A 43,179-nucleotide genomic window follows, 5' to 3' on the forward strand; every position below is an offset into this window, starting at 1 on the left:
TCGTATAGAAAAAATAAAATTAAGCTGGAATTATTAACCTTTTAATCAATAAAAAATGGTCAACCTATTTCAGGACAATACAAACAGAATGAAAACGAAGAAAATTAGAGGACTTAATCAAATTTGGAAAAACATTGAAAAATGGAAAAATGCTCAATTGAAACTCAATATAGAGAACCTAAAACAATACGAAAGAGATTATGCTAAAATTTGGGTTCATCCATTTAGCGGAATATCAATAACAAATAGCAAAAAAACTGAACCAAAACGAGAAACGAAAAAAAGAATTCTAAACGGACTTATAGATATTTATGAAAGTTGGAAAAATCAACTTGATGAATTGAATGAACCCTATTATTTGAAAATATGGCTCTTCGAGGAAAGGTTATCGAAATCCCAAGTTGTTTGTGCTATCGGAAACTCAATTGATTATTATAACAGTACTTTCAATATTCCAGAAAATACAAAGAAGTTTAAAACAGATTTCATCGGATTAATTAAAACCAGAATGGAAAGCTTCAATTGGGAACATAGACTTGACGAGAACATTCTATTTAGTTCTGATATTGGAGACCGAGAGGACTACAAAAACGAAATAGAGTATCTAGAAAATAAAAAATGGCTTGATAATAGATTAAAGAAAAAGCACGTAATAAAAATATTAAAAGACGGGACTGAATCTTATGCTTTTGAAATTGGAAAAGTTTGGATTGGAGAGAAAAAATGAAATAAAAACATTGGGTAACAACGTACAAAATTAATTGCTTGGTTAGAGCCTACTTACGAAAGTCCTAACGGACTTTCTTTGCTCAGGAATTATTTACTAAATTTACAATATTTGACTATTTAATAAAACAAATTTTAACAATAAAATGGTCAACTATATCAGTAAAATACATAAAAATCATTATGCAAAAACATTTGTTATACATAGCTCTTCTTATTCTTTGTGAAGCCTGTAATACAGCACCAGAAAATACAATATCAATCAACGATGTTGGAGTTCCGTTAAATATGGCTACCTATCGCAGCACACAAGTAAAAGATGTAGTTTATCATTTGTCTTTTGACATCCCAGAAAATAAAGAAACTTCTATCAATTCAAGTTTAAGATTAGAATTGACTATAAATGATTTATTGCATCCTATTTATTTAGATTTTAAAGAAGATACGAATACTATAAATAACCTTAGTGTTAATGGAAATGAAGTTGTAATTCTTCATAAAAAAGAACACTTAATTATTCCTGTTAAAGATTTACACTTAGGAAAAAATAGCATTGAAATTGAATTTGTTGCTGGTGAACTTTCTCTAAATCGTAATGAAGATTATCTATATACCTTATTGGTTCCAAATCGTGCAAGAACTGTTTTTCCTTGTTTTGATCAACCAAACATTAAAGCTATTTATAATGTTGAGATTACTGCTCCTAAAGAATGGGAAGTACTTTCTGGAGGCCTTTTAAATACTAAAGAAAAAGAAGGTGAAAATACCACATATAAATTTAAGCCTTCGGATAAAATGAGTACTTATCTATTTTCTTTTGTTGCTGGAAAATTCGCAAAGAAGTCATCAAAAAACACAAAACGTACAATGAATATGTTGTACAGAGAATCTAATAAAGAAAAAATTACGGCTAGCACTACTCCAATTTTTCAACTACATCAATCGTCTGTAGATTTTTTAGAAAACTATACAAATTATGATTTTCCGTTTAAAAAATTAGATTTTGCCATCATTCCAGGGTTTCAATACGGTGGTATGGAACATACTGGGGCAATACAATATAGAGAATCTACGTTGTTTCTAGATAACAGTGCAACCCGTTCTCAAGAACTGTCAAGAGCCAAGCTAATTGCTCATGAAACTGCACATATGTGGTTTGGAAATCTTGTAACAATGGAATGGTTTAATGATGTATGGTTAAAGGAAGTTTTTGCAAATTTCATGGCAGATAAGATTGTAAATCCATTATTTACAGATATTAATCACGACCTATTATTTTTAACGTCTCACTACCCAAGAGCTTATGGTGTAGATCGTACACAGGGAACAAATCCTATTCGCCAAAACTTAGATAACCTTAAGAATGCGGGATCATTATATGGCAGTATTATTTATAACAAAGCACCGATTATGATGAGACAGTTAGAGTTAGCTTTGGGTGATATAAAATTTAAAGAAGGGATAAGAGAATATATAAAAACATATGCGAACAACAATACAGATTGGAATGCTTTGGTTACAATTCTTGATAAAAAAACTGATCTTAACTTAAAAAAGTGGAGTGACATTTGGGTAAACTCTACTGGAAGACCCATTTTTTCTGAAGAAATCCAATATGATGATACCAAGAAAATTAAACAATTTGTACTTACTCAAAAAGCTGAAGATGGATCTAATAAATTCTGGTCACAGTCATTTGATATTAGCTTAGTATATTCAAATAGAATCACAACTATACCTATTGTATGCAATGGAAAAAGGGTCGAAATTTCTCAAGCCAAAGGTGCAGAAGAACCGCTTTATATTTTATACAATAGTAATGGGTATGGTTACGGGGTTTTCCCAACAAGTATAAATGGATTATCTCAAATAAGCAATATCCAAAATGAAGTTTCTAGAGCACATGCATATCTTAACAGTTATGAAAATACCCTTAATGGTTCAATAACCAATACCGTTACTTTTGAAAATTTAGTGAAAGGTATAGGGCTAGAGACAAATGAAATGATTCTTAATATGATTACAAGTCAAGCTAGAAATATATACTGGAATTCATTTACAGAACAGCAACGTTCTAAGTTTCAACCTAATTTAGAAAAAACATTATATAATAGACTAAAACAAGATGAGTCAAAGAACATTAAAAAAACACTGTACAATACTCTTATTTCTATAGCGTATTCTAAAAAAGGGATGGCACTATTATTTCGTATTTGGAATAAGCAAGAAACAATTGAAAATCTTATTTTAAATAAAGATAATTACACTCGTTTAGCACAATTATTGGCCTTATATGGTCATCCAGACGCTCAAGAAATCTTAAAGAAATCCAAATCAGAACTTACCAATCCAGATAAGATTAAAAGATTTGAATTTCTAGTTCCGGCTCTTGCTTCAAATCCTGCTGAAAGAGCTGCTTATTTTGAATCTTTTAAAGAAGCCAAAAACAGAGAAAAAGAAAATTGGGTACAAACTGCGTGTTCATTTATACACCACCCATTACGGCAAAAATATACCATTGAAAGTGTTGCAATTAGTTTGGAATTACTAGAAGAAATTCAAGAAACGGGAGATATCTTTTTTCCATTAGGTTGGTTGAACAGTACAATAGGAATGTACACTTCAAAAGAAGCATATTCCTTAGTGACTCAATATGTATCTTCTCATCCAGACCTTGACCCAAATTTAAAACTAAAACTATTACAGGCTACAGACAATCTTTATAGAATGTATGGAAAATAATTAGAATTTTTATTAATTCACTATCTACAACACTGTGTAAAATTAATTGCTAGTTCTAGCCTGTTTACGAAAGTCCTCACGGACTTTCCATCTGTGATTTATTTGATAACTTTTATGCTTAAACACGTAACGAAATCAAACCCAAAACCGTTGGGCTTAGATATGAAAAAGAAAAATTAACACTATGAAAAAAATAACTTACATCATTTTTTTGTTGATTATTTCACAGCAAAAACCATAAATACTAAGTATTTTCTCATATGTTTGTAATACTAACTACATTATTTACAAATAAAACTACTAAAAAATGAAAAAAACACTACTCATTATTACTTTATTCATTGGGCTTACAAATGTAAATGCTCAAAAAATGGTCGGCTACATATCAGTCAATAATGGTTATCTTGGTAAAGAAGGCGTTTTTATGACAACTATAAGATATTGTAATTTCTCTGAAGATTATATGACAAGACAACAGGAGCAAACTCAAGCATTACTTTCTTTTAATAAATTTTTAGAAGAAAAATATGGAGTTACAGATCCAAGAACTTTAGAAACTCTTTGGCGTGAATTGAAATTAGAAAAATATACGAAGCCTGGCTGGGATACAGCAAAAGAATTTTTAGAGTTAGGTCATAAAGTAACTATAATTGGTAGTGAAGAATTTAAATTTGATCTAGAAGATTAAACTTAAATAATATTTATTTTTAATGCTACTATAACCATCCATCTTTATACCGTTAAATGTAAGAACATAAAATTATAACCAAAACATTAAAAAACGATTGCCAACAACAATATTTATCTGCTATTCCAAATATCGGTATAACCAATTAAGTTGTAAAACAAGTGAATTTTCGGTGAGAAAAAAATGAATAAATGTTTGAATCGAATATTTAAATTACATAATTATTGAAACTAAAAACTATTAAATATTCTTGCTATGAGCAAATGCTACCTCAAAAAGGGAAACATATCATAGGCCAATTGCACAATGAAAATATAATTGTATATCAAGCTTTTAACCCTAACATTACAAAATGGGCTATTGAGAATCAGAAATTTGGAGGCAGCTATTATAAGTTTTCTAGAATGTCTTGGATAAAGCCAAATTTTTTATGGATTATGTATCGGGCAGGATGGGCAATGAAAGAGCATAGACAACATATTCTTGCTATTGAAATTTCGAAAACAAACTTTGAGTTTCTGTTAAAAGAAGCCGTACATTCCAAATATATTGAAGAAATATATGGTGAAAGAGAAAAATGGAAATCTCAATTAAAAGAATCACAAGTAAGATTACAATGGGATCCAGATCATAATCCAAAAGGTGAAAAATTAGAAAGACGAGCTATTCAAATTGGTATAAAAGGAGAACTGTTGGAAAAATTCGGAACAGAATGGATAATTTCAATTGAGGATATTACAGAATTTGTACATAAGCAAAAATCTATCTTAGATTCAGGAGAAGTGGATAATTTTTTTGTAATAGAAGAAGAGAAAATTTCAATTCAAAATAAAGAGCTTATTCACAAGTTACAATTAAATCAACAATAGAATGGTAGCTAACAACGGCTATACACAATGCCCGGTTTAGAATTTATCACATTTAGTATTAAATTTTTATATTTATTCTCTTTAGAAAATGCTTCACATTGAAAACTGACACTGTGAATAGCCAAACCAATGAACATAATTATAACAAAAAACAACAATCAACAATGAATCTATTAAAATTAAATTTCATAATAAATAAAGTAACCATATTATTGATCTTTTTAGGATTCGGTTTTTCTTCATCAGCACAAAACTTCGACATCATTTTGAAAACAAACGGTGAAGAAATGGTAGGAAATGTAAAAAGTATAGAAGAGGAATCCTTATCGTTTATTTATAAAAACGAAACAATTGTTTATAAAGTAAAACAAAGTGATATTGTAAAAATCACCTTTGCTTCTGGGAGAGTACAATTTTTTAATAAGATTAATCAACCTGGAAATACTAATAATATTAGTTTAGAAAATCATCATAATAAAGTAGCGGTTTTGCCTTTTGTTTACATTAAAGATAATCAGGAAGGAGACCTGGTGATGAGTAATAAAATTCAGACTGAAACTTTAGCGCTGCTTAACAAACATCGTGGAGAATTAACCTACTTAAGCGTTAACGACACAAATGCTCTATTAGTTAAAGCAGGAGTTACCAATAATAACATTCAAGGGTATACTATGGGAGAAATCTGTACAATTTTAGGAGTTGAATATGTGATACAAGGAATGGTTTCTGTCGAAAAAACTACACAACAAAACATCAATACTTTTTCAGAAACTACAAAAAACAAAGAGAATACCAAGGCTTATATTGATAGCCAAGGACATTTAATAGGAAACCCTTTAAATAATGGAAAAAGCCAATCTTACGGCTCTTCTGTATCAACTTATACACAGAATTATGCAACTTCTATGACTATGAATATATTTAATGATAAAGGACATAATATTTATAGTCAAGATCATACTTCATTTTGGAATACTCAAGATGCTTATAAAATCACTTTAAAATACTTAGCAAAAAGAATGCCTTTATTTAAGAAATAAGCAATAAGCTATATTAAATCACTTAAAGTTACAAGACTGAAATTAAATCCATATGGATAAAAAAAAGCAGCAGTATTTATTAAAAAAGAGACAAAGTCTCCAGCAAGAAATTGTTTTAAATAAATTAAGAGATAAAATTTCTTTTCAAATTGCTTATTTAAAAAAGAACAATTTTAATTTTACGTTATACTACAAAAATGAATATTTAACTTGGCTACAAAACAGTTTACCTTTTATAAAAAGGGAAAACTGTTCTGGGCAACTAGACTATCAAATTAATCCAAATACTTTTAAACCTAATAACTATACATTCTCTTCAAGTAAGGAAATGATTGATATTATAAGAGAACAACTACCAAAAGTAATTTCAATAAACAGTTTGGTAATTATATGCTACGATGGTGGAAATCCTGAAATAGAAATTTCATTACAAACACTTTTAGCAAATCCAACAACTTTTATTAATGGTGCAGAAACTTGGTTAATAGCTAAAAATAAAAGTGTAGTATTAGAATACATTTGCTTTAAAAATACTTTAAGTATTTTTATACTTGAATAACACAACTAAAATTCATGTTTACCCAAAATTGCATGTGGTTAAAACAAAATAAATAAGGCATACAAGAAATTAATATTATAGAATTTTGAAACACATAAAATATAACTTTAATAATAAGATCTATTAAATATGAAGTATTTTAAAAACCAAAAACTATTTGTTTATGTATTTATTTTTATAAGTATACAAATTTATTCACAGGAGTATTCAACAGAAATAATAAAGCTTTGGGAAGGTGAAAAAACACCCTTTAATAAAGAAAATATCAAACTAAAAGAAACTTTAGATGAAGCAGGTAAACGTTATACTCAAATATCAGAACCTACAATTTATGTATATAGAAATAAAGAAATTAAAAACAATGGTGCAGCGCTTTTAGTTTGTCCAGGTGGTGGTTATGCTAAAGTAGCAATTGGAAATAATAATGGAGAAAGTTCAGCTAAACATTTTCTTAAAATGGGCTTTAATGTGGTTGCAGTATTAAAGTATAGATTACCAGACACATTAATTGTTTATTCACAAGAAAAAGTACCACTTTGTGATGCTCAAAAAGCCCTATCAATCATACATCAAAATTCATCAACTTGGTCTATAGATAAAGATAAAATAGCTGTAATGGGTTCTTCTGCAGGAGGACATTTGGCAGCGTCTTTGGTGAATTTACAAGAGCAAATAATAGCGCCTGGTGTAAAGCCTGAAGACTTGACATTAGCAGCTTCAATTTTGCTTTACCCTGTTGTTTCATTTAATTTACCATACCGTCATAAAGGATCATATAAGTATCTTTTAGCTGATAAATCCAATGATCAAACATTGTTAGATTATTATTCTATGGAAAATAAAGTTAGTAAAAATACAACGCCAACTTATATTATACACGCGTTGGATGATTCCTCTGTAGTATATCAAAATAGTTTGTTGTATTGTGAAAGTTTAAAAAAGCACAATGTAACTTATAAATATGTTGAATTAGAAAAAGGAGGTCACGGTTTTGGTTTTAATTTTAAAAAAACTGGAGTAGATTGGACTATTGACTTAGAGAAATGGCTACATACTGAAACCAATTTGTTTAAAAACTAGGAAAAGAATTTGAATTAACACAACAGTAAAACATGCTTCAAAAAATTTTCTTATTTTAAAATTTTCAATTTCGAAAGACAAACAAACTAAATAAAACCACGAGCAATTATTTAAAGAATTCAAATGAGAATTAAAATATTCATAATCATTATACCTGTTCTATTTAGTTTTCAAAATGGATTATGCCAATCAATGAGCCTTTTAAAATTGTATACAAATAGTTGTTTTTTTTCAGGTTCTAAATTAGCACAATCGGAGTTTATTTTAAGATCAGTTAAACCTATGGAATTAATTAACACTCAAAATCAAAAGGTTTTTCCTATTTTTAATTCAATATTAAATGAAGGTGTAAAAAATACTCCCAGTGATCCTCAAAATTTTAATTTATTAATATTTAACACTTCATTAAACAAAGCATATTCAGAACTTACTCACAATATAAACGCTAACACAAATAATTCAAACTCTTTAAATTTATGGGCAACCTACTATTATTTACCCATTTTAAATCACGATGCAAAAGGAATTGATTTATTAGATAGCAAAGGAAATAAAACGAACTTGAAATTGTCATTATGTGATTGGTGCAATGCCAATATTCAAGGGACAGTTATGGTTTTAAAAGACAACCAAAAACACTTATTAAATTATTCAGGAAGATCAAATGATCTTCAAAACGATTGTAGAGAATGTGAGAGATATAAAAACTATGATGGTTACCTAAAAACAGGTAAAGTTTTATGGAAAAAAAGTGTGGGGTTTGGATTTGGAGTAAAAAATTACAAACTTGTTCCGTTTAAAACAATAGCTGTTGACAATTCGGTTATTCCATTTGGCAGTGTAATTTTCATTCCTGAGGCAAAAGGAGTAGAATATATTTTAGATGGGCAAGTCTTTCATCACGATGGTTATTTCTTTGCTGGTGATACTGGAAGCAAAATTACCGGAAATCACATAGATGTTTTCATTGGAATCAACAAATCAAATCCATTTAAGTTTATAAAATCAAATAGTTCTAATACATTTAAAGCTGAAATAATTACAGATCAAATAAAAATTGAACAGTTAAAAGAATTACACAAATAAATTACAGCTCTTCATTTTTATATGATAATTTGTAAATAATATATTAATAACATTAAAAAAAGAATTTATGAAATTTAAAACATTGTATTTTTTACTTATAGTCGTTTTTTTGAATAACATTAATGCTCAAAACAAGAGTAAAAAAGAAAAAATTGGTAGTGTAGGTGGCTACGAAATGGGATATATTGATTGTATAAAGAAAGGTAATAGTTACACAATTTCATATGAGAACCAAAATGAAGTACAAGTTAATGGGTATAGTGATTTTTCAATTAAACTTGAAGAATTTGAAAATGTTTATAACACAATTATTACTGGATTTGAGAAGAAACAAAAATCAGAAATTTCAATTCCAACAGTTTTAAATTATGTTGAATTAGATTACACCAAATTTTTGGGTAAAATGAGGGTTCGATTTGTACAATCTAAAAAAAAGGGTGCACTTGGAGTTTCATTTTCAGCTTGGTATTCTTTAAAACAAATAAAAAAGCTATTTGGAAAATTATAATAAAGCTGAGATAACAGAATACGTAATTTTTTTTCAATCTATAATACAGCATCTTAATAAAATAAATAACCTTATTTTAACTAGTATAAATTTCACTTTTACAAACTATATAATCTACAATTCAAAATTAAAAAATGACTATGACACCTTTGTTAAAGAAATTAAATTTTAAGCAACAAAAAGAAATTATCATTTTAAATCATCCGGTAGAATTTAAAGAAGAACTTAAAGCAATTGAACTCTATACTACAGTTAAAACAAACCTAAATAATATTAACGAAATTGAATTTGCATTAATCTTTTTAAAAACATTAAACAAAGTAAATACTATTTTACCGCTTGTAAATGAAAAGTTAAAAGGAGATGCTATTATTTGGTGTGCTTATGCCAAAAAAAACTTCAAAAAATTATCAGTCTGAAATAAACAGAGACAACGGATGGACATTACTGGGAGAATTAGGCTTTGAAGGCGTAAGACAAGTAGCCATTGACAATGACTGGAGTGCATTACGATTTAGAAAGGTAGAATTTATAAAAAAAATGAACCGAAAAACAAGCGCTGCAATGACTGAAAAAGGAAAACAAAAAACACGGTTAACTAATCACTTTAAATTTTATTCCTAAATTATTTTCTTCTTAAGCCCTACCCTATTTTAAAGAGAAACATTCAAGAAAATTATTTTTTATTTTTTAGTTAAACTTTTAATAAAATTTAAAGTCTATAATAATATATAACTTTTTAATAAAAAAATTGAACAAATTATACCTAACCATAACCCTGCTAATTAGTACTCTTTTTTTTTCTTGTAACCAAGAAGATACAATTCAACCTACAATTTCTGCTAATTTTGAAACCTCTTTATTATTAGGTGAAAATCAAGCAGTTGTTACAATTACCAATTTATCACAAAACGCAACTAATTATAAATGGTTATTTCCCAACGGAATTTCTGATGATAGCACAGCAGAAAATCCAACTATATATTATACTGAAAATGGCATATATACAATTACTTTAGAAGCTTCAAACGGAACATTTTCTGAAACTAAAACAATAGAAATTATTATAAACAACATTCCTGAAAACAGCAATATTCCTTATCGCTATTTAGAAAACGATGGAATATTTATGTTTTATGAAACAGAAAACATTGAAGTGTATCAAAGTTTGATACCTGAACAATTTGAAATGCCAAATCGTATGGTAGTTTTTGCTTTCTTTAACGACTTTTACAAATTAGATTACGGCGCAACACCTTATAAAGAAAACGCAATATCTATACTTGTTGAATACCAAGGTGAAGAATACTTCCACTGCGTTTATATGCCAGTTACAGATGAACACTCAATGTGGGCTGGAATACTTGGATTAGGCTTACCAAAAACTATGGGAAATATTAATTTTTATAGAAAAAATCCAACATATTATGGTGTAGCTGAAAATGAATTTGGAGGAACTATGAATATGAGTATTGACACTGAAAATTTTACTATTAATAACGATGTAAAACAAGAAATGATTGATCTTCAATTATTAAAATCATTACAAATTAGAAACGATAAAATTATTGTAGTTGGCAACACAGGTGGAAACGAAAATAGTGTTATTCAAACAGCTGAACAATTCCCCAATTTAATAACCTTAAAATTTGGGAATGCAACTATAACAAATAATACAGATGCTATTTCGTTTAAACACCCTTTAGATTTAGAACCCTCTCACATTATTGGTGGTTTCTATCTAAAAAATACAATTCCGTTTGGTTTAACTGGAAATTCACTTTAAAAACAGCGCAAAATTACTTACAATTCTTTGTTAATAAGTATATTGCACTAATACACATAAATATTTCTACTGTTTTTATTTTTTACAGTCTATTCTAACTAATAATTAAAAATCTTAAAATGACAAAACATAAAAGTTTCATAATTGTTATTTACTTGATAATTTCATTTTTCAATAGTAAAACCTATTCACAAATTGAGCACTCTAACAATGAATTATGGCTTGCATTAAAAAACTCGGCCCACAACATAGGATTTTGTGTTTATAACGTTCAACAAGAGCCTTGTATAGAACATTTGCATATAAAGAATGAGTTAGAAAAAATTAGTGAAACACCTGATACTGATATTAATTATTTCTTATTAAATCCTAAATGGGCTAAAGATAGACTTACTGAATTATCTAAAAACAATAACTCTAAATTAGAGAATTACATAATACTCTTTGACATTGATCAAAATTCATTTAAAAAGTTAAACGATTCAACAAAAACCTCAAATTCATATAAAATGTTTTCTATTTTTAACTTAAATAATGAATTTGAGTTTAAAACGCACAGAGAAACAGTTACTCACGTTACATTCTTTATTTTATCAAATACCACCAGTTCCATTTTGAGTAATACAATGTGGAGGGAGTTTATGAGCAATAGACTTGGACGTTTAGATTCTAAAATTGAAATATCACTAAATGGAGCAAATGCAATGAGTGATTATCACAAATTTAAAAATTCGTTTATAAATTTTGTAGAAAAATAAAACCCGTAAAAATTGAAAAAAGAATACATTTTTAAATCTAAAAGACTTGGTTTTCGAAATTGGTCTGAAAAAGACTTGATCAAATTTTCAGAAATTAATGCAGATTTGGAAGTGATGAAATACTTCCCTAAACCATTAACTAAAAAAGAAACTGCAGAATTTATTGATAGGCTTATAAAACATTACAAAAATAATGGGTTTAACTATTTTGCTACAGAAATTTTAGATACTGGAGAATTAATAGGTTTTATAGGTTTAGCTTTTCAAGATTATAAAACTGACTTTACACCAGCTATTGACATTGGGTGGAGATTAAAAAGAAGTTCTTGGGGAAAAGGATATGCAACCGAAGGCGCAAAAAAGTGTCTTGAATTTGCATTTAATAAACTAAATTTAGAAAAAGTAATTTCAACCTGTACAATACAAAACTTAAAATCAGAAAATGTAATGAAAAAAATAGGGATGAAAAAAGTTGGAGAATTTAACCATCCTAAGTTGAAAATGTTTCCTGAATATAAAAAATGTATTTGTTACGAAATAAAGAAAAAACCATAAAATAAAAATTACTTACAACAATAATTGTTTATAAACACACTACTCTATTATTTCAAAATCGTTTTGTAATTCTCATTAAATTTTTATTTGTTACCTTAGTAGCATAACTACGTACAATGAATACGAGTTAAACTATTACTAACTAAAAAAAAGTATTTTGAAAAAATCAGTCCTTATTATTTTACTAACAATTGTTACCTTTTCATCACAAGCACAATCTAAACTTGACACTATTTACTACAATAATTATTTCAATATATGTAACTCTGACCGAGCTTATTTTTATAAATTAATGAAGTTCGATGAAAATTCTGAATCTGAAGGGCAAATAACAGATTTAATAAGTAATGATGAGTATTTAAAACGTAAAGCGTTAAAAATAGCGTTGAGTGAAGGAAGATTTGTGCTAACTAAAATTGATGGAATTACAACCATAAAATTAACTTATGTAGGAATAGATGAGGAATACAACGAAGAATCTTATGGAAAAATTACTTCAGAAGAAATTATTAAAAACAATAAAAAAATAGCATCTACTTATTACACCTATTACAGTAATAAAAACCTAAAACTAAAATATACTAAAGACGGAGCATCAAATAGGATTGCATATGCTGAATATCAACCAAATGGAACTTTAGAAATGGAATATACGGTAACAAACGGAATAAAAAACACGAAAACATATACCAAATCTGGGGTGCTTAAAAGCAATATAAACCAAGATAAAAAACAAAATAAAATTGGAGAATGCAAAACGTACTTTAACAATGGAAAAATAAATAAAATTGAAAATTATTCAAATGGTAAACTGAACGGAACATATAAAATGTTTTATGAAAATGGACAATTAAAGGTAAGTTCTAATTATAAAGATGGACAAAAAAATGGAGAATTTATATCTTATCATGAAAATGGACAATTAATGGTAAGTGCGAATTATAGAGATGGACAACCAGACGGAAAGTTCAAATCATTTTACGAAAATGGAACATTAAATATGAGTGGAAGTTTTACTAATGGAGAACAGACTATTACGCAAGGTCCTTTTGACGAAAATGGTCAATTGATAAAAAATTAGCTATCCTAAAATTTAAACACCATTTAATTGACCGAACTACAAAAATACATGACTTCCTATTTTGGAATTACAAATCAGAATATGGATGAAATTACAGCTTTGTTTACTGAAACAACGCTAAAAAAGGGAGCATTTTTCTCAAAACCAGGTCAATACTGTGAAAAACTAAGTTTTGTAAGAAGTGGATTTATACGAGTTTTTGCAAATTCAAATAACAAAGAGATTACGCAATGGATTTCTACAAAAGGTTATTTTATTACAGATTTATATAGCTTCACTTTTAAACAAAGAGCAAAATGGAATATTCAAGCTCTTACAGATTGCGAACTTTACACCATAGACAAAGAAAATTATGCGCGCCTTAACAATTTAGTTCCAAATTGGGTTGCAATGGAAAAACAATTTATTGCGGGGTGTTTTATACAACTAGAAGATCGAGTTTTTAATCATTTATCTCTCAATGCTGAAGAACGATACGACCAGCTTTTTAAACATAACAAAGAACTTTTTAATAACGTTCCTTTACAATATTTAGCTTCAATGTTAGGAATGTCACCTGAAACATTCAGCAGAATAAGAAACAAAAAAAACTCTTGATTTTTGTCAAGAGCTCACTCTTTATTTGTGCCTAACTTTGTTGCTTAAATAAAAAGTATGACAAAGCAAATTCACACATCAATTACAATTAACGCAAGTAAAGAGAAAATTTGGAAAATACTTACAGATTTTGATAATTACTCGAAATGGAATCCATTTATTAAGTCGGTTACTGGTGAAGTAAAAACCGGAAACAAGATTAAAATAGAATTACAAGGAATGACTTTTAAACCTGTTGTATTAACTTTCACTAAAAATAATGAGCTAAAATGGCTTGGACATTTTTGGTTTAAAGGAATTTTTGACGGCGAACATAAATTTAAATTAACTGACAACGGAAACGGTTCAACAAATTTTGAGCAAAGTGAACGTTTTAGCGGAGTTTTAGTAAAACTATTCTCAAATAAATTAGATACCAATACTAAAAATGGATTTGAGGAAATGAATAAAGAATTGAAATTTCAAGCAGAAAATCAATAAATAATTCACGCTATTTTTAGATGAAAGTTTGGTTTCATACCCAAAACCGAATCCCATAAAAAATAGTATTTTTAATAAAATTTAAAAGCAAAATATTATATTTAACTTTGTCATAAATCAAAGTAAAATGAAAACAACCTATTTATTTCTTATTATAATACTATTGTTTGTTTCTTGCAGCGACAGCGATTCAAAACAAGATAAATATTACTACACATATACTGAAGACAGTGAATTAACCATTGCTTCAATAGAAAATTCGTATATGAAATACGGAAATGTTGAAAACGGTGAAAATTTAGTGTTTGAGTATAGGTTTGATGCGTATGATGAAGAACAAATAGCCGATGATGAATATACTGAGATTATAAGATTTGAAATTGATCCTGAATTAGATAAATTTTCATATTCTAATGAAGAGTTACAACATATAAATAGTGTATTTACAAAGTCTTGCTTTTGCTTTTTCCCTCAAGATGAATCTAAAGATGTTAATGCTACAGGAACAATAAGTGGAGAGAAAATTGATTCAAATAAATGGAAAATTAGTATTGATGTTACTTTTTACGGAGACGAAAAAAGAACATTTGAAGAAAACTTCATCTTAAACTAAAATACTAATTAAAACCACATTACACACAGTACACAGAAAACTATGAAAACTGTAATTTTCACTATTCTATTTGGTTTTACATTTATAAATGTAAGTTTTTGTCAAGAACTTTTAGAAGGGCAAAAAAGATGGAGTTCTGAAAATAAATTAAAAAAAGAGGACTATAAAATTAAAGTGAACAATATAAATAATGATATTATTTATACACAAATTACAATTTCACATAAAGTAAGTGGTTTTGATTTTTTTAAAAAAAACTTTAATAAAAATGTTGAAAATATATTTTTAGGAAATGCTTCTTGGATTGATTCAACAAAAATTAAGAATTTGAATGAACAAATTGAGTTTCAGCAATTACAATTTGACTTAGCAGAAGTAGAAGCTAGAAAATTCAGAAAAGAAATATTAAAAAACAGAAAACAAATTGCAAAAGGTTTTAACATTATAAATCAAATAAGTAATGATATTTTAGCTGAATTTTCAGAAGTACGATTACAAATTATGCTAGAAACTGAAAGTGGAGAAAACAAGCAGAAAATATTTGAATGGAAAGAAAAAATTGCCGCAGAATTAATTGAGTTGAATGATTTCAGTTATGAGAATAACAAAAAAATTCATTTAAATAAGTAAGACTGATGCTAATAACAAATAAAGTTTAAACCAAACAAAAAACTACAAAAAAAATAGCTTCTTCTAAAAAACATTTCATTTATCTGCTTTATCACTTTCCTAACTATTTAAAGAAAACAAGTAATTATATCAAGCTTTAGAAAAAATTATTAAATTTATACCTCAATCACGTACTAAAATTAACTACTAACTTTTATAAAATACGTTGCATTTTCAATACTAAAATATTGATTAATGCTAACGTTTAATTTAATTAAAGTAAAACTAATAAATAGGTTAAAAATAGGCTAACCACCTAAATTAACTACGTGATGGATATCTACCTTTGAAACCCCATCTAAAACAAAAATACAAGGCGAGCAAGCCAAAAATCGTAAAGAGTAGGCAATTATATTAAAATTTAACACAACAGTATGAAGACATTTTATTCCTTTATTTTATTAACTTTTTTTTCAATTAGTAATTCAAATGCACAATTTTTAAAAAGTTTATTAGAGTTACTTCAAGATAATTCTTATGAAAAAAACATTGTTGAACAAAGCAATATTTTCTTTTTTGACAATGCCAACGGCGTAAATAAAATATATGATATAGGTGAAAATGGTAAATTAAATACCAAAACCTTTGATAAAGGGGGCTTAAATAAATCTTGGGATCAAGTATTCACTTACAATTCAAATTCAAAAACATTTGCTTTTTTTTATGACAATGGAAATGGTACAATTAAAATATACAATATTTCAAATGGCGTTCTTGGAACTAAAACCTATGATAAATCAGGATTAAATAAAGGTTGGGATATTATTACACCTATTGCAAATAACAATGGGAAATATGTTCTTTTTTATGATAAGGATTCAGGAGTTATTAAAATTTACACATTAACAAGTAACGGTGAATTAGGTTCTAAAACGTATGATAAGTCTGGTTTAAATAAAAATTGGTTTTCAATCAAAGCTTTTGAAACTGCAACTTCACTATATGTTAGTTTTTATGACAAAAAAAATGGCGTAATTAAAAATTATGCGATTGAAGAAGGAAAACTAGGAACTAAAACTTACGAAAACACCAATATTAATAAAGGTTGGAATATTATAAATACATACGCTGTAAAAGGTGTTAATATCATTTCTTTTTATAGCAATAATGAAGGTGTTTACAAAAGTTATGTTTTAACAAATGACGGAAAAATTGGCGCAAAAGTTTACAATAAAAATATCAATTCATCTTGGGATATCATTTCTCCATATGCCATTTCTAATAACACGTACATTTTATTTTATGATAATGGCAGAGGGTTATCAAAAACTTATATGATTACTGAAGACGGCGGATTAGGTACAAAAATTGATGAAAACAATGCATTAAGAAAAACGTGGAATATTATTGATGTTTATTAAATAATCTTTCCTCATAAAAAATGAATACCATACAATTTACCAATAATTTAAGTGATTCAACCAAAAAGTATACAACATTCGAAAATCTGTATAAGAAGTAAAGCTTACTTCCACCCTACCTTTGTATTATTCTTTTAATCATTAAAAAATAAACAAATGAATCAATTTGGAAAAAAAGGTTGGACACCAAATAGAATTGAAACTTTAATTGGTAAAACATACGTAATAACTGGTACTACAAGCGGAACAGGATTTGAAGCTGCAAAAATATTATTATCAAAAGGAGCAAAAGTAGTAATGCTTAATCGAAACTCAAAAAAATCGGAAAACACTATTATTACTCTAAAACAAGAACTTGGTAATAACATTGATGTAGCTTCAATTCAAATGGATTTATCAGAACAACCATCAGTAAAAAATGCTGCTAAAGAAGTACTAAAAACAGTTGCAAAAATAGATGCTTTAATTTGTAATGCTGCTATTGCGCAAGTACCCAAACAAATACTTACTGTTGACGGTTGGGAGAGTCAAATGGGAACTAATTACTTTGGAAATTTCACATTACAAGCGCTCTTATTTCCTTTAATTGAAAAATCAAAAGGACGAATTGTTACAGTTGGAAGTTTAGGTTACGATATGGGAATTAAAACTATTAAATTTGATGATTTAAATTGGAATCACAATTACACCGGTAACAATGCATATAGCCAAAGTAAACTAGCTCAAATTATGACAATTTATGAATTACAAGATAAATTAAAAGAAGCTGGTAAAACTGAAGTAAAAGCCTATGCGTGTCACCCTGGATCTTCAAGAACCAACCTTATAAGTACAAGCGGAAGCTTTATAATGAAAGTTATTTTTGGATTAATGAAATTGTCACCTTTAACACAAACTGCTGAAAAAGGAGCTTACCCACAATTAATGTGTGCTACAGAACCAAATTTAGAGCAAAGCGAATTTTATGGTCCAACAGGTAGAAGCAATTGGGTTGGTCCTGTAGGAGCACACAAATTAGAGCCACACGCAAAAGATAAAGTTGTTGCTAACAAACTATGGAAACTTTCAGAAAAAGAAACTGGAATAAAATGGAATATTTAAATTTGAACTATGCAGCACTTTAAAACCTTATCGTCATATTTAGATTATTTAAAATTACCTCGTCCTGAGCATCCTATGTTAAGCGTACTCAGCTCAAAAGGAAATGGTTACTTACCTTGCCCAAGGGAAAGTTCACCTCCAATAATAAATGATTGCTATACTATTAGTTTTAAAAAATACGTAGAAGGCAATTTAAACTATGGACGCACAAAATATGATTTTACAAATGGAGCCTTAATATTTATAGCTCCAAGACAAGTGTTACAATGGGATAATAGTGTGGTTTTTGAACAAAAAGGGTTTTCAATAAACATTCACGAAGACTTTTTAAAAGGAACTGCATTAGCACAACAAATTAAAAAATACGGTTTCTTTTCATATTCAGTAAACGAGGCATTACACCTTTCCCCTAAAGAAGAAAAGCAAATAGAATCTATTGTTGAAAATATTGAAATTGAATATCATAACAATCAAGATGTTTTTAGTAAAGAAATTATAATTTCTCAACTAGACACACTATTAAAATATGCAAACCGTTTTTACGAAAGACAATTTTTAAATAGAAAAGAATTATCTAATACATTGTTAGAACAATTCAACAACCATTTAACAGACTATTTTGAATTAGGTGAGCTACAAAAAAATGGAATTCCAAGTATAGAACAAATTGCAAATAAAATGGCTGTTTCGCAACGCTATTTGAGTGATACATTAAAAAAAGAAACCGGTAAAAGTACAACAGAGCATTTACAGTTGCATTTAATAAATGAAGCTAAGAATATATTATTAAAACCAAATAAAAGCATTTCAGAAGTAGCGTACGAATTAGGGTTTGAATATCCACCCTATTTTTCAAGATTATTTAAAAAGAAAGAAGGTATTAGTCCAACACAATACAGAGAAAAATACAACTTAAACTAATAAACTATGGAAGTATTAAAATTAGCCACAGAATGGGCAAAAGCTGAAGTTTTTTCCACACGATTTTTCATAATTTTTGCATTATTGTTTTTAATTGCAAGCATTGGTTTTTGGCAATTAGGAAAAACCGAAATTGCAAGAGCCTACATAATTCCAACAATGGTAGCAGGAGTTTTATTGTTAACAATTGGCCTTGGATTATTCTATACCAATAAATCTAGAATTACAGAATTTGAAAAAGCTTTTCACAGTGATACTTCAGCATTTATAGCTTCAGAAATTGAACGTGCAGAAAGCACTCTAAAAGAATATAAAACAGTTGTTTTTAAAGCTATTCCAATTATAATAATTTTTGCTGCGCTGCTAATAATTTTTGTGAACACTCCTACGTGGCGAGCAATAAGTATTACAACAATAGCAATGTTAATTGTTATTTTATTAATAGATGGCACTGCGCACGCCCGTATAAACACTTATTATAATCAATTGAAATTAGTACAAATCAAAAATTAGTTTCAATAAAAAATTCAATATATTTATAACAATTAAATTACCTTCAAAACTTAACTAAAATACATTTGTGTAAAACAGTATGACCTTAGAAAAAAAGATTGCAAAAGCATTTAACTTAGAAGGCGATGCCTGGCTGAAACACGCAAACCCTTGGTCTATTTGGACAAGATTTGCAACTTTACCTTTTATAATTTTTTCTGTTTGGTCTAGAATTTGGATTGGTTGGTTTTGCCTTATTCCAATATCAATTTTAATTATTTGGTTAATTATCAATCCAACATTATTTAACAAACCTAAAAGTCTAGATAATTGGGGTTCAAAATCTGTATTAGGAGAAAAATATTGGGCTGAACGCAAAAATGTACCTGTACCAAAACACCACCAAACACCTGTTTTAATTTTAACAATTCTTCAAACTATTGGTGTAATTATACTAATAATTGGCCTTTGGAAATTAAAAATAAATTGGACCATTATTGGAATGGTAACAGTATATTTATCAAAAATGTGGTTTTTAGATCGAATGGTTTGGATATTTGAAGAAATGAAAAACCAATAAACTGAACATTATTTTGATTTCACTAAATAAAAAACAACTTGTTGTCATAATTATATCAGGTGGTATACTATTAATTCCGTTAATTGCAATGCAATTTACAGATGAAGTAAATTGGGGATTTTTAGATTTTGTGGTTGCTGCATTTTTACTACTTTCAACAGGTTTTTTGTGTGAATTTGTTGTTCGAAAAATTAAGAAAACGAGTTATCAATTATTCCTAATTGTTTTAATTATAATTGTTCTCTTAACTATTTGGATAGAACTTGCAACTGGTGTATTTAGTTCGCTATAAAAATAAATCAGATAGAAGAATAAATTTTATATTTGCTATACCTTAAAAAAAATATATGAAAAATATTTACTTTGATGATATTTCTATTTTAAAAAAGAATTGGAAAAAAATAGCTCTTTTAATAGTTAGTTTAATTTTGATTCTCTTTGGAACTTTTAATGATATTTTATCTAACAACTGGAATAAATGGATTAAGGCTTCAGGTTTTTTTATGTTTTCAGTTTACTACTTGCTAAAAGTAATCCGGAAAAATTATGTTCAATGGAATAAAATTGGAATGACAATTAGAATTAACTCATACTTTCGTGAAAAAAAAGTAACTTTTGTTGAAATTAATTCTTATAAATTTCAAAATAACATGTTAACTATTTATCAATCAAATAAAACAACTAAAGTAGATTTAAGCAGTATTTTTGAAGCAGATAAAAAAAGACTCATTCAAATCATAAAGGATAATATTGTACCAAATTCTATTAAAATGTAAATTTAGCTTAAATTAAAAATTTTAAATGCTGTATGTTGTATTCGAATACAACACTTTTATCTACACTATATTTCATAGCTAAAATAATGTATCTCTAAACTATTTTTCAGTAACCACTTTTAATTAGTTCATATTTTTTCATTCTCTATCAATTATCACATTTTATTTTTATATGTTTGAAAAAAATATAATAAATGAAAAATCAAAAAGTAGCCTATTTATATGCCATTAGTGCTGTTTTAATTTGGTCTACAGTAGCATCTGCATTTAAAATTTCTTTAAAATATTTAGATTTTTTACAGCTATTGTTACTTTCTTCTTTTGTTTCAACTGCAGTACTTTTGATACTTTTATTTATAAAAAAACAATTCAAAAATTTAAAATCCTATACAAGAAAAGAATACCTTCACTCTGCATTTCTTGGGTTTTTAAACCCTTTTCTATATTACGTTGTACTTTTTAAAGCTTATACTTTATTACCTGCACAAGAAGCACAGCCTTTAAACTATACTTGGCCTATTATGCTGGTTATATTATCTATACCTCTACTACAGCAAAAAATAAATTTGAAGAGTATAATTTCAATTATTATTAGTTTTTTTGGAGTACTAACAATATCAACTCAAGGAGATATTTTAGGGTTTGGTTTCACCAATTTTTATGGAGCTTTATTGGCAATTAGTACAGCTGTTATTTGGGCACTGTTTTGGATTTTCAACACAAAAGATAAAAGAGAAGAAATTCCAAAGCTTTTTTTGAATTTTTTATTTGGGTTGATGTATATTTTTATAGCTACAATTTCATTTTCTGAAATAAAAATTCCAACTTTTGAAGGAATTTTAGGTGCAAGTTATATTGGATTATTTGAAATGGGAATTACCTTTGTTTTATGGTCAAAAGCTCTTGAATTATCAATAACAACCGCAAAAGTTAGTAAACTTATATACTTAGTTCCGTTTCTTTCTTTAATTATTGTTTATTTAGTTTTAGGAGAAAAAATACTTGTATCTACCATTGTAGGTTTGGTATTTATAGTTTTAGGAATACTACTAGAACGTGTAAAATTATTTAATAAAAAGGCTAAAACTACAATACAATATTGATTTAAAACAATAACCGTGAATATTAGAAAAGCTAAACAATTTGATTATGACAGCGTTTGGGAAATATTTTCCAAAGTCATTACAACTGGAGACACCTATGTTTTCAACCCAAATACACCAAAATCAGATTTACAAAAACATTGGTTTGCAAACTATATGAAAACTTATGTGATAGAAGAAAACGATAAACTTCTTGGTACATATATTATAAAACCCAACCAAATTGACTTAGGTAATCACATAGCTAATTGTAGTTATATGGTAAACCCGAACAGCCAAGGAAAAGGAATTGGAAAAACGCTTTGCGAACATTCCATTAAAACAGCTAAAGAAAATAATTTTAAGGCTATTCAATTCAATATAGTTGTAAGCTCTAATAAAAACGCTGTTCAGCTTTGGAAAAAATACGGATTTGAAATAATTGGAACTACACCAAAAGGATTTAGGCACGCTAAACTTGGATTGGTAGATACTTTTATTATGTATAAAGATTTAACCTAAATTTATTAAACAACATATATAAATAGAAAAACCTCTTAAAAAATCTAAGTAGACTTTTAAAGAGGTTTTTAATTATTTCTAAAAAAATAATCTGTATTTAAAACAAGTATTATTTCTTTAAAGCAGTAAAGTAATCAAAAATTTCAGGTACATTTCCGCTTCCCATATCTGCACTAACAGCAGCTTTAAGGTTTGTAGAAGTAGCTTCAGCAATTAATGAAGTTGTACCAAGATCATTCATCATTTGTACAAAATATCCTAGATCTTTGTTTGCATTTGCAATAGAAAATCCTAAATCACTTACATTATCTACAGCGTAGTTTTTACAAAACTTCATAAATGGAGAATTTGATGGTCCTGAAGACATAATATCAAATAATTGTTGAGTATCTACACCTGCAAGTTTTGCGGCAGCAAAAGCTTGAGACATAGCAACAACAGTTGTCATTCCCATAAAGTTATTTATTAGCTTTGTAGTATGACCTGCACCAAGAGCTCCTAAGTAAAATACATTCTCTCCTTGTTCATCAAGTACTGGTTTTACTTTAGCAAAAGTTTCTTTGTCTCCAGCGGCCATAATGTTAAGTAATCCGTCTTTTGCATGTGCAGGAGTACGTCCTAGTGGAGCATCAATCATACCAGCACCTTTTTCAGCTAAATCTTTACCAATTTTAATAGTAGATGCAGGAATTGAAGTTCCAAAATCAATTAAAACAGCACCTTCTTTAATACCAGCTAAAATACCATCATCTCCGTAAACAATTTTTTCAACAACTGCAGAAGTTGTTAAACAAAACATTACAATATCACTTTTTTCAGCTAATTCTTTAGGAGTTGAAGCTTCAACAGCGTTACCACGAGCAATAACCTTTGCAACTTCATCCTTATTTAGATCCATAACTATAAGTTCGAATCCTCTCTTTTGCAGATTTTCGACCATGTTTCCACCCATAAGGCCAAGTCCGATAAATCCGATAGTTGGTTTTTTCATTTTAAAATATAATTTGTTTGTACAAATATATGAATCTGTTTGCTAAAATATCTTACTAAAATTAAAAAAAAATGAAATTTACACCATATAAATAGAAAAAATGCAACTTTTTTAAACATAAATTAAGAAATACTATAAAAAACATACATTTTAAACTTATAACTGTTATCCTAATAAAAAATATATTTTACACAACGGTATATAATATGACAGAATAAAAAACGCATAAAATTCAAAAAAACAACTAATTAGTTTTTTTGATTATGTTTGTAAAAACTATACTATAAAACTATGAAACATCTATTTTTAGCCATAATCTTATTTTCTTCTTTTGTACATTCTCAAAAAATTGAAAAAAACAACAAACCTATTTTTGTATTAGTTCATGGAACTTTTCAGTGGGGAGGACAATGGAATCTTTTAAAAGATGATTTAACTAGTAAAGGATATCAAGTTTACAATCCAACACTTACAGGACTTGGTGAAAAAAATCATTTACTAAGTAAAGAAACTGGTATTACTACTCATATTAATGATATTGTTAATTTTATTGAATGGAATCAACTTGACCACATTATTCTTGTTGGGCATTCATATGGAGGACCTGTAATTTCTGGTGTAGTTGATAAAGTTGGTCATAAAATAGTACACCAAGTATATGTAGATTGTGCTCCATTAGATCAAGGTGAAAATACACTAGATGTTTTTGGACCCGATGTAGCAAGCATCTCAATAAAATCAGCTAATGAAATGGGTGATGGTTGGCTAATTGCACCAGACGCATTAAGAGAACCTATTGCTACAATGCGAAAACACCCCTTAAAATCATATCAAGAAAGAGTTTACTTTGAAAATGAAATTCAAACCAACGGAACTATTATTTTAGCTACAGAAGCTACGTCAATTTTTGGGTATATGCGGACCAAAACAGCTCCTAAAAAAGCGAAAGCTAGAAACTGGAAAATTTATACAATAGAAGGACCTCATACCTTACAAGAACAAGATCCTTCTATGTCTAAAATTTCTAAAATAATGGTAGATATTGCAGCTCAAATTACTTATTAAAAATAAGCAGCATTGCTAATTGAAATTGTTTTTTTAAAGAATTAAGTATTCACTTTTCCAATAATATTTTCAACAGATGCAATTTTCTGCTTTAAACATCCACTTTTCCCCTTACGAATATCAAACTTTAGGCTTGAATAGACTCTGTCACAATCTGGTTCTAACACATCATAAGATTGCTGTATAATAGCCAAAGCATCAGCAACAGTGTCGGTTTCAATAATAGTTCCCATTGGTGTAAGTTGGTAACTAACACCACTTTCACGAATTAATTTAATAACCTTACTTACATAAGGGCTTACACTTTCACCTTTATCAGTTGGAAACATAGCAAATTCTAATAGTACAGACATTTATTTAAAAGTATTAATTATATAAACAAAGATATAAAAGTAGTGAACTTATAACTTGATTATATAAATAAAAAATAGCAATTAAACTTTAACTTAAAAAAGTTTGATTCTTTTTATAGTTACAGTAGGCTAGCAAATACTTCAAAAAACAATTCAATAAAAACCGTAACTTCCTGTAAATTAAACTATTTATAAATTAAATTTCATTAAATTTATAGTAAAATTATTTGCTAAAATGAAATAGTGTTATTCACGATCTAAAAAAAGAAATATGAAGTCCTCCCCTTCTTATCAAGAATTAGTAAGTTTGATAACTAAACTTCAAAAAAAACTTGAAATTAGTAAATCAGAGTTCTTTTCTCAAAAAGAACATACATATCATTCACTTTTTGAAAATATGTCTGAAGGTTTTGCACGTTGTCAAATCCTTTATAAAAACAATAAACCTATTGATTTTATTTATTTAGAAGTAAATAAAGCCTTCGAAAAATTAACTGGACTCAAAAATGTTGTTGGAAAACCTATTTCAGAAATTTTACCGAATCATATTGATGAAAATAGTACACTTTTTAATATGTATGAACGTGTTTCTCGCACAGGAATTTCAGAAAAAATAGAAACTTTTGTGCCTTCTTTAGAAATGTGGTTTTCAATTTCGGCTTACAGTTCAGAAAAAGGGCAATTCCTAGTGATTTTTGATAATATTACAGAACGAAAAAAAATACAAGAATCACTTAAATATAGTGAAGCACAATTTCGTGGGCTATTTATTCAATCACATGTTGGCACTGCAATTGTTGGTCTAGATAAACGTTTTATAAAAGTAAATGAATCTTTATGTAATTTTTTAGGATATACTGAAAACGAGATGCTTGGAAAAACCATTACTGAATTTACACACCCTGAAGATACAGAGATTGGAATTGAAGATATGAAGCGAATTGTAAAAGGAGAGCTTTCGTTTTCAAAGGCGCAAAAGCGCTATCTAAAAAAAGATGGCACTATTGCTTGGGGTGAAATTACCATTAGTATTGTTAAAAATGAAAGTAAAAAACCACTTTACTTTTTGCCAATTATACAAGATATTACAGAACGCAAAAATACTGAACTTCTTATTAGGGAAAATGAACGAAAATTAAAAAATCTTAATGATACCAAAGACAAGCTTTTCTCAATTATTGCACACGATCTAAGAAGTCCGTTTAATAGCATATTAGGCTTTTCAGAACTACTAATTGAACATTCACAAGATTTTGAAATTGACAAATCTGAAAAATTTTTAGAGATCATAAATTCATCTGCAAAAAATGCGCTCAGTTTACTTAACAACTTATTGCATTGGGCTAAAACACAAACCGGACAAATTAGTAACAAACCGCAAATAGTTAGTTTAGCACCAATTATAAATAATGTAGTTGCACTCTCCTGCTCAAATGCAAAAGCTAAAAACATAAAATTAAAATATAAGCAACCAAGTGTTATTGAAGCTTATACAGATGTAAATATGTTAAAAGTAGTTTTACGTAATTTAATTTCAAATGCCATAAAATTTACCAATGTAAATGGAAAAATAGACATATTTACCATTCAAAATGAAAACCATATTGAAATTAAAGTATCTGATAATGGTGTTGGAATGCCTAAAGAAACTCAACAAAAATTATTTAATATTAATCCAACAATAGTAAAAGATGGAACAGCTGCCGAAAAAGGTACTGGTTTAGGGTTGATACTATGTAAAGAGTTTGTAGAAAAACTAAATGGAAAAATTTGGGTTGAAAGTGAATTAGGCATTGGAAGCAGTTTTATTTTTACCTTGCCAATAAAAAAAGTTGAAAGCATAAATTTTAATTCTTGAAATTCAATTGTTCATGTTTAGGTTTTAATTTTAGTTCTAACAATTATCTTCTTATTTTAGCCATCTATTTTAAGTATATCAAACCATTTCTTTTTAAATGAAGAATATCACAATTATTGGAGGAGGACCTGCTGCACTAATGCTTGCTGCAGAATTAGACACCAAAAAATACAACATAACACTCATTGAAAAGAAAAAGGCACTTGGCAGAAAGTTTTTAGTTGCTGGTAAAGGCGGGCTAAACCTTACGTTTAACTCTTCAATAGAAAAACTTATAAACCAATATTCTCCAAGTGAGTTTATGGCTCCTACTCTACAACAATTTTCTAATCATGATTTTATAAATTGGTTAAATTCTAATGATATTGCAACTTTTATTGGGTCAAGCAATCGAGTATTTTCAGCAATGGAATTAAAACCTATTGAAGTACTTAATAAAATTATTGCAATTCTTAAGGCTAAAAAAAACACCAACATTCAACTAAATACTACTTGGCTTGGTTGGGATGCACATAATAATTTACTGTTTGAAAACTTTGAAACTATAAAACCCGATATTGTGGTTTTTGCTTTAGGTGGCGCCAGTTGGAAAGTTACAGGTTCTGATGGAAAATGGAGCGAGTTATTTAAAAAACGCCAAGTAAATGTGCTTCCTTTTAGAGCTGCAAACTGTGCATTTGAAGTAAATTGGAGCAAAGATTTTATTGCAACACACGAAGGAAAGCCTTTAAAAAATATTGCTTTAAATTTTAACAATCATTTTTCTAAAGGTGAATTGGTAGTTTCAAAATTTGGTCTTGAAGGAAATGCCATTTATGCTTTAAGTGAAAAAATTCAAAATGAACTCCTTTCCAATAACTTCGCTGTAATTCATTTAGACTTAAAACCAACAATGAGTGAAAGTCAAATAAAAGCAAAATTCATAAAAAACAAAAAGCTAAAAATCACAGATGCATTAAAAAAAGTTCTGAATTTAGACAGAACCGCCATTGCATTGCTAAAACAATTTACAGATAAAGATACATTTTCAAATATTGAACTACTTTCAAAAACCATAAAAAGTGTTCCGGTTAAACTAAAATCTTCTGAAGCATTAGATAAAGCTATTTCAAGTTTGGGAGGAATTTCTTTAAGTGAAATAGATGAAAATTTTCAATGTAAAAAATTACCTAACACATATGCCATTGGAGAAATGTTAGATTGGTACGCTCCTACCGGCGGATATTTATTACAAGGTTGTTTTAGTATGGGATACGTTTTAGCAAAGCACTTAAATAACCAAAAGCTATAAACAAGTTATAACTACTATTTTTAAGGTATTATAATTTATAGCGTTTTCTACAAAGTACATAAAATCTACTTTAATTTTTAATCACATAAATTTGAAATATTAGGTTTTAAAACATTCTGAAATATTAATAAATCTATTGTATATTGTGAGCTAATTATTTGACTTATTAACTTGAATTAAATGAAAAAACTAAATATTTATGCTATTGCTCTTGGTGCAGCACTGTTATTATTTATTACAAATATTGTTTTAATAAGCATTGGTAAAATTGAACAAGCAGGAATTACAATGCTTGCCTTTTTTTGTGTACTTGCTTTAGGGTTTAAAGGATACAAATCATTAAAAGGTTATGTGTTTACATCGTTACTATTTGCAGGAATTGTAATGGCTTTTTATTACCCTCAATATTTTATAAGTTTTAAAGGATATGCTTTAACTAATTTAATTGTTCCTCTTATTCAAATTATAATGTTTGGAATGGGAATATCTATGAGTCCAAAAGATTTTTCAAATGTTTTTAAATCTCCAAAAGCTGTTTTTGTAGGTGTGTCTGCGCAATTAGGAATTATGCCAATTGTTGGGTTTATATTAGCTAAAATAAGTGGTTTTCCACCTGAAATTGCTGCAGGAATTGTTTTAATTGGTGCTTCGCCAAGCGGAGTTGCATCAAATGTTATTGCTTATTTAGCAAAAGCAAATGTTGCTTTATCAATTACAATTACATCAATTGCTACATTACTTGCTCCTTTTGTAACCCCAATTCTTATGAAATTACTAGCAGGTGAATTTATTGAAATTGACGTTTTAAATATGATGTGGACCATTATTAAAATGATTATTCTTCCTATTGGAGCTGGTTTAATTTTTAATAAAATTTTAGGTTCAAAAACAAAATTATTAAATCAAATTATGCCAATAGTTTCCATGGTTGGAATTGGAGTTATTATTGCTATAATTGTTTCAAAAGGTAGAGATAGTCTTTTAGACATTGGAGGCCTTTTATTAGTACTAGTTTTAATACACAATATTTGTGGTTATACGCTAGGATATTGGTATGCACGCTTATTAAAATTAACTGAACGTGATGCTAGAACCATTGCCATTGAAGTTGGTATGCAAAACGGAGGTTTAGCTTCAGGTATCGCAAATTCCTTAGGTAAAATTGCAACTATGGGATTAGCACCTGCAGTATTTAGCCCACTTATGAATATCTCAGGTTCAATTTTAGCTTCTTACTGGCATAAAAAATCTCCTAAAGACCAAACATAGGTAACAAAAAATTAAATTTAAATGTGTATAAAAATATAAGTTCAAAAATTGTAACTTCACAACTTTATTTTTCAACATTTAGAAAAATTTTAAGTGAACAAATTATTTTTGAAAACTACCTATAACCAAACATTAAAAATGAATGTAGTTTTCCAAATTTAATATTTCATTTAGAATTTCAAAATACAAACCAAACCTAATTATTTTATTAAAGTTTGTATTCAAAATTCGCAAAATAGAATAAACAAATAATTAATAAAACCCTTAAATAACCGTAAATGAAAAATTATATTACAACCGTATTATTCGTATTCTTAAGCTTTGTAGCATTACACAGTCAAGAAATTCCATACCAAGATTTGGAAACAAAATCGTTGGAGAGCACACCTTATTCAAAATCTATTTTAGAAAATGCCATTAAAGGAATTTCTGTTGATCATATTGCTATTTCAAGTGACAATGTAATTACAGACACTTCAAAAGAAGGTTTTAAAACCATTTACCTATTTGTAAAAGGTAAAGGTACTGTTACTGCTAAAAATACAGCGTATGAAATAGTTCCTGAAACTATTTTAGTGCCAAATGCAATTCAACAAGTTACTATTACAACTGCAAAAAATGACACTTTACATTACTTAAAAATTGAAAGTAAATTAACAGCACAAGATCTTCTTGATTTAAAAGAATTTCCTGCTAAAAACACGCAAAATGTGTATTACGCAAAATTTACAGATTGCCAATCATACACAGAACCTATAAAAAGCCCAAATACGGTAAGCCGCACAATATTTCCTAATAAATACATTCCTAGAATTGCAATGGGAACAGTTCAAACAAAAGGACCTGATGCTGTTGGTGCTCATGAACACCCAATGCTAGAACAATTATTTTTAGGACTATCAAAAAACAATGCTGTAGTGTATGCGGATGATGCTAAAGTAAATTTTTCTGAATTTTCTGTGCTTCATATTCCTCTTGGGTCAAGTCATTCTGTAAGTGTTGAAGAAGATGAAATTTTATACTATGTATGGATGGATTTCTTTTTAGATAAAAAAGGTGAAGAATGGTTAAAAACACACAATACAAGTGACGAAAAAGAATAGCTAAATACAACTTTTACAAGTTAAAAAAATAGCTTTATAAAAAACAATTCACCAATAAAAGGTGAATTGTTTTTTTTTGCATTATTCGTAATAATTCTATAATTAATATACTTCTTTTAATTTCATGTATTATCACAGTTTATCACTTGAAACAAACAATTAAAAACAGTACTTTAGCCAAAATTTTATGAAATATATCACCATTTCTTTAAATTAATTAAGAATCTTTGGTTTTTAAAATGGTTACATATAAAATGCTTTAATTAAGTTAGTTAAAAAAACATAGCATTCATAAAACAATGATAAACGTAAAAAAATTAAAAAATATATTATGAGAAGTGATGAAGTAAAAAAAGGACATCAAAGAACTCCGCATAGATCTTTATTTAGAGCTACAGGATTGGTAGATGAAGATTTTGACAAGCCATTTATTGGAGTTGCAAATTCTTATATTGAAATTATTCCAGGTCACTTTTTCTTAGACAGAGTGTCAAGAATTATTAAAGAAGAAATTAAAGCCAATGGCTGTGTACCTTTTGAATTTAATACTATTGGTGTTGATGATGGTATTGCAATGGGACATGACGGAATGCTTTTCTCTTTACCTTCAAGAGAAATTATTGCCAATTCAATTGAAACTGTAATGAATGCACATAAGCTTGACGCAATGATTGCAATTCCTAACTGTGATAAAATTGTTCCTGGAATGATTATGGGCGCTTTACGTGTTGATGTACCTACAATTTTTGTTAGTGGTGGTCCAATGAAAAAAGGACATACTAAGGATGGAACTCCTATTGATTTAGCTACTGCTTTTGAAGCTGTTGGTAAACACGAAGCCGGTGAAATAACTGATGAAGAACTAAATGATATTGAGTGTAATGCTTGTCCAAGCGGTGGAAGTTGTTCTGGAATGTTTACTGCAAATTCAATGAATACTTTAATGGAAGCAATGGGAATTGCACTTCCTGGTAACGGAACTATTTTAGCATTAACAAAGGAACGCGAAGAATTGTACAGACAAGCTGCTAGAAGAATTTGTGAAATTGCTAAAGACAACGCAAAAACCGAAAAATTCAAACTTAAAAATATTTTGAATGAAAATGCGGTTCGTAATGCCTTTGCAGTAGATATGGCAATGGGTGGAAGTTCAAATACGGTTTTACATATGCTAGCAATAGCAAAAGAAGCTGATGTAAACTTTAATCTTGAAGACATTAACAAAATATCTAAAAGAGTTTCTCATATCGCAAAAATATCACCTAGTCTTTCAACAGTTCATATGGAAGACATAAACAGAGCTGGTGGTGTAAATGCTGTTATGAAAGAAATGACCAAAAGAGGAGACAGTGTATTAATAGATAATCTTACAATTACTGGCGAATCTGTTTTCGAAAAAATTAAAGATGCAACCATAAAAGACACATCTATTATTCATACTATTGACAATCCGTACTCAAAAGTTGGTGGACTAGCAATTTTATATGGAAACTTAGCCGAAGAAGGTGCCGTAATTAAAACAGCCGGAATTACTGGAGATAGAGTGTTTACAGGTACAGCGGTATGTTTTGATGGACAACAAGAATGTATTGATGGAATTATAGGCGGAAAAGTAAAAGCTGGTAATGTGGTTGTTATTAGGTACGAAGGCCCAAAGGGTGGTCCTGGAATGCAAGAAATGTTAGCGCCAACTTCCTTAATTATGGGAATGGGCTTAGGTGCAAAAGTAGCATTAATTACCGACGGAAGATTTAGTGGTGCAACAAGAGGTGCAAGCATTGGACATGTGAGTCCTGAAGCTGCTGAAGGTGGAATGATTGGTTTGCTTAAAGATGGTGATGAAATTCATATTGATGTAGATAAATATATTTTATCAGTAAATTTAAGTGATGAAGAAATCGCCAAAAGAAAAGCTGCATTTACGCCAATTAAAAAAGAAATCACGTCTAATTGGCTAAAACAATACAGAGCATTGGTAACAAATGCTAGTAATGGAGCTATTTTAAAAACAGATTTGTTTTAAATAAACAACAAATAAATTTTTACAAAACCTCAACTACAAAGTAAACAGTAGTTGAGGTTTTTTTATTGCATTCACCAACCTTCAAATTAGTTAAAAAAATAAAAAGCTTTCCTCAGCTTCTAACTAAAATTTCAGTATTTTTATATGTAAACAAAAAACAACTTTAAACACATTCCATTCATTAATATGAAACACACTTTACTTCTGTTCATTGCCACACTCCTACTCATTTCTTGCACAAACAATTCAAACAAAAACAACATTTATGTAAAAGATATAAATGAATTAAAAAAAGCTATAAAACTGGCTGTTCCTGGGAATGAAATTGTATTGGCAAATGGTGTTTGGTCAAATGCTGAAATAAATTTTTATGGTAATGGTACAAAAGAAAAACCAATTACTTTACGTGCTGAAACTTCAGGAAAAGTATTTATTGAAGGTAATTCTTATCTTCATTTAGGAGGAACTTATTTAGTGGTAGATGGTTTGTTTTTTAGAAATGGCTATTCACCTAAAAGTGCTATCATTCGCTATATGATTGGAAAAGATACCGTTGCATACAATTGTAAAGTTACAAACACAGTTATTAATGGTTTTACAAAACCAAGCAGATTAACAAATGATAAATGGATTGAATTTTATGGTAAACATAACCAACTTGACCATTGTTATATTGCAGGAAAAGCTAATGATGGTGAAACAGTAAGAGTATTTTTTACTGGAAATGAACACATAAAAAACCATCATCAAATTACAAACAACTACTTTGGGCCTCGTCCAAGAAAAGGTGGCGCTAGAGCTGAAACTATTCGTGTAGGTGATAGTAAAACACGTGTGTCACCAAGCTTTTTAAATGTTTCTAATAATTATTTTGAAGCTTGTAATGGTGAGGTTGAAATTATCTCTGATAAAACCAATTTCAACACCTATAAAAACAATATATTTTATAAATGTGAAGGATCGCTAGTTTTAAGACATGGAAGTTACGCAACCGTTGATAGTAATATTTTTATTGGTGGAGATGAGTCTGATTTTTATGGTGGGATACGAGTGGTAAACACTGGTCATTTTATTACCAATAATTATTTCTACAAAATAAAAGGATCAGCATTTAGAACACCTTTGGCTATTATGAACGGAATTCCAATGACACCCTTAAACCGTTACAAACAAGTTACAGATGTTGTTATTGCGAACAATACTTGGGTAGATTGTAAATCGCCTTGGCAAATAGGAATAGGACAAAACCTAAAAAGTGCTGATGTGCTTCCTCCTAGTGAAATTAGATCTGCACCGCCAATTAGAAGTATTGTGGCTAACAATATTATTTACAATACAACAATTGATGCGACTCCAATTATAAACCACAGTACTATGGAAGGCATTCAATTCAAAAATAATTTAATTGATAATAATGGTGCAAATTATTCAGAATACGACGTGTTACAGAACGGAACAATTAAAATGAAAAAAATAAATAATTGGTTATATGCACCTATAGCTACACAAAACACACCGCTAAACAACGTATTTAATGGGTACGAATTTGAAAAAATTCAGCAAGATATATTTGGGTCGTCAAGAAAAGAAAAAAATAGCATTGGTGCTATAAATGAATTATCTGTGGCTGAAAACTTTAGAATTGAAAAGAAAAACTATGGACCAAAATGGTTTTCTACTGAAAAAAATAAGGTGGAACCCGTAACGTATAAAGCCTCTTCAATTGAAGGTGAGCTTGCTAAAATAATAAAGAAAGCTACTAATGGAGCTATTATTGAGTTAACAGATACTTTGTATACTATTTCATCTTCCATAAAAATTGATAAAAATATTAGCATCCGTTCCAAAAACAATAAAAATAAAACTCAATTGGTTTTCAAAGGTGCACAAAACACACCTTTGTTTGAAATGAATTCAAAAGGAAATTTAAAACTAGAGAACTTGCTATTAAAAGGACAACCAACTACAAATGCTTTTACACCTCTACAAGAAAATATGTTTTCAGCCTACAATATTTCAACTAAAAATTGTGTTATTACAGATTTTAACTATGTTTTAAAAGCTTACAAAGGTTCTTTTTCAGATTCTTTAAGCATTCAAAAAACAACCATTAAAAACTGTAAAAATGGATTTGTACTAGCCGCAGATGAAAAAGGTGATTACAATGCTGAAATGTTTACAATTACTAATTCAAAGTTTATAAACGTACAAAAAAATTGCATTAATTTTTATAGAGGTGGTTATGATGAATCTACTATTGGTGGTTTTTTAACAATTACAAACAGTTTATTCTCAAATTGTGGTATAGCAGAAAAAAGCAATGTGTTACTTAAAACAAGAGGTATTATAAATGTTCAAATTTCAGGAAACACCTTTAAAAATAATCCTATAGAATTTGCTGCAATTTTATGGGGAGAAAAAAACAATCATCACCAAAATAACACTCTTATTAATTCAGGAAAAATTAAAGTAGAAGAGCAACAAAAACTAGAAATCTTGTATTAACTAAAATAAACAAGCACACAAACACTACTCAAAATCAAAACAATAAATATAAAACATTAACAATTTTGAAAAAAAATAATTAAATTTAAATCATGAAAAAATTAACAAAAGAAGACATTAGTCAAGAAGTTTTTGATTTATATGATGATTACGCACATAACAAAATTGAAAGAAGGCAATTTGTAAAAAAATTATCGTTATTTGCTGTAGGTGGCATTACGGTTCCTTCATTATTAAGTTTTATAATGCCTAATTATAAAGACACTGTTCTTGTAACTCAAAAAGATCCAAGGTTAAATTCCAAATTTATTACTTATAATTCACCTAAAGGTGGCGGAGAAATTAAAGGACTTTTATCACAACCTAAAAAAACAAAACACACTTTACCCGGAATAATTGTTGTACACGAAAATAGAGGGTTAAACCCTTATATTGAAGATGTAGCCCGCAGAGCTGCTGTTGAAGGATTTATTTCTTTAGCTCCTGATGCTTTAACTCCGCTTGGAGGTTACCCAGGAAATGATGATGACGGACGAGCATTGCAAAAAAAACGTGATAAAAATAAAATGTTAGAAGATTTTATTGCTGCTTATGAATATTTAAAAACTCATGAAAATTGTAACGGAAAAATTGGTGTTGTAGGTTTTTGTTTTGGTGGTTGGATCTCAAATATGATGGCTATTAAAATTCCTACATTAGGCGCTGCTGTTCCGTATTATGGAAGTCAACCTTCTGAAGAAGAAGTAACCAACATACAAGCACCTCTTTTAATTCACAATGCTGAATTTGACAAACGTATTATGGCTGGTGCACCTGCTTATGAAAAAGCTTTAAAAGCAGCAAATAAAGAATTTGAAGCTTTTGTATATCCAAATGTAAATCACGGATTTCATAACAATACCACACCAAGATATGATGAAGCTGCTGCAAATTTATCTTGGAATAGAACCATAGATTTTTTCAATAAAAAACTTAAATAAAAATGAATAAAATAAGAATAATAGGATTGGTAATTCTAATAATTAGTGCCATTACACAAGTAACTGTTGAAAATGAAATGATTGATTTTATTTCTGCTATAGGAATGGGTTTAGGAATGGGATTATTAGTTGCTGGTAAATTAAAAGATTAAACCAAAAAAAGAGATTTGATAGCTATCAAATCTCTTTTTTTTATTATTAATCCGGTACTTTTAACCTATAATTTGTTCGGTATGAGCTTTGGTTTTTACTTTGGTAATTACCTCTTCAAGCACTCCTTTTTCATCAATCACAAAAGTAGCACGGTGAATACCTTCATATTCTCTACCCATAAATTTTTTTGGACCCCAAACTCCAAATGCATTAATAACAACTTTATCTTCATCAGCTAATAAAGGAAATGGCAATTCATTTTTTGTAATAAAATTTTGTTGTCTTTTAGCAGAATCAGCACTTACGCCTAGCACATCATATCCTTGTGCTAAAAATGTTTGATAATTATCTCGTAAGTTACAAGCTTCAGCTGTACAACCTGGTGTACTGGCTTTTGGATAAAAGAATAACACTAATTTTTTACCAGCATAATCTGCTAATTTTATAGTATTCCCTAATTGGTCTAATGCTTCAAAATTTGGTGCTTTATCTCCTGCCTTTAATGTTGTCATAATTTGTATTTTAGCTTTTTGTAAAGATACATAAAATGACTAAAAAAGAAAAAGTACAATTTGTAATAGATACACTTGAAAAATTATACCCAGAAGTTCCTATTCCTTTAGATCATAAAGATCCATATACCTTATTAATTGCTGTACTTATGTCTGCCCAAAGTACAGACGTTGGTGTAAATAAAATTACTCCAATTTTGTTTGCTAAAGCTGATAATCCGTACGATATGGTGAAACTTTCTATTGAAGAAATACGTGAAATTATAAAGCCTGTTGGTTTATCTCCAATGAAAGCAAAAGGTATACACGGATTGTCTCAAATTTTAATAGACAAACATAACGGAGAAGTTCCTAAAAGTTTTGAAGCTTTAGAAGAACTTCCTGCAGTTGGTCATAAAACAGCTAGTGTTGTTATGAGCCAAGCGTTTGATGTTCCTGCTTTTCCTGTTGATACACATATTCATAGATTAATGTATAGATGGAATTTAACCAATGGAAAAAATGTAGTTCAAACTGAAAAAGATGCAAAACGCTTATTTCCTGAAGAATTGTGGAACAAACTTCACCTACAAATTATTTTTTATGGAAGAGAATATTCACCTGCTAGAAATTGGGATCTATCTAAAGATATTATTACTCAAACTATTGGACGAAAATCTGTACTAAAATAAAAAACCGTATAGATTTAAAATTCTATACGGCTTATTTTTAAAATATATAATTTTAATTGGTCAACATCTGATTGATATTCCCATAAATTTGTTGATAATTTGGATTTGAAGGATTTAACTCAATCAATTTCATACAAACAGAATTTGCTTCTTGAAGTTTCTCTAAATTTAACAAACCTATTAGTTTCACGTATAAAATACGCTCGTTATTTTGGTCTATTTTCAATCCTTTATTTGCTATATCAACAGCTTCTTTATGCTTCCCTTTTTGCTGTAGCATTATAATGTAATTATAAAATGCATTGGCGTTAAAAGGTTGTTTATCACAAGCTTGTTTTAAATAACTCATAGATTTTTCTACATCTCCTAATTCATTATACAGTAAACCTAACATATAAAAAGTGTAACTAAATTCTGGTTCCTGTTCTATTACTTTTAAATACAACGCTTCACTTTCGCTTGTTAAACCTTGCTGGTAATAAATTAGCGCTAAATTAATACGAGATCTATTATACCTATTGTCAATTTTAATTGCTTTTTTATACGCATCAATAGCAGCTTCAGTATTTCCTTTTTCTTGAAAATAAATGGCTCTAGCGTGCTGGCCTGAAGCAAAATCAGCATTTAAATCCATATTTGCTAAATATTCTTTATTTGCAGCATCAAAATTTGGTACTCCAATTTCATCTACAAAACTTTTATTAAAATATTCAGCAGCAGTAATTCGAACCAATCGTACTGAATCTTTTAATAAAGGCGCAATTTTATTCTTCACATCGGCATTGCTGGTTTTTAGAAAAGCTGTAATTGCTTGTGTTCTTATCAATACTGAAGGATCATTTAAGTAAACGCTTATAGCTTCTAATTCTTCCTGAGTTAATGGACTATTGGTATATTGGTTTAATGCAGAAGCCCTAATAATTTCTGGGTAAGTTTCATTTTCTAGTGCTACTTTAAACTCATTACTATCTTCAAAGAAACCAATTAACATATGATCTGAAAAATGATCGGCTCTTTCAGGTCCATATTTTTCAATTATAAAATCTCTTGCCCACTCGTTACTTTTATCTGTATGACACGTATTACAAGCATTTGGAACATCATATTTTACAGATTGGTCTGGTCTAGGAACTCTAAAACTATGATCTCTTCTATAATCATTACCCATATAAATTCTTCCTGGCATATGACAGTTTATACAACTTGCACCATCAGTACCAACTTCATGAAAATGGTGTTCTTCTGTATTATAACTAGGAACGTGACAAGTCATACAAAGATTATTGCCCTCTTTCTTTAATTTTAAAGAATGCATATCATGACAATCTCTACAAGAAATTCCATTTTCATACATTTTACTTTGTACAAATGAAGCATACACATAATCTTCATTTAAAATTTGACCATCTACAAAATACAAAGGATCTTCAGGTAAAGTTGCTCTGTAATGGTCTGAAAATTCTCCTTTATAATCAAAATAATTGGTAATTTGAGATCTTCTTGAATGACAACGAGCACATTTATCAACCAATTCTTTAGAAGGTAAACCAGTTGGCATATACATTTCAGGTGGTGTTAAACCTTCATAATCATCTTTATGCTCTTCATAAAACTTATTATGTTCACTCATTGGTCCATGACAAGCTTCACAACTCACATTAACTTCACTAAATGTAGTATTAAAAGAATCGGTAGTATGGTCGTAATTTTTTTTAAGATCTGTTGAATGACAATCTACACACATTGTATTCCAGCTCATAGCTCTCCCTGTCCAATTTAACCATTCGTCATGAGCTAAATCATAATCAGGCTGTAAATGAAACCATTTATTATCTCTAGAATCCCAAGCTGCTATTGAACATTGATATTCACCATTTGGAAACTCAACAACATATTGTTGTAATGGAAAAAAACCAAATGTGTAAATAATTTTATAATCTTGATACACACCGTTTTTATCGGCAGTATTCATATAATAATCACCATCTTTTTTAAAGAATTTGTGAGAAACACCCTTGTGAATAAATTCGGAATTATTAAAGTTACCAAGTACAGAAGAAGAATCTGCTAATTTCATAGCTAAATCATGATGCGACTTTTCCCAAAGTGCATACTCTGGTTGATGGCAAGTTTTACAACTTTCTGAACCAACAAAAGAGGCTTCAGTAAAATCACCTTTTACACCTTCATGCACATTGGTATATTCTTTCTTTTCTTTAGTCTCGCATGAAATATATAGCAATAACACTAAAAAACAGTAACTTATAAATTTAATTTTTGCAACCAACACCTTCTATAATTTATTAACAACCAACTACTTAAATATAAGTAAAACCAGTATACAACTGTTCTACAATTGTCTCTGGTTTTAAATATTAAATGTACTAAAATTTACTTAATGTACTCAACTTTTTAAAGAACATTAAACATATATTTAGTTTAAATTATTTAATTTATTCTTCATTTTAGAGCCTACATATAAAATAGAAATACCACCTATAATAGCAATAACACCAATTGTATAAACTATTGTAAGAGCAGATAAATAAGGTGATGAAATTAAAATTACACCAAAAAGTATTGAAAAAATTCCTCCCCAAATCATTGAAGACTTACGGTTTCCTTTTGGTAATTTTAAGCCTGTAAATAAACCACTAAAACCATAAATAATAGCAGAAACTCCCAAAAACCACATTAAAAATGAAGTTGTTAAAACACTACTTAACATTGGTTTAGATAGTACAACTAAACCGGCAACAGCTCCTAAAATACCTGTAAATAAACTCCAACCCCAAGAGCTTTGATATTTTCTTGCTCTAAATGAAGAAACTATGGTAGAAACCCCATCAATTAACCAATATACACCCAATACAAAAATTAGAGTTGCCAATGTTGTTCTAGGAAATACTAAAAGTACAATACCTGTAACTAATAAAATTATTCCTTTAAATGTAATAAACTTAATTAATGCTGATCCTAAATTTGCTCCTTGTTGTTCCATAATTTTTATATTTATTTGAAGAGTAGACTACTTTTTTGAAAGAAATGCCTATACGTTTTCCTTTATTTTACTTTTAATTCTTATTCTCTTTATCTAAAACTGAACCTTCGAAATTCTTAATAAATAAATCACGTTGTGGAAATGCAATTTCAATATTATGCTCTCTAAACCTTGAGTCAATTTCTTCACGTAAATCACTTTCAATTTGTAAAGCTTTACTTTGATCTTTCGCGCGTACTCTTAGCTCAAAATTAAGTGTACTATCAGCAAAATCACGAAAAAGAACTACAGGATTTACACTTTGAACCAATGCATCATTTCCTTTACCAATTTCTTTTAAAACACTTATCACCAAATTAATATCAGAACCATAAGCTACTCCCACAGCTATTATTATTCTTTTCCTATTATTACTTAAACTCCAGTTAGTTACTTTATTATAAACTAAATCTGAATTTGGAATAATTACATCAGACTGGTCAAATGTGTGAACTGTAGTTGATCTCAACCCTATTTTTTTCACATTAGACCAAGCTCCTTCAATTTCAACAGTATCTCCTTCTCTAATTGGTCTTTCAAAAAGTAAAATTAATCCACTTACAAAATTATTAACAACGCCTTGCAGTCCAAAACCAATACCTACACCTAAAGCACTTAATATTATAGTAAAATTTGTAAGGTCAAACCCAAGTGCGGCAATAGCCAATAAAAATCCAATAAACATTAAAAAATAACGAATTAGTTGCGCTATAGATAACCTTGCTCCTTTTTCTAGTTTTCTATCTAATCGCTCATTCATTAATAACATTTCAATAATTGTTGAAGACACATAACAAAAATATAATATGCTAATTGAGGCAATAATTATTCCTAAAGAAAATCGACTTTCGCCTATTGAAAACCCAATATTTATTAATTTACCGTAAGCTTCAGGAATATCATTATAAATATTCCAAAAGACTAAAATACGCGGAATAACACCTAGTAAAAAAACTAAAATTCCTATAAAAGTAGATAAATTTACAACCGTTTTGTTTAACAGTTTACTGTTATCTTTATCTTCATCAATATTAGTTAAATCACCATTTGAAATAATTTTAAATACCACCTCAATACCTGCTCTCACCATATTTAAAAATACAACTGTAAATACAATAAGCATAAATGATTTAAGCAAAGACTCGTACATATACAACGCCAAAACTTCTTTCCCTATAATTTCAGAAAAAACAATAACAGATAAGTATATAAACAACCCTAAAAACAACCATCTATATTTTTTATAACTAACTGATTTTTTATGGTTTTTATTCCAACGATATAACCTAATTAAACAATATATTGATATAGAAACTATAAAAATTCTGAATAAAACAATTGGTAAATTAAACACATGTAAAAACCCTGTGAAAGTTAAAATAACTACTAAAATGTAATAAAAATTATTTTTCCAAGGTTCAACTTTCCTATTACTAATAAGATAACAAAAAGCAATACCTCCTATTAAAAAAGAAAATAAGTTCCATAATGGCACACTTTTCATATCACTATGAAATATTAACACCGAAAGAAATCCAAAAAAGATACCAGCTGAAATAGATCTATCGGTAAAATAATCAAATTCTGTATGGTCTTTTAAAAATTTTGAATTTCTTCTAATAAGATAAATTATAAAAAAAGTGACAAATATTTGACACACATAAACCCACCAATTATTTTCAAAAAAACTTTTACTTGGAAAAATAACTGAAGTAAAACCGCTTTTAACTCGCTGCCATAATTTACTATTAAACTGTTGAAAAAATTTAGGAGAATACATTGGTATTGAACCAACTTCAAAAGCACTCGTTATTTTCTTTTTACGTAAAACTTGTATTTGAATGTTTAAATCATTTATTGTTTCCTGATTTTTATAACCACTTTGCTGTAATTTCATTAAATCATTTAATTTTGATCCAATTACATTTAAAGCTTTATCAATAATAGTATGTGCAGACTTTAACGATTTTTTTGCCTCTAATGGCAAATCATCGTCTCTCAATAACTTTTCATAAGTACTCCATTTCTTTTTAGAATTTAACCATTCTTTTCTAGATGTTTCAAGTAAAATTATAACATCTTTTAAGGTTTTATTACTATCTTCAAATTGTTGCCCTGATTGATTTAGTTCACTTCTTAAATTCTCAAGCTCATTTGTACTATAATTCTCATCTTTTTTAAACGCGTCAAATTGATCACCAATAACTTTTAAGTTTTCAGCAATCTCTTTATAATTATCAGCAATCTCATCAATTCCGTCAAAATCATCAATACTATTATTAATTGAAGTTAAATCTTCTGAAAGTAATGCCACTTCCGGAATAATTTCAGATAAAGTTGGAGGAGTTTCTTGTTTTGATTCTTTAACAACTCCATTAGCTTCTTTATTAGTTGTAGTATCTTGTGCGTACAAATAATTTACAGGAATTAAATTTAAGAACAATAAAACTATACTACATCTAAAATAATTTTTATAACTGTTTTTCATAACAACTTTTTAATTAAAAACCTGAATAATAATCTATCACGAATATACACCTCTAAAATTAATTTAACAATTAATAAATAATGATAATTATAGTTTTATTGTAAACTTAATTTTTTATACTATTGTATTGTCCTGAAATAGGTTGACCATTTTTTATTGATTAAAAGGTTAATAATTCCAGCTTAATTTTATTTTTTCTATACGA

Annotated in this window: 44 protein-coding genes; 38 read left to right on the plus strand and 6 right to left on the minus strand. The window is 28.5% G+C overall.

Going from position 1 to position 43,179, the window contains the following annotated elements; genetic code table 11:
* Positions 1 to 88 precede the first annotated feature (88 nt).
* The 28 genes from ACFQ5N_RS14070 (at position 89) to ACFQ5N_RS14205 (ending at position 22,672) form a co-directional block, all read left to right on the plus strand.
* Positions 89 to 727 (plus strand): hypothetical protein, encoded by a 639-nt coding sequence (locus tag ACFQ5N_RS14070; RefSeq protein ID WP_386810415.1) that lies wholly within the window; start codon positions 89 to 91, stop codon positions 725 to 727.
* Between the two features lie 182 nt (positions 728 to 909).
* Entirely contained in the window at positions 910 to 3,468 is a 2,559-nt protein-coding gene (locus ACFQ5N_RS14075) for a M1 family metallopeptidase (protein WP_386810417.1), read from the plus strand.
* Between the two features lie 370 nt (positions 3,469 to 3,838).
* A complete protein-coding gene (locus ACFQ5N_RS14080; RefSeq protein ID WP_386810419.1) occupies positions 3,839 to 4,156 on the plus strand; it encodes a hypothetical protein in 318 nt (105 codons plus the stop codon).
* Positions 4,157 to 4,419: 263 nt separating this feature from the next.
* Positions 4,420 to 5,025 carry a DUF4291 domain-containing protein gene (locus tag ACFQ5N_RS14085; protein ID WP_386810467.1) on the plus strand — a complete coding sequence of 202 codons (606 nt, stop codon included), beginning with the start codon at positions 4,420 to 4,422 and terminating at the stop codon, positions 5,023 to 5,025.
* Between the two features lie 98 nt (positions 5,026 to 5,123).
* Complete coding sequence (locus ACFQ5N_RS14090; RefSeq protein ID WP_386810420.1) at positions 5,124 to 6,065, plus strand: hypothetical protein; 942 nt, start codon at positions 5,124 to 5,126, stop codon at positions 6,063 to 6,065.
* Between the two features lie 52 nt (positions 6,066 to 6,117).
* Positions 6,118 to 6,624, plus strand: coding sequence for a hypothetical protein (locus tag ACFQ5N_RS14095; RefSeq protein ID WP_386810421.1), 507 nt, complete (start codon positions 6,118 to 6,120; stop codon positions 6,622 to 6,624).
* Between the two features lie 129 nt (positions 6,625 to 6,753).
* Positions 6,754 to 7,704 carry an alpha/beta hydrolase gene (locus tag ACFQ5N_RS14100; protein ID WP_386810422.1) on the plus strand — a complete coding sequence of 317 codons (951 nt, stop codon included), beginning with the start codon at positions 6,754 to 6,756 and terminating at the stop codon, positions 7,702 to 7,704.
* A 282-nt stretch (positions 7,705 to 7,986) separates the two neighbouring features.
* Positions 7,987 to 8,790 carry a 3D domain-containing protein gene (locus ACFQ5N_RS14105; RefSeq protein WP_386810424.1) on the plus strand — a complete coding sequence of 268 codons (804 nt, stop codon included), beginning with the start codon at positions 7,987 to 7,989 and terminating at the stop codon, positions 8,788 to 8,790.
* A gap of 67 nt (positions 8,791 to 8,857) precedes the next feature.
* Positions 8,858 to 9,298, plus strand: coding sequence for a hypothetical protein (locus ACFQ5N_RS14110; RefSeq protein WP_386810425.1), 441 nt, complete (start codon positions 8,858 to 8,860; stop codon positions 9,296 to 9,298).
* Between the two features lie 134 nt (positions 9,299 to 9,432).
* Positions 9,433 to 9,717, plus strand: coding sequence for a hypothetical protein (locus ACFQ5N_RS14115; RefSeq protein WP_386810427.1), 285 nt, complete (start codon positions 9,433 to 9,435; stop codon positions 9,715 to 9,717).
* On the plus strand, positions 9,683 to 9,922 hold the full coding sequence (locus ACFQ5N_RS14120; RefSeq protein WP_386810428.1) for a hypothetical protein: 240 nt from the start codon (positions 9,683 to 9,685) through the stop codon (positions 9,920 to 9,922). Before ACFQ5N_RS14115 ends, ACFQ5N_RS14120 begins: the two co-directional genes overlap by 35 nt.
* Before the next feature lie 127 nt (positions 9,923 to 10,049).
* A complete protein-coding gene (locus ACFQ5N_RS14125; RefSeq protein ID WP_386810429.1) occupies positions 10,050 to 11,084 on the plus strand; it encodes an acetoacetate decarboxylase family protein in 1,035 nt (344 codons plus the stop codon).
* Positions 11,085 to 11,203: 119 nt separating this feature from the next.
* Entirely contained in the window at positions 11,204 to 11,842 is a 639-nt protein-coding gene (locus ACFQ5N_RS14130; RefSeq protein ID WP_386810430.1) for a hypothetical protein, read from the plus strand.
* A 12-nt stretch (positions 11,843 to 11,854) separates the two neighbouring features.
* On the plus strand, positions 11,855 to 12,397 hold the full coding sequence (locus ACFQ5N_RS14135) for a GNAT family N-acetyltransferase (RefSeq protein WP_386810431.1): 543 nt from the start codon (positions 11,855 to 11,857) through the stop codon (positions 12,395 to 12,397).
* A gap of 157 nt (positions 12,398 to 12,554) precedes the next feature.
* A complete protein-coding gene (locus ACFQ5N_RS14140) occupies positions 12,555 to 13,478 on the plus strand; it encodes a toxin-antitoxin system YwqK family antitoxin (RefSeq protein ID WP_386810433.1) in 924 nt (307 codons plus the stop codon).
* Between the two features lie 27 nt (positions 13,479 to 13,505).
* Positions 13,506 to 14,075 carry a Crp/Fnr family transcriptional regulator gene (locus ACFQ5N_RS14145; protein WP_386810434.1) on the plus strand — a complete coding sequence of 190 codons (570 nt, stop codon included), beginning with the start codon at positions 13,506 to 13,508 and terminating at the stop codon, positions 14,073 to 14,075.
* 57 nt (positions 14,076 to 14,132) lie between these two features.
* The gene (locus ACFQ5N_RS14150) at positions 14,133 to 14,555 is read left to right on the plus strand and encodes an SRPBCC family protein (protein ID WP_386810435.1); all 423 of its coding nucleotides are present in this window, start codon (positions 14,133 to 14,135) and stop codon (positions 14,553 to 14,555) included.
* A 127-nt stretch (positions 14,556 to 14,682) separates the two neighbouring features.
* On the plus strand, positions 14,683 to 15,168 hold the full coding sequence (locus ACFQ5N_RS14155; RefSeq protein ID WP_386810436.1) for a hypothetical protein: 486 nt from the start codon (positions 14,683 to 14,685) through the stop codon (positions 15,166 to 15,168).
* 42 nt (positions 15,169 to 15,210) lie between these two features.
* On the plus strand, positions 15,211 to 15,798 hold the full coding sequence (locus ACFQ5N_RS14160; protein ID WP_386810437.1) for a hypothetical protein: 588 nt from the start codon (positions 15,211 to 15,213) through the stop codon (positions 15,796 to 15,798).
* 413 nt (positions 15,799 to 16,211) lie between these two features.
* Complete coding sequence (locus ACFQ5N_RS14165; protein ID WP_386810438.1) at positions 16,212 to 17,198, plus strand: hypothetical protein; 987 nt, start codon at positions 16,212 to 16,214, stop codon at positions 17,196 to 17,198.
* 156 nt (positions 17,199 to 17,354) lie between these two features.
* Positions 17,355 to 18,299 carry an SDR family NAD(P)-dependent oxidoreductase gene (locus tag ACFQ5N_RS14170; RefSeq protein WP_386810439.1) on the plus strand — a complete coding sequence of 315 codons (945 nt, stop codon included), beginning with the start codon at positions 17,355 to 17,357 and terminating at the stop codon, positions 18,297 to 18,299.
* Positions 18,300 to 18,308: 9 nt separating this feature from the next.
* Positions 18,309 to 19,220, plus strand: a complete 912-nt coding sequence (locus ACFQ5N_RS14175) for a helix-turn-helix domain-containing protein (protein WP_386810440.1) — start codon at positions 18,309 to 18,311, stop codon at positions 19,218 to 19,220.
* A gap of 6 nt (positions 19,221 to 19,226) precedes the next feature.
* Positions 19,227 to 19,733, plus strand: coding sequence for a hypothetical protein (locus tag ACFQ5N_RS14180; protein ID WP_386810441.1), 507 nt, complete (start codon positions 19,227 to 19,229; stop codon positions 19,731 to 19,733).
* A 79-nt stretch (positions 19,734 to 19,812) separates the two neighbouring features.
* Positions 19,813 to 20,292 (plus strand): DUF6653 family protein, encoded by a 480-nt coding sequence (locus tag ACFQ5N_RS14185; protein WP_386810442.1) that lies wholly within the window; start codon positions 19,813 to 19,815, stop codon positions 20,290 to 20,292.
* A gap of 13 nt (positions 20,293 to 20,305) precedes the next feature.
* Positions 20,306 to 20,584: a hypothetical protein gene (locus tag ACFQ5N_RS14190; protein WP_386810443.1), complete on the plus strand. Its 279-nt coding sequence runs from the start codon at positions 20,306 to 20,308 to the stop codon at positions 20,582 to 20,584.
* Positions 20,585 to 20,639: 55 nt separating this feature from the next.
* Positions 20,640 to 21,068 (plus strand): hypothetical protein, encoded by a 429-nt coding sequence (locus tag ACFQ5N_RS14195; RefSeq protein WP_386810444.1) that lies wholly within the window; start codon positions 20,640 to 20,642, stop codon positions 21,066 to 21,068.
* Positions 21,069 to 21,262: 194 nt separating this feature from the next.
* Positions 21,263 to 22,171, plus strand: coding sequence for a DMT family transporter (locus ACFQ5N_RS14200; protein ID WP_386810445.1), 909 nt, complete (start codon positions 21,263 to 21,265; stop codon positions 22,169 to 22,171).
* A gap of 15 nt (positions 22,172 to 22,186) precedes the next feature.
* Complete coding sequence (locus ACFQ5N_RS14205; RefSeq protein ID WP_386810446.1) at positions 22,187 to 22,672, plus strand: GNAT family N-acetyltransferase; 486 nt, start codon at positions 22,187 to 22,189, stop codon at positions 22,670 to 22,672.
* A 109-nt stretch (positions 22,673 to 22,781) separates the two neighbouring features.
* Here ACFQ5N_RS14205 and ACFQ5N_RS14210 read toward each other — a convergent pair whose 3' ends face one another.
* A complete protein-coding gene (locus ACFQ5N_RS14210; RefSeq protein WP_386810447.1) occupies positions 22,782 to 23,663 on the minus strand; it encodes an NAD(P)-dependent oxidoreductase in 882 nt (293 codons plus the stop codon).
* 291 nt (positions 23,664 to 23,954) lie between these two features.
* On the opposite strand from ACFQ5N_RS14210, the gene ACFQ5N_RS14215 reads away from it, so the two are divergent.
* The gene (locus ACFQ5N_RS14215) at positions 23,955 to 24,728 is read left to right on the plus strand and encodes an alpha/beta fold hydrolase (protein ID WP_386810448.1); all 774 of its coding nucleotides are present in this window, start codon (positions 23,955 to 23,957) and stop codon (positions 24,726 to 24,728) included.
* 41 nt (positions 24,729 to 24,769) lie between these two features.
* On the opposite strand, the gene ACFQ5N_RS14220 is transcribed toward ACFQ5N_RS14215, so the two are convergent.
* Entirely contained in the window at positions 24,770 to 25,081 is a 312-nt protein-coding gene (locus tag ACFQ5N_RS14220; RefSeq protein WP_386810449.1) for an MTH1187 family thiamine-binding protein, read from the minus strand.
* 271 nt (positions 25,082 to 25,352) lie between these two features.
* Between ACFQ5N_RS14220 and ACFQ5N_RS14225 the strand changes: the two genes are divergently transcribed.
* From ACFQ5N_RS14225 to ACFQ5N_RS14260, 8 genes are all read left to right on the plus strand, one after another.
* Entirely contained in the window at positions 25,353 to 26,939 is a 1,587-nt protein-coding gene (locus tag ACFQ5N_RS14225; RefSeq protein WP_386810450.1) for a sensor histidine kinase, read from the plus strand.
* Between the two features lie 97 nt (positions 26,940 to 27,036).
* Entirely contained in the window at positions 27,037 to 28,230 is a 1,194-nt protein-coding gene (locus ACFQ5N_RS14230; protein ID WP_386810451.1) for a BaiN/RdsA family NAD(P)/FAD-dependent oxidoreductase, read from the plus strand.
* Positions 28,231 to 28,410: 180 nt separating this feature from the next.
* The gene (locus ACFQ5N_RS14235; protein ID WP_386810452.1) at positions 28,411 to 29,499 is read left to right on the plus strand and encodes a bile acid:sodium symporter family protein; all 1,089 of its coding nucleotides are present in this window, start codon (positions 28,411 to 28,413) and stop codon (positions 29,497 to 29,499) included.
* A gap of 278 nt (positions 29,500 to 29,777) precedes the next feature.
* On the plus strand, positions 29,778 to 30,602 hold the full coding sequence (locus tag ACFQ5N_RS14240) for a cupin domain-containing protein (RefSeq protein ID WP_386810454.1): 825 nt from the start codon (positions 29,778 to 29,780) through the stop codon (positions 30,600 to 30,602).
* A 331-nt stretch (positions 30,603 to 30,933) separates the two neighbouring features.
* Entirely contained in the window at positions 30,934 to 32,625 is a 1,692-nt protein-coding gene (gene ilvD / locus ACFQ5N_RS14245) for a dihydroxy-acid dehydratase (protein WP_386810455.1), read from the plus strand.
* Positions 32,626 to 32,811: 186 nt separating this feature from the next.
* Positions 32,812 to 35,130, plus strand: coding sequence for a chondroitinase-B domain-containing protein (locus ACFQ5N_RS14250; RefSeq protein ID WP_386810457.1), 2,319 nt, complete (start codon positions 32,812 to 32,814; stop codon positions 35,128 to 35,130).
* A gap of 92 nt (positions 35,131 to 35,222) precedes the next feature.
* Positions 35,223 to 36,110, plus strand: coding sequence for a dienelactone hydrolase family protein (locus tag ACFQ5N_RS14255; RefSeq protein WP_386810458.1), 888 nt, complete (start codon positions 35,223 to 35,225; stop codon positions 36,108 to 36,110).
* A gap of 2 nt (positions 36,111 to 36,112) precedes the next feature.
* Positions 36,113 to 36,262, plus strand: a complete 150-nt coding sequence (locus ACFQ5N_RS14260; protein WP_386810460.1) for a hypothetical protein — start codon at positions 36,113 to 36,115, stop codon at positions 36,260 to 36,262.
* A gap of 60 nt (positions 36,263 to 36,322) precedes the next feature.
* Here ACFQ5N_RS14260 and bcp read toward each other — a convergent pair whose 3' ends face one another.
* Positions 36,323 to 36,775 (minus strand): thioredoxin-dependent thiol peroxidase, encoded by a 453-nt coding sequence (gene bcp / locus ACFQ5N_RS14265; protein WP_386810461.1) that lies wholly within the window; start codon positions 36,773 to 36,775, stop codon positions 36,323 to 36,325.
* 35 nt (positions 36,776 to 36,810) lie between these two features.
* Here bcp and ACFQ5N_RS14270 point away from each other — a divergent pair, with 35 nt between their 5' ends.
* A complete protein-coding gene (locus ACFQ5N_RS14270) occupies positions 36,811 to 37,446 on the plus strand; it encodes an endonuclease III domain-containing protein (protein ID WP_386810462.1) in 636 nt (211 codons plus the stop codon).
* 52 nt (positions 37,447 to 37,498) lie between these two features.
* On the opposite strand, the gene ACFQ5N_RS14275 is transcribed toward ACFQ5N_RS14270, so the two are convergent.
* The 3 genes from ACFQ5N_RS14275 to ACFQ5N_RS14285 all read right to left on the minus strand — a co-directional run bounded on the left by ACFQ5N_RS14275 (position 37,499) and on the right by ACFQ5N_RS14285 (position 42,974).
* Positions 37,499 to 39,688 carry a tetratricopeptide repeat protein gene (locus ACFQ5N_RS14275; RefSeq protein ID WP_386810463.1) on the minus strand — a complete coding sequence of 730 codons (2,190 nt, stop codon included), beginning with the start codon at positions 39,686 to 39,688 and terminating at the stop codon, positions 37,499 to 37,501.
* Between the two features lie 192 nt (positions 39,689 to 39,880).
* Complete coding sequence (locus tag ACFQ5N_RS14280) at positions 39,881 to 40,447, minus strand: HdeD family acid-resistance protein (RefSeq protein WP_386810464.1); 567 nt, start codon at positions 40,445 to 40,447, stop codon at positions 39,881 to 39,883.
* A 73-nt stretch (positions 40,448 to 40,520) separates the two neighbouring features.
* The gene (locus ACFQ5N_RS14285; protein WP_386810465.1) at positions 40,521 to 42,974 is read right to left on the minus strand and encodes a mechanosensitive ion channel domain-containing protein; all 2,454 of its coding nucleotides are present in this window, start codon (positions 42,972 to 42,974) and stop codon (positions 40,521 to 40,523) included.
* Positions 42,975 to 43,179: the final 205 nt, after the last annotated feature.

Origin of the sequence: Lutibacter holmesii (assembly GCF_042679665.1) — a bacterium.
GTDB classification, from domain to species: Bacteria; Bacteroidota; Bacteroidia; order Flavobacteriales; family Flavobacteriaceae; genus Lutibacter; species Lutibacter holmesii.

What these genes read in the sequence shown, in the direction of transcription:
- ACFQ5N_RS14070 (WP_386810415.1), top strand. Translation starts at nt 89, where the DNA reads ATGAAAACGAAGAAAATTAGAGGACTTAATCAAATTTGGAAAAACATT.
- ACFQ5N_RS14075 (WP_386810417.1), top strand. Translation starts at nt 910, where the DNA reads ATGCAAAAACATTTGTTATACATAGCTCTTCTTATTCTTTGTGAAGCC.
- ACFQ5N_RS14080 (WP_386810419.1), top strand. Translation starts at nt 3,839, where the DNA reads ATGGTCGGCTACATATCAGTCAATAATGGTTATCTTGGTAAAGAAGGC.
- ACFQ5N_RS14085 (WP_386810467.1), top strand. Translation starts at nt 4,420, where the DNA reads ATGCTACCTCAAAAAGGGAAACATATCATAGGCCAATTGCACAATGAA.
- ACFQ5N_RS14095 (WP_386810421.1), top strand. Translation starts at nt 6,118, where the DNA reads ATGGATAAAAAAAAGCAGCAGTATTTATTAAAAAAGAGACAAAGTCTC.
- ACFQ5N_RS14100 (WP_386810422.1), top strand. Translation starts at nt 6,754, where the DNA reads ATGAAGTATTTTAAAAACCAAAAACTATTTGTTTATGTATTTATTTTT.
- ACFQ5N_RS14105 (WP_386810424.1), top strand. Translation starts at nt 7,987, where the DNA reads ATGGAATTAATTAACACTCAAAATCAAAAGGTTTTTCCTATTTTTAAT.
- ACFQ5N_RS14110 (WP_386810425.1), top strand. Translation starts at nt 8,858, where the DNA reads ATGAAATTTAAAACATTGTATTTTTTACTTATAGTCGTTTTTTTGAAT.
- ACFQ5N_RS14115 (WP_386810427.1), top strand. Translation starts at nt 9,433, where the DNA reads ATGACTATGACACCTTTGTTAAAGAAATTAAATTTTAAGCAACAAAAA.
- ACFQ5N_RS14120 (WP_386810428.1), top strand. Translation starts at nt 9,683, where the DNA reads ATGCCAAAAAAAACTTCAAAAAATTATCAGTCTGAAATAAACAGAGAC.
- ACFQ5N_RS14130 (WP_386810430.1), top strand. Translation starts at nt 11,204, where the DNA reads ATGACAAAACATAAAAGTTTCATAATTGTTATTTACTTGATAATTTCA.
- ACFQ5N_RS14150 (WP_386810435.1), top strand. Translation starts at nt 14,133, where the DNA reads ATGACAAAGCAAATTCACACATCAATTACAATTAACGCAAGTAAAGAG.
- ACFQ5N_RS14155 (WP_386810436.1), top strand. Translation starts at nt 14,683, where the DNA reads ATGAAAACAACCTATTTATTTCTTATTATAATACTATTGTTTGTTTCT.
- ACFQ5N_RS14160 (WP_386810437.1), top strand. Translation starts at nt 15,211, where the DNA reads ATGAAAACTGTAATTTTCACTATTCTATTTGGTTTTACATTTATAAAT.
- ACFQ5N_RS14165 (WP_386810438.1), top strand. Translation starts at nt 16,212, where the DNA reads ATGAAGACATTTTATTCCTTTATTTTATTAACTTTTTTTTCAATTAGT.
- ACFQ5N_RS14170 (WP_386810439.1), top strand. Translation starts at nt 17,355, where the DNA reads ATGAATCAATTTGGAAAAAAAGGTTGGACACCAAATAGAATTGAAACT.
- ACFQ5N_RS14175 (WP_386810440.1), top strand. Translation starts at nt 18,309, where the DNA reads ATGCAGCACTTTAAAACCTTATCGTCATATTTAGATTATTTAAAATTA.
- ACFQ5N_RS14180 (WP_386810441.1), top strand. Translation starts at nt 19,227, where the DNA reads ATGGAAGTATTAAAATTAGCCACAGAATGGGCAAAAGCTGAAGTTTTT.
- ACFQ5N_RS14185 (WP_386810442.1), top strand. Translation starts at nt 19,813, where the DNA reads ATGACCTTAGAAAAAAAGATTGCAAAAGCATTTAACTTAGAAGGCGAT.
- ACFQ5N_RS14195 (WP_386810444.1), top strand. Translation starts at nt 20,640, where the DNA reads ATGAAAAATATTTACTTTGATGATATTTCTATTTTAAAAAAGAATTGG.
- ACFQ5N_RS14200 (WP_386810445.1), top strand. Translation starts at nt 21,263, where the DNA reads ATGAAAAATCAAAAAGTAGCCTATTTATATGCCATTAGTGCTGTTTTA.
- ACFQ5N_RS14210 (WP_386810447.1), bottom strand. Translation starts at nt 23,663, where the DNA reads ATGAAAAAACCAACTATCGGATTTATCGGACTTGGCCTTATGGGTGGA.
- ACFQ5N_RS14215 (WP_386810448.1), top strand. Translation starts at nt 23,955, where the DNA reads ATGAAACATCTATTTTTAGCCATAATCTTATTTTCTTCTTTTGTACAT.
- ACFQ5N_RS14220 (WP_386810449.1), bottom strand. Translation starts at nt 25,081, where the DNA reads ATGTCTGTACTATTAGAATTTGCTATGTTTCCAACTGATAAAGGTGAA.
- ACFQ5N_RS14225 (WP_386810450.1), top strand. Translation starts at nt 25,353, where the DNA reads ATGAAGTCCTCCCCTTCTTATCAAGAATTAGTAAGTTTGATAACTAAA.
- ACFQ5N_RS14230 (WP_386810451.1), top strand. Translation starts at nt 27,037, where the DNA reads ATGAAGAATATCACAATTATTGGAGGAGGACCTGCTGCACTAATGCTT.
- ACFQ5N_RS14235 (WP_386810452.1), top strand. Translation starts at nt 28,411, where the DNA reads ATGAAAAAACTAAATATTTATGCTATTGCTCTTGGTGCAGCACTGTTA.
- ACFQ5N_RS14240 (WP_386810454.1), top strand. Translation starts at nt 29,778, where the DNA reads ATGAAAAATTATATTACAACCGTATTATTCGTATTCTTAAGCTTTGTA.
- ilvD (WP_386810455.1), top strand. Translation starts at nt 30,934, where the DNA reads ATGAGAAGTGATGAAGTAAAAAAAGGACATCAAAGAACTCCGCATAGA.
- ACFQ5N_RS14250 (WP_386810457.1), top strand. Translation starts at nt 32,812, where the DNA reads ATGAAACACACTTTACTTCTGTTCATTGCCACACTCCTACTCATTTCT.
- ACFQ5N_RS14255 (WP_386810458.1), top strand. Translation starts at nt 35,223, where the DNA reads ATGAAAAAATTAACAAAAGAAGACATTAGTCAAGAAGTTTTTGATTTA.
- ACFQ5N_RS14260 (WP_386810460.1), top strand. Translation starts at nt 36,113, where the DNA reads ATGAATAAAATAAGAATAATAGGATTGGTAATTCTAATAATTAGTGCC.
- bcp (WP_386810461.1), bottom strand. Translation starts at nt 36,775, where the DNA reads ATGACAACATTAAAGGCAGGAGATAAAGCACCAAATTTTGAAGCATTA.
- ACFQ5N_RS14270 (WP_386810462.1), top strand. Translation starts at nt 36,811, where the DNA reads ATGACTAAAAAAGAAAAAGTACAATTTGTAATAGATACACTTGAAAAA.
- ACFQ5N_RS14280 (WP_386810464.1), bottom strand. Translation starts at nt 40,447, where the DNA reads ATGGAACAACAAGGAGCAAATTTAGGATCAGCATTAATTAAGTTTATT.
- ACFQ5N_RS14285 (WP_386810465.1), bottom strand. Translation starts at nt 42,974, where the DNA reads ATGAAAAACAGTTATAAAAATTATTTTAGATGTAGTATAGTTTTATTG.